The 42542-nt window shown below is 72.4% G+C and carries 49 protein-coding genes, 3 tRNA genes and 2 pseudogenes (1 of these 54 running past the window's edge); 35 read left to right on the top strand and 19 right to left on the bottom strand.

Going from position 1 to position 42542, the window contains the following annotated elements; all coding sequences use genetic code 11:
* On the bottom strand, positions 1-197 hold the 5' portion of the coding sequence (locus tag ACFPZ3_RS66040; RefSeq protein ID WP_379524579.1) for a hemerythrin domain-containing protein. 355 nt of this gene lie to the left of the window's left edge; only the first 197 of its 552 coding nucleotides appear in the window; its start codon is at positions 195-197; its stop codon lies beyond the left edge, outside the window.
* A gap of 112 nt (positions 198-309) precedes the next feature.
* Here ACFPZ3_RS66040 and ACFPZ3_RS66045 point away from each other — a divergent pair, with 112 nt between their 5' ends.
* Positions 310-1521 (top strand): hypothetical protein, encoded by a 1212-nt coding sequence (locus tag ACFPZ3_RS66045; protein ID WP_379524580.1) that lies wholly within the window; start codon positions 310-312, stop codon positions 1519-1521.
* 18 nt (positions 1522-1539) lie between these two features.
* Here ACFPZ3_RS66045 and ACFPZ3_RS66050 read toward each other — a convergent pair whose 3' ends face one another.
* Entirely contained in the window at positions 1540-2094 is a 555-nt protein-coding gene (locus ACFPZ3_RS66050) for a carboxymuconolactone decarboxylase family protein (RefSeq protein ID WP_379524581.1), read from the bottom strand.
* A gap of 85 nt (positions 2095-2179) precedes the next feature.
* Between ACFPZ3_RS66050 and ACFPZ3_RS66055 the strand changes: the two genes are divergently transcribed.
* From ACFPZ3_RS66055 to rodA, 13 genes are all read left to right on the top strand, one after another.
* Positions 2180-2917 (top strand): SDR family oxidoreductase, encoded by a 738-nt coding sequence (locus tag ACFPZ3_RS66055; protein WP_379524582.1) that lies wholly within the window; start codon positions 2180-2182, stop codon positions 2915-2917.
* A gap of 94 nt (positions 2918-3011) precedes the next feature.
* Positions 3012-3083: transfer RNA gene (locus ACFPZ3_RS66060), tRNA-Gly, on the top strand.
* A 15-nt stretch (positions 3084-3098) separates the two neighbouring features.
* Positions 3099-3169: transfer RNA gene (locus ACFPZ3_RS66065), tRNA-Cys, on the top strand.
* A 6-nt stretch (positions 3170-3175) separates the two neighbouring features.
* Positions 3176-3250: transfer RNA gene (locus ACFPZ3_RS66070), tRNA-Val, on the top strand.
* 115 nt (positions 3251-3365) lie between these two features.
* Positions 3366-6140 (top strand): hypothetical protein, encoded by a 2775-nt coding sequence (locus ACFPZ3_RS66075; protein WP_379524583.1) that lies wholly within the window; start codon positions 3366-3368, stop codon positions 6138-6140.
* Positions 6141-6266: 126 nt separating this feature from the next.
* Positions 6267-6773 (top strand): nitroreductase family protein, encoded by a 507-nt coding sequence (locus ACFPZ3_RS66080; protein ID WP_379524584.1) that lies wholly within the window; start codon positions 6267-6269, stop codon positions 6771-6773.
* Positions 6774-6788: 15 nt separating this feature from the next.
* Positions 6789-7220, top strand: coding sequence for a nuclear transport factor 2 family protein (locus ACFPZ3_RS66085; RefSeq protein ID WP_379524585.1), 432 nt, complete (start codon positions 6789-6791; stop codon positions 7218-7220).
* Positions 7221-7408: 188 nt separating this feature from the next.
* The gene (locus tag ACFPZ3_RS66090; RefSeq protein WP_379524586.1) at positions 7409-9277 is read left to right on the top strand and encodes a hypothetical protein; all 1869 of its coding nucleotides are present in this window, start codon (positions 7409-7411) and stop codon (positions 9275-9277) included.
* A gap of 115 nt (positions 9278-9392) precedes the next feature.
* Positions 9393-10619 (top strand): rod shape-determining protein, encoded by a 1227-nt coding sequence (gene mreB / locus ACFPZ3_RS66095; RefSeq protein ID WP_379524587.1) that lies wholly within the window; start codon positions 9393-9395, stop codon positions 10617-10619.
* The gene (gene mreC / locus ACFPZ3_RS66100) at positions 10616-11350 is read left to right on the top strand and encodes a rod shape-determining protein MreC (RefSeq protein WP_379524588.1); all 735 of its coding nucleotides are present in this window, start codon (positions 10616-10618) and stop codon (positions 11348-11350) included. The genes mreB and mreC overlap by 4 nt, the downstream gene beginning before the upstream one ends.
* Before the next feature lie 3 nt (positions 11351-11353).
* Positions 11354-11821, top strand: a complete 468-nt coding sequence (locus ACFPZ3_RS66105) for a rod shape-determining protein MreD (RefSeq protein ID WP_379524589.1) — start codon at positions 11354-11356, stop codon at positions 11819-11821.
* Positions 11808-13661 carry a penicillin-binding protein 2 gene (gene mrdA, locus ACFPZ3_RS66110; RefSeq protein ID WP_379524590.1) on the top strand — a complete coding sequence of 618 codons (1854 nt, stop codon included), beginning with the start codon at positions 11808-11810 and terminating at the stop codon, positions 13659-13661. Before ACFPZ3_RS66105 ends, mrdA begins: the two co-directional genes overlap by 14 nt.
* Positions 13658-14779: a rod shape-determining protein RodA gene (gene rodA, locus ACFPZ3_RS66115; RefSeq protein ID WP_379524591.1), complete on the top strand. Its 1122-nt coding sequence runs from the start codon at positions 13658-13660 to the stop codon at positions 14777-14779. Before mrdA ends, rodA begins: the two co-directional genes overlap by 4 nt.
* Here rodA and ACFPZ3_RS66120 read toward each other — a convergent pair.
* Complete coding sequence (locus tag ACFPZ3_RS66120; RefSeq protein ID WP_379524592.1) at positions 14741-15724, bottom strand: amidohydrolase family protein; 984 nt, start codon at positions 15722-15724, stop codon at positions 14741-14743. The two genes, rodA and ACFPZ3_RS66120, sit on opposite strands and share 39 nt — an antisense overlap.
* On the bottom strand, positions 15721-16086 hold the full coding sequence (locus tag ACFPZ3_RS66125; protein WP_379524593.1) for a metal-sulfur cluster assembly factor: 366 nt from the start codon (positions 16084-16086) through the stop codon (positions 15721-15723). The genes ACFPZ3_RS66120 and ACFPZ3_RS66125 overlap by 4 nt, the downstream gene beginning before the upstream one ends.
* A 71-nt stretch (positions 16087-16157) precedes the next feature.
* Here ACFPZ3_RS66125 and ACFPZ3_RS66130 point away from each other — a divergent pair, with 71 nt between their 5' ends.
* Positions 16158-16889, top strand: a complete 732-nt coding sequence (locus ACFPZ3_RS66130; protein ID WP_379524594.1) for an IclR family transcriptional regulator — start codon at positions 16158-16160, stop codon at positions 16887-16889.
* A 42-nt stretch (positions 16890-16931) separates the two neighbouring features.
* Complete coding sequence (locus ACFPZ3_RS66135; RefSeq protein WP_379524595.1) at positions 16932-17519, top strand: DUF4291 domain-containing protein; 588 nt, start codon at positions 16932-16934, stop codon at positions 17517-17519.
* Here ACFPZ3_RS66135 and ACFPZ3_RS66140 read toward each other — a convergent pair.
* Positions 17506-17826 (bottom strand): helix-turn-helix domain-containing protein, encoded by a 321-nt coding sequence (locus ACFPZ3_RS66140; RefSeq protein ID WP_379524596.1) that lies wholly within the window; start codon positions 17824-17826, stop codon positions 17506-17508. The genes ACFPZ3_RS66135 and ACFPZ3_RS66140 overlap by 14 nt on opposite strands.
* 165 nt (positions 17827-17991) lie before the next feature.
* Between ACFPZ3_RS66140 and ACFPZ3_RS66145 the strand changes: the two genes are divergently transcribed.
* The gene (locus tag ACFPZ3_RS66145; protein ID WP_379524597.1) at positions 17992-18642 is read left to right on the top strand and encodes a Rossmann-fold NAD(P)-binding domain-containing protein; all 651 of its coding nucleotides are present in this window, start codon (positions 17992-17994) and stop codon (positions 18640-18642) included.
* On the opposite strand, the gene ACFPZ3_RS66150 is transcribed toward ACFPZ3_RS66145, so the two are convergent.
* Positions 18629-19957 carry an MFS transporter gene (locus ACFPZ3_RS66150; RefSeq protein ID WP_379524598.1) on the bottom strand — a complete coding sequence of 443 codons (1329 nt, stop codon included), beginning with the start codon at positions 19955-19957 and terminating at the stop codon, positions 18629-18631. The genes ACFPZ3_RS66145 and ACFPZ3_RS66150 overlap by 14 nt on opposite strands.
* Before the next feature lie 91 nt (positions 19958-20048).
* Between ACFPZ3_RS66150 and ACFPZ3_RS66155 the strand changes: the two genes are divergently transcribed.
* From ACFPZ3_RS66155 to ACFPZ3_RS66170, 4 genes are all read left to right on the top strand, one after another.
* On the top strand, positions 20049-20582 hold the full coding sequence (locus tag ACFPZ3_RS66155; RefSeq protein ID WP_379524599.1) for a CGNR zinc finger domain-containing protein: 534 nt from the start codon (positions 20049-20051) through the stop codon (positions 20580-20582).
* Positions 20583-20718: 136 nt separating this feature from the next.
* Positions 20719-21858, top strand: a complete 1140-nt coding sequence (locus ACFPZ3_RS66160; protein WP_379524600.1) for an LLM class flavin-dependent oxidoreductase — start codon at positions 20719-20721, stop codon at positions 21856-21858.
* A 28-nt stretch (positions 21859-21886) separates the two neighbouring features.
* Positions 21887-22489 carry an FMN reductase gene (locus ACFPZ3_RS66165; RefSeq protein ID WP_379524601.1) on the top strand — a complete coding sequence of 201 codons (603 nt, stop codon included), beginning with the start codon at positions 21887-21889 and terminating at the stop codon, positions 22487-22489.
* Positions 22490-22560: 71 nt separating this feature from the next.
* The gene (locus tag ACFPZ3_RS66170; RefSeq protein WP_379524602.1) at positions 22561-23325 is read left to right on the top strand and encodes a chitosanase; all 765 of its coding nucleotides are present in this window, start codon (positions 22561-22563) and stop codon (positions 23323-23325) included.
* Between the two features lie 30 nt (positions 23326-23355).
* On the opposite strand, the gene ACFPZ3_RS66175 is transcribed toward ACFPZ3_RS66170, so the two are convergent.
* Positions 23356-24267, bottom strand: a complete 912-nt coding sequence (locus tag ACFPZ3_RS66175) for an NHL repeat-containing protein (RefSeq protein ID WP_379524603.1) — start codon at positions 24265-24267, stop codon at positions 23356-23358.
* Between the two features lie 160 nt (positions 24268-24427).
* On the opposite strand from ACFPZ3_RS66175, the gene ACFPZ3_RS66180 reads away from it, so the two are divergent.
* The 5 genes from ACFPZ3_RS66180 to ACFPZ3_RS66200 are packed head-to-tail and all read left to right on the top strand — an operon-like array spanning position 24428 to position 27541.
* Positions 24428-24982, top strand: coding sequence for a hypothetical protein (locus ACFPZ3_RS66180; RefSeq protein ID WP_379524604.1), 555 nt, complete (start codon positions 24428-24430; stop codon positions 24980-24982).
* 28 nt (positions 24983-25010) lie between these two features.
* Positions 25011-25616: a cyclodeaminase/cyclohydrolase family protein gene (locus tag ACFPZ3_RS66185; RefSeq protein WP_379524605.1), complete on the top strand. Its 606-nt coding sequence runs from the start codon at positions 25011-25013 to the stop codon at positions 25614-25616.
* Positions 25613-26440, top strand: a complete 828-nt coding sequence (locus ACFPZ3_RS66190) for a bifunctional 5,10-methylenetetrahydrofolate dehydrogenase/5,10-methenyltetrahydrofolate cyclohydrolase (RefSeq protein ID WP_379524606.1) — start codon at positions 25613-25615, stop codon at positions 26438-26440. Before ACFPZ3_RS66185 ends, ACFPZ3_RS66190 begins: the two co-directional genes overlap by 4 nt.
* Positions 26437-26835, top strand: a complete 399-nt coding sequence (locus ACFPZ3_RS66195) for a DUF5655 domain-containing protein (protein ID WP_379524607.1) — start codon at positions 26437-26439, stop codon at positions 26833-26835. The genes ACFPZ3_RS66190 and ACFPZ3_RS66195 overlap by 4 nt, the downstream gene beginning before the upstream one ends.
* Entirely contained in the window at positions 26828-27541 is a 714-nt protein-coding gene (locus ACFPZ3_RS66200) for a type 1 glutamine amidotransferase (RefSeq protein ID WP_379524608.1), read from the top strand. Before ACFPZ3_RS66195 ends, ACFPZ3_RS66200 begins: the two co-directional genes overlap by 8 nt.
* Here the strand turns inward: ACFPZ3_RS66200 and ACFPZ3_RS66205 are convergent.
* The gene (locus ACFPZ3_RS66205; protein WP_379524609.1) at positions 27501-28988 is read right to left on the bottom strand and encodes an alpha/beta hydrolase family protein; all 1488 of its coding nucleotides are present in this window, start codon (positions 28986-28988) and stop codon (positions 27501-27503) included. The genes ACFPZ3_RS66200 and ACFPZ3_RS66205 overlap by 41 nt on opposite strands.
* A gap of 102 nt (positions 28989-29090) precedes the next feature.
* Here ACFPZ3_RS66205 and ACFPZ3_RS66210 point away from each other — a divergent pair, with 102 nt between their 5' ends.
* A complete protein-coding gene (locus ACFPZ3_RS66210; RefSeq protein WP_379524610.1) occupies positions 29091-29750 on the top strand; it encodes an endonuclease V in 660 nt (219 codons plus the stop codon).
* A 22-nt stretch (positions 29751-29772) separates the two neighbouring features.
* Here ACFPZ3_RS66210 and ACFPZ3_RS66215 read toward each other — a convergent pair whose 3' ends face one another.
* Together ACFPZ3_RS66215 and ACFPZ3_RS66220 are read right to left on the bottom strand one after the other, a co-directional pair.
* The gene (locus ACFPZ3_RS66215; RefSeq protein WP_379524611.1) at positions 29773-30144 is read right to left on the bottom strand and encodes a hypothetical protein; all 372 of its coding nucleotides are present in this window, start codon (positions 30142-30144) and stop codon (positions 29773-29775) included.
* Positions 30145-30254: 110 nt separating this feature from the next.
* Positions 30255-30908: an NADPH-dependent F420 reductase gene (locus ACFPZ3_RS66220; RefSeq protein ID WP_379524612.1), complete on the bottom strand. Its 654-nt coding sequence runs from the start codon at positions 30906-30908 to the stop codon at positions 30255-30257.
* An 89-nt stretch (positions 30909-30997) separates the two neighbouring features.
* On the opposite strand from ACFPZ3_RS66220, the gene ACFPZ3_RS66225 reads away from it, so the two are divergent.
* The 5 genes from ACFPZ3_RS66225 to ACFPZ3_RS66245 all read left to right on the top strand — a co-directional run bounded on the left by ACFPZ3_RS66225 (position 30998) and on the right by ACFPZ3_RS66245 (position 32835).
* Positions 30998-31339, top strand: a complete 342-nt coding sequence (locus ACFPZ3_RS66225) for a winged helix-turn-helix transcriptional regulator (RefSeq protein ID WP_379524613.1) — start codon at positions 30998-31000, stop codon at positions 31337-31339.
* Between the two features lie 95 nt (positions 31340-31434).
* Positions 31435-31674, top strand: a complete 240-nt coding sequence (locus ACFPZ3_RS66230; protein ID WP_379524614.1) for a hypothetical protein — start codon at positions 31435-31437, stop codon at positions 31672-31674.
* A 99-nt stretch (positions 31675-31773) separates the two neighbouring features.
* Positions 31774-31920, top strand: a complete 147-nt coding sequence (locus tag ACFPZ3_RS66235) for a hypothetical protein (protein WP_379524615.1) — start codon at positions 31774-31776, stop codon at positions 31918-31920.
* On the top strand, positions 31920-32546 hold the full coding sequence (locus tag ACFPZ3_RS66240) for a TIGR00645 family protein (protein ID WP_379524616.1): 627 nt from the start codon (positions 31920-31922) through the stop codon (positions 32544-32546). Before ACFPZ3_RS66235 ends, ACFPZ3_RS66240 begins: the two co-directional genes overlap by 1 nt.
* 43 nt (positions 32547-32589) lie before the next feature.
* Positions 32590-32835 (top strand): hypothetical protein, encoded by a 246-nt coding sequence (locus tag ACFPZ3_RS66245; RefSeq protein ID WP_379524617.1) that lies wholly within the window; start codon positions 32590-32592, stop codon positions 32833-32835.
* A 119-nt stretch (positions 32836-32954) separates the two neighbouring features.
* Here the strand turns inward: ACFPZ3_RS66245 and ACFPZ3_RS66250 are convergent, their stop codons facing one another.
* Both ACFPZ3_RS66250 and ACFPZ3_RS66255 read right to left on the bottom strand, forming a co-directional pair.
* On the bottom strand, positions 32955-33215 hold the full coding sequence (locus ACFPZ3_RS66250) for an HAD family hydrolase (RefSeq protein ID WP_379524618.1): 261 nt from the start codon (positions 33213-33215) through the stop codon (positions 32955-32957).
* Between the two features lie 58 nt (positions 33216-33273).
* Positions 33274-33759, bottom strand: a pseudogene (locus tag ACFPZ3_RS66255) (HAD family hydrolase); the annotation flags it as partial.
* Positions 33760-33819: 60 nt separating this feature from the next.
* Between ACFPZ3_RS66255 and ACFPZ3_RS66260 the strand changes: the two are divergent.
* Positions 33820-34203: a hypothetical protein gene (locus ACFPZ3_RS66260; protein ID WP_379524619.1), complete on the top strand. Its 384-nt coding sequence runs from the start codon at positions 33820-33822 to the stop codon at positions 34201-34203.
* Positions 34204-34211: 8 nt separating this feature from the next.
* On the opposite strand, the gene ACFPZ3_RS66265 is transcribed toward ACFPZ3_RS66260, so the two are convergent.
* Positions 34212-34688 carry a DUF2283 domain-containing protein gene (locus ACFPZ3_RS66265; protein WP_379524620.1) on the bottom strand — a complete coding sequence of 159 codons (477 nt, stop codon included), beginning with the start codon at positions 34686-34688 and terminating at the stop codon, positions 34212-34214.
* A gap of 149 nt (positions 34689-34837) precedes the next feature.
* On the opposite strand from ACFPZ3_RS66265, the gene pyrF reads away from it, so the two are divergent.
* Positions 34838-35662, top strand: a complete 825-nt coding sequence (gene pyrF, locus ACFPZ3_RS66270; RefSeq protein WP_379524621.1) for an orotidine-5'-phosphate decarboxylase — start codon at positions 34838-34840, stop codon at positions 35660-35662.
* On the opposite strand, the gene ACFPZ3_RS66275 is transcribed toward pyrF, so the two are convergent.
* Both ACFPZ3_RS66275 and ACFPZ3_RS66280 read right to left on the bottom strand, forming a co-directional pair.
* Positions 35653-36153: a nucleotidyltransferase domain-containing protein gene (locus ACFPZ3_RS66275; RefSeq protein ID WP_379524622.1), complete on the bottom strand. Its 501-nt coding sequence runs from the start codon at positions 36151-36153 to the stop codon at positions 35653-35655. The genes pyrF and ACFPZ3_RS66275 overlap by 10 nt on opposite strands.
* A pseudogene (locus tag ACFPZ3_RS66280) lies at positions 36153-37801 on the bottom strand (2-isopropylmalate synthase). Before ACFPZ3_RS66280 ends, ACFPZ3_RS66275 begins: the two are co-directional and overlap by 1 nt.
* A gap of 32 nt (positions 37802-37833) precedes the next feature.
* Between ACFPZ3_RS66280 and ACFPZ3_RS66285 the strand changes: the two are divergent.
* Entirely contained in the window at positions 37834-38526 is a 693-nt protein-coding gene (locus ACFPZ3_RS66285; protein ID WP_379524623.1) for a FadR/GntR family transcriptional regulator, read from the top strand.
* Between the two features lie 63 nt (positions 38527-38589).
* Here ACFPZ3_RS66285 and ACFPZ3_RS66290 read toward each other — a convergent pair whose 3' ends face one another.
* From ACFPZ3_RS66290 to ACFPZ3_RS66305, 4 genes are all read right to left on the bottom strand, one after another.
* Complete coding sequence (locus ACFPZ3_RS66290; protein WP_379524624.1) at positions 38590-38799, bottom strand: hypothetical protein; 210 nt, start codon at positions 38797-38799, stop codon at positions 38590-38592.
* Between the two features lie 74 nt (positions 38800-38873).
* Entirely contained in the window at positions 38874-39758 is an 885-nt protein-coding gene (gene rbsK / locus ACFPZ3_RS66295) for a ribokinase (RefSeq protein ID WP_379524625.1), read from the bottom strand.
* Positions 39755-41245, bottom strand: a complete 1491-nt coding sequence (locus ACFPZ3_RS66300; RefSeq protein WP_379524626.1) for an ADP-ribosylglycohydrolase family protein — start codon at positions 41243-41245, stop codon at positions 39755-39757. Before ACFPZ3_RS66300 ends, rbsK begins: the two co-directional genes overlap by 4 nt.
* Positions 41242-42381, bottom strand: a complete 1140-nt coding sequence (locus ACFPZ3_RS66305; protein WP_379524627.1) for an ADP-ribosylglycohydrolase family protein — start codon at positions 42379-42381, stop codon at positions 41242-41244. The genes ACFPZ3_RS66300 and ACFPZ3_RS66305 overlap by 4 nt, the downstream gene beginning before the upstream one ends.
* Positions 42382-42542: the final 161 nt, after the last annotated feature.

The raw sequence follows: 42542 nt of genomic DNA on the forward strand, positions 1-42542 counted from the left end.
TGGCCGTTGTCGAGCCTCCTGCGCGCGTAGGGGTGGACGATCTCCTCCTCGGCCGTCTCGTGCACCGACAACATGCGCGTCAACCGCTCGAACGCCTCCCCGACCTTGTCGGGAGGCGCCTGCTCCACTTCGTCGAACAGATCCCTGATCTGCCCGTGCTGGGCCGTCAGCAGCTCGATGACATCGTGTTCAGCCACGTCGGCGGCCTACCCCTGCCCTGCGCCCGGCACGCGCCGCCTTACCGAACGCGGGCCGTTCGGGGACCGAACGCGGAGGTTGCCCGGCCGGGCCGCGGGTACGCGCTGCGACATGGCCTTCGACCCACTCCAGGAGCGGGGTATCCCGCTGGACGAGCAGCCGCGTAATTGGCGGGAGCTGAACGTCACGCCGATCGATCCCGACCATGCCGATCCGTACACGCGGTGCCGGATCATCGCGATGAACGGGATCGAGGTCGAGGCGATCCAGTTCAGCCATCAGCTCGCCCGCCACTGCCCCGACCTGGAGATCAGCCAGCAACTGGCGCGGGTGCGCTACATCGAGGCGCAGCAGCAGAAGGTGGTCGGCTGGCTGCTCCCCGGAGTGTCGTCGGTGCTGGAGACCACGATCGCCTACGAGCAGACGGCCGTCGAGCTGACCGCCTGGGTGGCGCGGATGGAGCCGGACGCCTATCTTCAGCAGGCCTACCAGTTCGGCCTGCTGGAGCACTTCGACCACCTCTACCGGTTCGCCAATCTGCAGGAGATGATCGAGCACCGCGAGGCCGAGAAGATCGTCGGCCGGCTCACCGAGGTCATGCCGGGGCGGCCCGCGTACCTGCACCACCGTGACCCGATGGACAACGTGCGCCGGCCGTACGACCGCCGCGTCACCGAGCCGCTGTCCCGCCTGCACGCCCTGACGATCATGTCGGCCGAGCAGCAGGCGATGAACTTCTCCATGAACGCCGGCCCTGCCTGCATGGAGCCGATCGCGCGGCAGCTCTACCAGGAGATCGCGCTGATCGAGGAGGGGCACCTCACCCACTACGAGTCCCTCGTCGATCCCGGCGAGAGCCTGTGGGAGCAACTGCTCAACCACGAGTACAACGAGTGCTACCTCTACTACTCGTTCCTGGAGACCGAGTCCGACCCCAGGGTGAAGGCCGTCTGGGAGTTGCACCTCGGCATGGAGCTGGAGCACCTGCGGCTGGCCGCCGAGCTGTTCAGCCGGTTCGACGGGCGCGACCCCGACCAGGTGCTCGCCCCGGCGCTGCCGCCGCCGGTGACGTTCGAGCCGAACAAGGCCTACCTCCGCGATCTGCTCGCCACCCAGATCGACTGCACGACGCTGGGCACGGGGTACGTGCGGGAGGCGCACGAGCGCTTCACCCGGACGCAGGAGGCGATCATGGGTGGCGAGAAGGCGCCGTCGGAGCGGGTCATCGACGACAACCGGGCGGTCTCGGGGGCAGGAGTACCGGCTGGAGACGGAGGGGCCGCATCCGGCGGGCCTCCAGCTCAGCCGCTAGCGGACGGCTGAGGGCCGCTAGCTCAGCCTTTAGCGGACGGCCCACTCCGGTGTCGCGAATCCGTCCTCGTTCTGGACGCCGAGCGAGTTCAGCGTCCCGGCCAGCATGACGTAGTGGCCGGCCAGGACGCAGATCTCGATGATCTGGTCGGCCGGGTAGCGGGCGGCCAGGCCGTGCCACGTGCGGTCGCTCAGCCGGTGATCGGCGACCAGTTCGTCGGCCGCGCGCAGCAGCAGCTCCCGGAGCGGGTCCCGGCCGTCGACGGTGTCGGTGGCCAGCGCGGCGAGGTCGTCGTCGGTCAGGCCGGCCGATCGGCCGACATCCACGTGATGGGACCACACGTAGACGGCACGGCAGCGCCAGGCGACGCGCAGGATGAGCAGCTCCCGCGCCGACGGGCCCAGGGTGGTCTGTTCGAGCAGGCGCCCGCTCAGAGGCAGGAGCGCGCCGAAGACCTCGGGGTTGCGCACCAGCGTGGTGTAGACGCCGAGCTCCGCGCCGGCCTGCTTCACAAGTGCGGCCTGCCGCTCGTCCCGCTCCTCCGGCGCCAGCGGCGCCACTCGTGCCTGGCCTGTCTCCGGCATCGATCCTCCAGATGGTTCGGTTCGGTCAGTGCGCCCCATCCCCCGCCAAGACAGTAGCTGGCGCAGATCGCTAAAGTCGGGCCCCATGACCCCTACTTCGCAAACCGTCGCGCTCGTCACGGGGGCCTCGCGTGGTCTCGGGGCCGTGATCGCCCGCAGGCTGGCCGCCGACGGTCTGGCCGTGGCCGTCAACTACCACTCCGACCAGGCCGGGGCCGACCAGGTGGTGGCCGCCGTCCGGGCCGGCGGGGGCACCGCCGAGGCGTTCGCCGCCGACGTCACGGACGAGAGCGCCGTTCTGAGCCTGGCCACCGCCGTCACCGCGCGTCTCGGCCCGGTGGGGGTGCTGGTGGCCAACGCGACCGGCCCACAGCCGTCCGTGCCGTTCGAGGACCTCACCTGGCAGTCCCACCTCGACCAGCTCACGTTCTTCGTCAAGAGCCCGACGCTGCTCGTGCAGGCGGTGCTGCCCGGCATGAAGGAACGCGGCGGCGGGCGCGTCATCCAGATCGGCTCCGACATCGTGGACCGCAACCTTCCCGGCATGTCCGCCTACATCGCCGCCAAGGGGGCCCAGCACGCGATCACCGAGGTCTGGGCGAGGGAGCTGGGCCCGTACGGGGTCACGGTGAACGTGGTCGCACCCGGCTGGATCCCGGTGGAGCGGCACGCGGGCGTGGACGAGAGCGCCTACCGGGCGGAGGTGCCGCTGGGCCGGATGGGCACGCCGGAGGACATCGCGGCGGCGGTGTCGTACCTGGCCTCTGAGGGCGGCGCCTTCGTCACGGGCCAGCGCATCACCGTCAACGGCGGCCACACGTGACAGCGCCCGCCGGCGGGCGGGCATATTCCAGTTTGGGGACTGGGCCGGGATTCGCTAGAGTTCTCTCGTCGCCCGGCACTTCGCCGGGGCGGGCGCGGAAGTGGCTCAGTGGTAGAGCATCACCTTGCCAAGGTGAGGGTCGCGGGTTCGAATCCCGTCTTCCGCTCGGAGCTTCCGGCTCGGTGGCGTGGCCGAGAGGCGAGGCAGCGGCCTGCAAAGCCGTCCACACGGGTTCAAATCCCGTCGCCACCTCTGTAAGGACGATTAGCTCAGCGGGAGAGCGCTTCCCTGACACGGAAGAGGTCACTGGTTCAATCCCAGTATCGTCCACCAGATCATGAAAGCCCCGGCCACCGAGCCGGGGTTTCGTGTTTTCCGGCGCTCACCTCGCGGTCACTTCCAGGTGACCTCGGTGCGGACCGGGCCTGTGGCGGGCAGATGACGGGGCGTGCTGAAGACGACCCGGATATTTCTGCTCGCCGCCGCGGCCCTCGCGCTCGGCGTCTGCGCCCTGTGCGCCCTGCCGCCCGTGGGCGGGTTCCTGCTCGGCCGGGCCGTCGCGGCGGTGCTGGTCTTTCCCGGGCTCGGTCAGGGGCGGGCGGCCGTGACGGCGGTGGTGCTGGTGGGGTTCTCCGTCGCGCTGACCTGCGCGGCGTATCTCGTGTTCCGGTGGTCGGGGTTCGGGGCGTCGCGGGTCGGGCTGGTCGTGTGCTGGGGGCTGACGGGCGGGCCGGCGGGGGTGGTGGCCGTGCTGGTGTGGGCGCGGGCGCAAGGGCTGTCGTTCGATCCGTACGCCCGGTACGCGGCCTCGTGGGGTATGGCGACCGCCCTGGTGGCGGCGTCGCTGGCCCTGGCCGTGACCCGCGCCGTGCCCGCCTCCGCGCGAACCGCGAAAACAACCTCCGCGCGGGCTGGAGAGGCCACCACCGCGCAGGCCGGAAAGGCCGCCTCCGCGCAAGCCGGAAAAGCCACCACGCCGCAGGCTGGAAAAGCCGCCACCGCGCAAGCTGGAAAAGCCGGTGCCGCACAAGCCGGAAAAGCCGCCACCGCGCAAGCCGCGAAAGGAACCTCCGCGCGGAGCGGGAAAACAGCCTCCACGCGGGCCGGGAAGGCCGCCCCAGTCACCGCCCAGGCCGGGAAGGCAGCGGTCGCGCGTAAGGCCTGGCCGGCGTTTCATCCCCATACCTGGGTGGTTCCGTGTCTGGTCGCCGGGTGGGCGGTCGTCTGGAGTGTCTTCCTGCGGGACCGGCAGCCACTGACGGGCTGGTTGCCGCTGTCGCTCAGCTACTTCACCCAGGTCGCGGTGGTGCTGGCGGCCGTCGCGGCGGGGTCGCTGGAGGGGATCCTGCGGCGGCGGTTACCGGTGGAGGGACGGCCGGGGAGGGCGTTCGTGCTGGCGTGGATCGCGTTGTCCGTGGCGCCCGTCGTGTACGCGGCCGTCGTCGCCATCGATCACGGCATGCGGGAGCTGCTGCTGGCCCAGCCGATGGACCCGGCGTGGCTGGCCGAGTACGCGGGCGACATGGGCGCGGCGCTGGTGGGTGAGCCGGCGCAGGTGGCGGTGCCGCCGCTGGTGCTGGCCGTGGTGGCCGTCGGGGTGCAGGCCGTGCTGCCGGAGCGGCGGGAGACGGCGGCGGATCCGGTGCGGACGGATCGGGGGTGGGGACTGCTGGTGGCGGGGGCGGCGCTCGCGCTGACGTACTTCTGCCTGGCCGTGACGTCGCGGTTCCCGCTGCTGACGCGGCGGACGTTCGACGCCGAGACGCCCGTGATGGTGCGCGCGCTCGCCCTGCTGGCCCCGCCCGATCCGGCGCTGGGGCGGACGGTGGTGGTGTGGTTATGGGCGGTGGCGGCGGTGTTCGGGGTGCTGGCGGCGGTGCTCGTGTACGCCGCGGTGCGGGGGCAGCTCGTCCGGGTGTTTCCGGCGTCGTCCTATCTGGTGCTGGTGGCGGCGCTCGCGCTGGCGGCGGCGCTGGCATGGAATCTGGGCGGTGTGATCGGCCAGGCGGTGACCGGGGGGCGGCTGCTGGGGATCTCGCCCGCGGAGGAGGCGGCCGAGTTCAGCATGTTCGTGGTGCCGGTGTTCGGGGCGTTGTTGTTCATCGTGCACTCGCAGGTGGGGGTGTCGAGGTTCGCCAGGATCGTGGAGCTGGAGGGCGAGCAGACGTGGGAGAAGCTGGCCGAGCGGTACCGGGCGTGGAAGGAGCAGGTGCGTGAGCAGGTGCCGGGCAGGCGCGAGCGGGGCGTGATCGCGGTCAGGGCGGCGGGGGGCGCGCTGGTCCTGGCCGTGGTGGCGGGGGCCGTGCGGGGGTTCGGGCTCGGCGAGGTGCCGGGGGGGCCGGTGGTGTCGGCCGGGGTTCCCGTCGCCGAGAACCTGACCGCGGTGGTCTACCTCGTGCTGCTGGCGGGGCTGGTCTACGCGGGGCTGATGAAGGTGAACCTCCAGGAGCGGCGGTGGTCGGCGTGGCTGACCGTGTGGGGGTTGTCCGTGGTGGCGGGCGGGGTGGCGGCGCTGGGCACGCCGTCGGGGTGGCAGCTCGGGCTGGTCGCGGGGCCGTTCGCGGTGGCGGGGCTGGTGGTGGCGGCCGGCAGGAAGGTGCTGGCCGCCGCGGGCGCCGTGCTGGCCCTGGTGGCGGTGGCGCCGCTCGTACGGGGGGCACCGGCGCGGGAGCCGGTCACGATCGTGGCGGGCGCGTGGCGGGAGAGGCTGCCCGGGTTCATCATCGACGTCGCCTACCCGCGGGCCGAGGGCGCCAGGGACGCGGCCCGGGTGAGCACGGCGCTGCTGGCGCCGGTGAAGACGTACGTGGAGGAGGCGCTGCGGCGGCACCGGGAGGACCCGAGCCCGGGTTCGGTGGCCGGCACCTACGTCGTGGTGCGCGCCGACACCGAGATCGTCTCCGTACGGTATGCGCTGTCGGGCGAGATCGGCCGCGCGGTCACCTACGACCGGGCCGGGGGCGAGGTGCTGACCGTGCGGGACATCTTCGCGCCGGCCGCGTTCACGCCGGGCGGGCGGCGGCGGATGGCCGACGCGCTGCGGCCGCTCATGCCGAAGGACCGCAACCCCAGGACCGTGAGCGTGGACAGCGACCGCCTGCTGCTCAACCTGGCGCCGGGCGGCGTGGAGTTCACGTTCGGGCGCGACTACTTCTGCGCCCCCTGCGCCCCGTTCACGGTCCGGGCACCGGACGCGCGCCTGGCGGGGCTGCTACGCCGGTAGCGGCCGGACACGCCGTCATGCCGGTCGCGGCCCGCCGCCATGCCAGTCGCGGCCGGACGCGCCGCCATGCCGGTCGCGGGCCGATGCGCGGGCCGGCCGGGTCGCCGCGCCGACTAGCCTTCCCGCATGGAACCGATCACGAGCCTGCGAGCGACGCGGCACTTCACCGCGGCTCCCGTCACGCGCGATCAGGTGACGGCGGTCCTGGAGGCCGCGCGGTGGGCGGGGTCGGCGCGGAACCGGCAGCCGTGGCGGTTCGTCGTCGTACGCGACCGCGGCCTGTTGCGTGAGCTGAGCCTGCTCGGCGCCTACGCCGGGCACCTGGCGGGGGCGCCGGTGGCGATCCTGCTGGCCGTGGACGCCACGCTGAGCACCGAGGACGCCGAGTTCGACGCGGGCCGGGCGGCCCAGAACCTCATGCTCGCCGCCCACGTGCTCGGCATGGGCAGCTGCCCCGCCTCGTTCTACCCGGCCGCGAACGCCGGCCGGGCCACCGCGCGGGCGGGCCTGCGGGAGCCGTGGCGGATCCGTACGGCCATCTCGCTCGGCCACCCGGCCCCGCCGCCGGAGGGGACCTCCGCCATCCCCCGGGGACGGCTGCCGCTGGCCGATCTGGTCATCGAGCTCTCTTAGGGCGACGATCAGCACATGGACACTCAGGAGATCGCCGACCGATTAGAGATCACCGGCCTGCTGGCCCGCTACACCTACGCCATCGACTCGGGTCAGTGGGACCTCCTGGATGAGGTGTTCAGCCATGACGCGATCATCGACTACACCTCCTCCGGCGGCATCAGGGGCAGCCTGGAGGAGGTCAAGGCGTGGCTGGCCGAGGTGCTGGCGCACTGGCCCGCCCGGCTGCACCTCATCGGCGCCGCCCGCATCGACCTCCAGGACGGCCAGGCCAGAGTGAGCGCCCCCTTCACCGACACGCTGGCGCCGACGCGCGAGATGGTCGCCGCGCGTACCGAGGGATTCCTGCACGGCGGCGGCTGGTACCACCACCGGATGAGCCGCACCTCCGGCGGCTGGCGGAGCACGGAACTGGTGGAGGAGCAGAGCTGGCGCACCGCGCGCTGAGCCACTCTGCGTAATCCGGTTTCGATTCTTTACGGTTTGAGGTGGAATTGAGTCGGACGACGGATGGGAGCCGTCGCCCATGGTGGTTCACCCGTACGTTCATCGGCGCGTTCAGCAACTGGGGAGCGGAGGGAGCCCGCTACCCCGGGGGTGCGATGATGTCCGGCTTGCCACGGGGGTAGAGGCCAGTGATCGAAGAGCTGGAATGGGCTCTGCTTGACGGAGAGCGCGCACTGCTCGTCGAGGGGGATCTACGGCGGGCACGCGAACGGTTCGACGTCGCCTACCGCCAGGCCGCGCAGCGGGGTGACGGGCCCGCCATGGCCCGCGCCGCGCTCGGCCTGGGCGGGATGTGGGTGCACGAGCACAGGACGGCCGAGGGCGCGTCCATGGTACGGCTGCGCCAGCGGGAGGCCCTGGCCCTGCTCGACGGGGACTCCTCGCCGGCCCTGCGGCTGCGGGTCAGGCTGGCGGCCGAGGACGACTACCGCGGCGGCGGCCGGGAGGCGATCCTGGCGCTGGTGTCCGAGGCCAGGACGACGGGCGACGCGGTGGCGCTGGCCGAGGCGCTCAACCTGGCCCACCACTGCGTGCTGGGCCCCGGGCACGGGCCGCTGCGGCTGGAGCTGGCCAGGGAGCTGATCGGGGTGGCCTCCCGCACGGGCCGCCGCGCCGATCTGCTGGTGGGCCTGCTCTGGTACGCCGTGGACCTGCTCCTGGAGGCCGACCCGCACGCCGAGCGGGCCCTGGGCGAGCTGCGTACCGCGCTGGAGCGGGACGGGCACCAGGCGATCAGGTTCGTGCTCACCGCGATCGAGGTCATGCTCGCCATCCGCGGCGGCAGGTTCGAGCAGGCCGAGGAGCGGGCCAAGGCCTGCTACGAGCTGGGGGTGGCGACCGGCGACCAGGACGCGGCCGGCTGGTACGTCTGTCACCTCGCCGCCATCCGCTGGTACCAGGGCCGCATCGACGAGCTCGTCCCCATGCTGACCGACCTGCTGAACTCCCCCGAGCTCCCCACGGTCGACGACTCCCCCTACGCCGGCCTGGCGGTGGCCGCCGCCACGGCCGGGGACCGTCGGCTGGCCGAGGGCATGCTGGCCAGGCTGCGTGACGGCGTCCTGGGCGGCGTGCCGCGCACGACGACGTGGCTGATGTCGATGTACGCGATCGTGGAGACGGCCGACCTGCTGGGCGACGCCGAGCTGGCGGCCGGCGCGGCGGCGCAACTGGCCCCGTACGCGCACCTGCCCGTCATGCCCACCCCCGGCATCGCCTGCTTCGGCTCCGCGCGGCACAGCCTGGGCGTGGCCGCGATCACCATGGGCGACCTCGACCAGGCGATCGTGTACCTGCGCGGGGCCGTCCACGACAACCTGGCGCTGGGCCACTGGCCCGCGGTCGCCCTGTCCCGCTCGCGCCTGGGCCAGGCGCTGGCCCTGCGCGACGGCCCCAGGGACCTGGGGGCGCGCGGGCAGCTCGCGCAGGCGGCGCAGGAGGCGAGGGTGCTGGACATGACCCTGCCCCGGTATGTGGGCGGCCTGGTCACCTGCCAACCCTCCGGCACGCAGTGGCAGGTGGAGATGGGCGGGCGGAGCGCGCTGGTCGACCACAGCGTGGGCATGTCGCACCTGGCGGCCCTGCTGGCCAATCCCGGCCAGGAGATCCCGGCCGCCGAGCTGGCCGCGGGCTCGCCGGATCCCAGGACGTCGCCGATGTCCGCGCAGCGGATGCTGGACGGGCCGGCGGGCAGGGCGTACAAGAACCGGCTGGCGCAGCTCGACGCCGAGATCGAGGAGCTGGAGTCCAACCATCAGCGTGCGCAGGCGCAGGCGCGGCGGGAGGAGCGTGACTGGCTGGTGGCCGAGCTGGCCTCGGCGGCGGGGCTGGGCGGGCGGGCGCGCGGGTTCGCGGGGAGCGAGGAGCGGGCCCGCACGGCGGTGGGCAAGGCCATCCGGCGGGCCGTGGAACGCATCGCGATAGCCGATCCCGTCATCGGCGAGGAGTTGCGCGCGACCGTGCGGACCGGGGTGCGGTGCTCCTACGATCCCGGGTGACCTGGGCGAACGGCGGCGGATACAGAGATATCCCGTTTGTGGGCGGATCGCCCCGGGCAGCGCGAAGGCGGGCAGTGTCCCCCTGCCCTCCTCCGGCTGAAAGGCTGTGCGGCGAATGCCATTCGCATGGGCTCTTCTCGGTCATGACATAGCGGTCGATCTCGGTACCGCCAACACACTCGTGTACGTCCGCAGGAAGGGCATCGTCCTGAACGAGCCCTCCGTCATAGCGATCAACCTGCACAAGAACACCGTCGTGGCCGTCGGCAAGGCGGCCAAGCGCATGGTCGGCCGCACTCCCCCGCACATCGCCACGATCAGGCCGCTCAAGGACGGCGTGATCGCCGACCTGGACGCGGCGGAGCGCATGTTACGCATGTTCATCCAGAGGGCGCACCCGAGCCGGTTCCTGGCCAAGCCGCGCATCATCGTGGCCGTGCCGAGCGGCACCACCTCCATCGAGCAGCGGGCCGTCAAGGAGGCCGCGTACGAGGCGGGCGCGCGCCGGGTGCACATCATCGAGGAGCCGATGGCCGCGGCGATCGGCGCCGGGCTGAAGGTCGGCGAGGCCACCGGCAACATGGTCGTCGACATCGGCGGCGGCACCACGGAGGTGGCCATCGTCTCGATGAGCGGCGTCGTGGTGGCCAAGTCGCTGCGGGTGGGCGGTGACGAGCTGGACGAGGCGATCATCACCTACATCAAGAAGGAGCACGCGCTGCTGCTCGGCGAGCGTACCGCCGAGCGGTTGAAGATGGACCTCGGCATGGTGCGGCCCGCGCCGGTGAGCGCCCGCGACACCGGCCCCACGGCCAAGGGCCGGCACCGGGTCGGCGTCGAGCCGGTGGACGGCGAGCCGATCGTGACGGAGGACGAGGAGCCGCTGGAGCCCCCCGCGCCGCGCGGCTGGAACCCGTTCAGGTCCAGGCCGAAGCCCGAGAGCGCGCCGCAGACCGCGCCGTCGCAGCCGCCGGACCTGAAGACCTCCGCACCGGTACGCGGGCGCGACCTGGTCAGCGGCCTGCCGAAGACCGCGACGATCACCAGCGAGCAGATCAGCGAGGCCATCGAGGACCAGGTGCAGGCCATCATCGACGCGGTCCAGACGACGCTCGACCAGTGCCCGGCCGAGCTGGCGGGCGACCTGCTGGACAACGGCATCGTGCTGACCGGCGGCGGCGCCCTGCTGCACGGCCTGGCCGGGCGCATGGGCGAGGCCACCGGCATGCCCATCAGGGTCGTGGACAAGCCGCTGTACTCGGTGGCGCTGGGCGCGGGCCGCTGCGTCGAACGTTTCCAGGCCATGCGCGACGTGCTGCTGCCCGATTGGTCACGCCGGTGAAACGGCTGTTCGTCCTGCTCGTGCTCGCCGCCGCCGTCCTGCTCGTCGTGACCGACCGCCTGCTCGTGCCGCTCACCCCGGTACGGGCGGCGGGCGCGACCGTGTACGGCACCGTCGAGAGCGCGGTCGGCACCATGGCCAGGTCGTTCGGCGACCAGGAGCGGCTGCGGTCACTGGAGCGGGAGAACGCCACACTGCGCGCCGGCCTGCTGTCCCCGAGATCCACCGGCTCCTCCTCCGGCGTGCCCGCGCGGCATCGGGGGCTGGCGGCGCACGTGGTCGGGTTCGGCCGGGGCCAGCGGGTCACCATCGACGCCGGGGCCGCCTCGGGTGTCCAGCGCGACGTGACCGTGCTGAACGCCGACGGCCTGGTCGGCAAGATCACTTGGGCGGGGCCCGCGACGGCCTCGGTCTCCCTGATCACCGACGCGGCCTCCTCCGTGGGGGCGCGCATGGCGGGCTCCGGCGAGCTGGGCGTGGTGGCGGGGCTGCCGGGTGAGGGGCTGCGGCTCAGCCTGTTCGACCCGCACGCGCCTCTGGCGGTCGGGGACGAGGTGGTGACGCTGGGGTCGGCGGGCGCGCGCCCGTACGTGGCCGGGGTGCCCATCGGCACCGTCACCGCGATCGAGAGCGTGCCCGGCGCGGCCGGCCGCACGGCCCTGGTGCGCCCCGCCGCCAGGCTCACCGCGCTGAGCCTGGTCACGGTGATCGTGCCGGAACCGGAGAGGTGAGCCATGGGCCTGGTGCTGCTGTTGTTCGCGGCGCCGCTGCTGCAGGTGCTGCTGGTGAACCGGTCGCCCCTGGGCGGGCCCGACCTGGTGACGCTGGCCGTGGTGTGGCTGGCGCTGGCCAGGGGCCCGGTCTGGGGCTGCGCGGCGGGGCTGGTGGCGGGCCTGGCCGCCGACGTGACGCCGCCCGCCGACGGAACCGTGGGGCGCGCGGCGCTGGCCCTGTCGGTGACCGGGCTGCTGGTCGGGCACTGGCGCGACGGCAGGCCGCTGCCGGCCGCCGCCGCCGGCCCCGTCCTGGGCGTGGTGCTCCAGGGCGCGGCGGCGGTGGCGCTCGGCGACGAGCCGTGGCGCTCCGCGGCGGCCGGGCTGCCGCTGACGCTGGCCTGGACGGTGCTGCTCGGCGCACTGGTGGGCGCGGTGCTGGTCAGGAGGAGGCCCAGGGAGCAGGTGCCGCGCCGTGTCCAGAGCTAGGTTGTTCGTGTTGCGGCTGGCCGTCACCGCGATGGTGGTCACCCTGGTGGGCCGGCTGTGGTTCCTGCAGGTGGTCAGCGGCGAGCAGTACGTGCGGGCGGCGGCCGACGTGCGGATCAGGACCGTGGCGCTGCCGCCGACCCGCGGCCAGATCCTCGACGTGGCCGGGCGGCCCCTGGTGACGAACAGGACCCGGCCGGTGGTCACCGTGGACGCCGTGGCGCTGGCCCACCAGCCCGACGGCGGGCGGGAGGTGCTGACGCGGCTGGGCGAGGCGCTGGGACAGTCGTACCGGCAGCTCTCGGAGAAGGTGCGGCCGTGCGGGCCGGAGGTGCCGCGACCGTGCTGGCAGGGCTCGCCGTACGAGCCGATCCCCGTCGCCGAGGGCGTCACCGTGCCGGTGGCGCTGCAGATCAGCGAGCGGCAGCAGGACTTCCCCGGCGTGCGTACGGACCTGCGCCCGGTCCGCGTCTACCCGTCGGGCGCGTCGGCGGCGCACACCCTCGGGTACGTCCAGGGCGCCAAGGGCCGCGACGGCCTCGAAGGCGCCTACGACCGGGAGCTGGCCGGGCGGGCGGGACGCAGGGACGTGGCCGTGGACAACACCGGCCAGGTCACCAGAACCATCCGCCAGGAGCAGCCCGTCCCAGGGAACACGCTCGTGACCAGCATCGACTCCCGCGTCCAGGCCATCGCCGAGCAGGCGCTCGGGCGGGCCCTGACGAGCAGCGGCGGCTCGTCGGGGGCGGCCGTGGTGCTGGAGTCGGGGACGGGCCGGGTGGTCGCGCTGGCCGGGCGGCCCTCCTACGACCCGGCCGTGTGGACCGACGGTGTGACGGCCCGCGAGTACAAGGCGCTGCCGCTGCTGTCGCAGGCCGTACAGGGTGAGTGGGCGCCGGGCTCCACCTGGAAGGTCGCCTCGGCCGCGGCGGCCGTGACGGCCGGGTACGGGCTCGGCGCCACCTACGACTGTCCCAGCGGCTACACCGTCGGCGACCGGGTGTTCAGGAACTTCGCCAGCGCCGACCTGGGCCTGATGACCATGCACGGGGCGCTGGTGCGGTCGTGCGACACGATCTTCTACCGGCTGGCCGACGAGCTGTGGCAGCGCGGCTCCGACGCCATGCAGAAGACCGCCCGCGGGTTCGGTTTCGGCCGCCCGACGGGCGTGGACCTGCCGGGAGAGGCGGCGGGCGCGGTGCCGGACGCGGCGTCGAAGAAGGCGTTGTGGCGGGCCACGCGCAAGGAGAGCTGCCGGCAGGCCGTCGACGGCTATCCCGAGCTGGCGGACCGGGGGCGGGCGGCGTACCTGACGGCGATCGCCCGGGAGAACTGCCGGGGCGGCGGCGTGTGGCGGGGCGGCGACGCGGCGAACTTCTCCATCGGACAGGGCGGCGTGCTCGTCACACCGCTGCAACTCGCGCGGGCCTACGCGGCCGTCGCCAACGGCGGCACGCTGTACGCCCCGCGCGTCGGCCTGCGGGTGGTCCGCCCGGACGGGACGACGGTGAAGACCATCACGCCACCGGCGGCCGGCCGGCTGCCCGTCTCCGCGGCGACGCTGCGCTTCATCCGGCAGGCGCTCACGCAGGTGCCCAGGTCCGGGACGGCGGAGGGCGCCTTCAAGGGGTTCCCGTTCCGGCAGATCGCGGTGGCGGGCAAGACGGGCACGGCGGAGTCGTTCGGGCATCGGGACACCTCCTGGTTCGCCTCGTTCGCCCCCGATCCCGCCTACACCGTGGTCGTCGTCCTGTCGGAGGGCGGCAGGGGCGCCGAGGGCGCGGCCCCGGCGGCGCGCGCCATCTGGGAGGGCATACTCGGGCTCAGGGAGCGGCGATGAGACGCCATCTCGTCTGGGCGCCGTCGCTCGGGCCGCCCGACCGGCTGCTGACGCTGCTGGCGCTGGCCCTGTCCGCCCTCGGGCTGCTGCTGGTGTGGTCGGCCACCCGGATGGCGGGCGACCACGGGCTGCTGGTGCGGCAGGCGGTGGCCGTCGGCGGCGGGCTGGTGCTGATGTGGCTGGTGTCGCGGGTCGATCTGCGGGTGTTGCGGGCGTACGTGCCGCTGGTCTACGTGCTGGCGCTGGCGTCGCTGGCCGGGGTGCTCAGCCCGCTGGGCGTTCGGGTGAACGGGGCGCACTCGTGGATCGTGCTGGCGCCGGGGGTGCAGTTCCAGCCGTCGGAGTTCGCCAAGGTGGCGCTCGCGCTGGCGTTCGCGGTGCCCCTGGGCGAGTTGCGCGACGGGCAGCACCGGCCGGGGTTCGGCGGGGTGCTGCTGGCCCTGGTACTGGCCGCGGTGCCGATCGGGCTCATCGGGCTGCAACCCGACCTGGGCACGATGCTGGTGTTCGCGGCCATGGTGACGGGCGCGCTGCTGGTGTCGGGGGCGCCCAAGCGGTGGCTCCTCGTGCTCGCGCTGGGGGCCTCGGGGGCGGGCGTGGCGGCGTGGCAGCTCGGGCTCGTGCGGCCGTACCAGCTCGAACGGCTGCTCGTCCTGGCCAACCCCGCGGCAGACCCGGGCGGCGTGGGCTACAACGCCGCCCAGGCGCGCATCGCGATCGGCTCCGGCGGGCTCTACGGCAAGGGCCTGTTCAACGGCGAGCAGACCGCCGGGCACTTCGTACCCGAGCAGCACACCGACTTCATCTTCACCGTCGCGGGCGAGGAACTCGGGTTCGCCGGGGCCGCGCTCATCGTGCTGGCCGTGTTCGTGCTGCTCTGGCGCGGGCTGTCGATCGCGCGGCACAGCGCCTCGCCGTACGGGGCCGTGCTGGCCGGGGCCCTGGTGTCGTGGCTGGCGTTCCAGACGTTCATGAACGTGGGCATGACCGTGGGGCTCATGCCGATCGTGGGGGTGCCGCTGCCGTTCGTCTCCTACGGCGGCTCCGCCACGGTCGCCGGGCTGCTGGCCATCGGGCTGCTACAGGCGGTGCACCGGAGCAAGCCCATGCAGCCGTAGCAGGTTCTCGCCCAGGATCTTGCGCTTGGCCTGGTCGGTGAGTTGCGGGTAGCCGTACCCGTCGCACAGGTCCTGCGGGATCGTGAAGTCCCTGAACGCCCTCAGCGCCCACTGCGGGTGGAAGATCGGCGCCTCCGAACCGTAGATGATCTTGTCTTCGCCGCACCAGAAGAGGAGTTTGCCGATGATCTCGGCGAACATCCTGGGCGCCCGGACGATGAAGTTGATCGTGGCCGCGATGTCCGCGTACAGGTTGGGGTAGCGGATGAGCTGCCAGCACGTCTCGTCCAGGAACGGCAGGCCGACGTGGAAGATGACGAAGTTGACGTCGGGGAAGTTCGCGGCGGCGCCGTCCATGTCCCACGTCTGGGTGTGCTCGATCGGCTGCGGGCCCAGCGGGACACCCTTGTGCACGCCGATCAGGTTGACGCCCAGGTCCTGCGCCTTCTCGAAGATCGGGAAGGCCACCCGCGGGTCGTCCATGCGCCACGGGTAGGGCGAGCCGTAGTCGTAGCGGACGTTGTACAGCTTGAACGCCCGCGCGTTGAACTCCCCCACCTGCCGTTCCATCAGGTCCAGCGCCTTGCGGCCCTCCAGGGGGTTGACCGTGCCCCAGAAGATCGTCCGGTCCGGGTCGCGGGCCGCCAGTTCCGCGCACTCCTGCCACGGCGACAGGCCGTCGTGGTAGAGGTCGGTGAGCGGCAGCGGCATGGCGACCAGCATGTCCGTGTCGGACTCCTCGTACACCATGCGGTGGATGTCGTCGATCGTCCACTGCCGCAGGAACTCCTCCGGCGGCAGCTTGGTCTCACCCTCCGGGGTGAGGGTGGTGTGGAAGGCGTACAGGTGGTTGGAGAACATCTGGCCCGCGGAGCCGTAGGCGTTCTTGGCCTCGAAGTTGAACACGTGGGCCACGCTGTCGAACACGAAGAAGTCGTCGATCACCGTAGTTCCCTTCTGATGTAGGCCTCTTTGTCGGGCACCTGCGCGGGGGCGGGCAGGAAGCGCAGCAGCCGGGCCGCTCTCGGGGAGAGCCGGTCCACGGTCCACGCCTCATCCCACACGACCTCGACCTCGGCCTCGCGGATGCCGGGCTGCTCCTCGATGCGGTCGCGCACCTCGGTGAGCACCCTGGTCGCGAACGGGCACCAGCCCGAGGTCAGCAGCAACTCCACCCGGGCCCGGCCCTCGTCCACCTCGACCGACCTGACCAGGCCCATCTCCACGACGGAGATGCCCTTCTCCCTGCAGCACGGGTCGTACACTTCCGACAGCGCCTGACTGGCCCACTGCGGTATGTCCGGCATGGCCTCATCGTCGGACTGGTGTGCCTTCTGGGATAGGGATCCGATTTTCAGATGACGCAGATGCTGTAGGGATGACCGGCGAACAACCCAGCGATCTGATTCGCAGCGTCTCCCGCGCCCTCCGCGTGCTGGAAGAGGTCGCGCGGGCCGACCGGCCGCTGTCGGTCAAGGTCATCGCCCGCCGATGCGGCCTCAACCTGTCCACCTCCTACCACCTGGTCCGCACCCTGTGCTACGAGGGGTACCTGCACCGGCGGCCCGACGGCGACTATCTGCTCGGCTCGCAGGTGGCCGAGCGCTTCCACGAGATGCTGGACTCCTTCGATCGGCCGCCGCGGGTCTCGGAGGTGTTGCGGCATCTCGCGGCCGTGTCCGGGCACACCGCGTACCTGGCGCAGCTCTCCGACGGGCGGCTGATGGTGGTGGACGTGGTGGAGGGGCCGCACTCGCCGTGGCTGGAGGACCTCCAGGCGGGCCTGGAGACGGCCCCGCACGCCACCGCGCTCGGCAAGGCGCTGCTGCTCTCCCTGCCCTCCCGCGCCCGGCGCGGCGTCCTGACCGAGCACGGCCTGCGCCGCTTCACCTCCTCGACCCCCGCCAGCGTCGAGGACGTCGAGGAGGAGCTGTCGCGGTTACGGCCCGGGCAGGTGGTGGAGGAGCACGGGCAGTTCAGGGAGGAGGTGGCCTGCGCGGGGGCGGTCGTGCCCGGCACGAAGTGGGCCATCGGGATCTCGGCCCGCGGGCTGTCCATCCCGCAGATCGCCCGCATCCGCCTGGCGGAGGCCCTGCGGGACCTGCGTTAACTCGTTGCCCGCCGGGCTCGGCCTTCGCCATCCTTGGATGCCATGAACGTGCCCTACCGCCAGATCCGCGCCGCCTACACCGAGCGCTCGATCACCGTCTACCAGGCCTACGACGCCGCCATCGCCGCGCCCGCCGTCGCGGCGCAGCGCTTCGTGGCACCCTTCAAGCGGGAGCGGATGACGTGGATCAAGCCGTCGTTCCTGTGGATGATGTACCGGTGCGGGTATGCGACCAAGCCCGGGCAGGAGCGGGTGCTGGCCATCGAGCTCAGCCGCGAGGGCTTCGCCTGGGCCCTGGCCCACTCCTGCCTCAGCCACGACGACCGGAGCCCGGGGTGGGCGGAGCGGGTGCGCCGCAGCCCGGTGCGGATTCAGTGGGATCCTGAGCGGGGGGTGCGGCACGAGGCGCTGGCGTACCGGTCGATTCAGATCGGGCTGTCGGGGGAGGCGGTGCGGCGCTACGTGGAGGAGTGGACGGTGGGGATCCGCGACATCACGGATCGGGTGCGGGAGGTGCGGGCGGCGGTCCGCAGCGGCGCCGACGTGGGCGCGCTGCTGCCTGCCGAGCGGCCGTACCCGGTGGCCGGGGAGGTCGCGGAGACGATCGGGGCGAGCGTCAGCTCACTTTGAGCTGCTCGTCGCCGAAGTCCGCGATGAGTTTGAGCGTTCCCCCGAGAGCGGCGACATAACGATCAAGCACCTCCCTGGTCGAGACGTCCCCTCCTTCGATCTGGGACACCCTGGCCACGGAGATCTCCATACGTTCTGCCACCTGCGTCTGTGTCAGCCCTCGGCGCTTGCGCATTTCCGCCAGCCGCCAGCCTTGGGCTTCCGCGCGGGAGCGCTGGATCTCGTCCTCGAAAGCCTCCTGGCCTCCGGCAGTCTCGATGGCGCGCTCCAGATGCCCGCTCTCACGCCAGCGTCGATAGCTGCTCACTGCTCCATCTCCTTCTGACGCTCCGCCAAGTACTGCTCGTACAGCCGTTCGGCACGAGGTATGGAAGCCTGATACCGCCGTCACAGCGCCTCCCGCGCCTAGATCTTAGGAAGCTCCTAAGTCCCACGGTGGGCCGTGTCCCTTCACTCCGGAAAGGATCGTGTCATGAGAGTGATTCTGTTCGGGGCGACCGGGATGGTCGGGCGGGGGGTGCTCAGGGAGTGCCTGCTCGATGGCCGGGTCACGAGCGTGCTGGCGGTCGGGCGGGCCCCGACGGGGGTCACGCACGGCAAGTTGCGTGAGATCCGGCACGATGACCTGCTCGACCTGTCCGCGATCGAGGGCGAGCTGGGCGGGCACGACGCGTGTTTCTTCTGCCTGGGGGTGTCCTCCGCGGGCATGAGGGAGGAGGACTATCGGCGCGTCACGTACGACTTCACGCTGTCGGCCGGCGAGACGCTGGCGCGGATCAGTCCCGGCTCGACGTTCGTGTACGTGTCCGGCGCCGGGACCGACGTGCGGAGCCGGGCCATGTGGGCCAGGGTGAAGGGGCGGACCGAGGAGGCGTTGCTGGCGTTGCCGCTGCGGGCGTACATGTTCCGGCCCGGGTACATCCAGCCGATGCACGGTGTCACGTCGCGTACGCGGCTCTATCGGGTGGCGTACATGGTGACGCGGCCGCTCTATCCGGTGTTGCGGCGGGTGTTCGGGGCGGGGGTGACCACGACCGAGCAGATCGGGCGGGCGATGATCGAGGTGGCCCGGCAGGGGGCGCCCCAGCGGATTCTCGGGCCCGCGGAGATCAACGCGCTCTGATCGCCGCCGGGGCCAGGGGGATGGCGAGGAGGCAGGCCGCGGCGGCGATGGCCCAGACCGCCGTCCAGGAGGCGTGGGCGATGACGACCGGGATGAGCAGCGGGGTGAGGAAGCCCACGGCGAACAATGCGGTGCCCAGGAGCCCCAAGGCGGTTCCCGCCCTGGCCGGGCCGGACATAGCGGCGATCTCGGTGTAGGCGACGCCGTGCCAGGAGTTGGCCAGGAGGCCGCCGAGGGCCAGGGCGGCGACGGTGAGCGGGGTGGGGGCGTCGGTGAGCACCGCCGCGGCGGCCATCACGATCCCGGCCAGGGCGCCGATGCCGCGCAGGTAGGTACGGCGGTCGCCGCCGCGGTCGGTGCGGCGGCCGGTCCAGATGCGGGCCGCGCCGCCGCCGATCTGGGCGATCAGCACGGTGACGCTGGCCAGGGCCGCGCCCTCGCCCTTGACGTCGTGCAGGAAGATCGCGGTGAAGGAGAGCACGGCGAACTGGGGGACGGTGAGCAGGCCTCCGGCCAGCGCGAGCCGCCACACGTCCCACCGCCGCAGGGGCGACTTCTGGCGGATGTCCGGCGATGCCCCGGCCGTGGCGTCAGGTGCGGCTTCCTTGGCTCCGGCGGTGGCTCCGGCAGAGGCGGTGGCAGTGGTGGAAGCAGTGGCGGAGGCGGTAGCGGAGGCGGTGGCGGTGGCCGCTGGGGCGGGTTCGTGGAGCCAGCGCCAGGTGGCCGCCGCGGCGGCCAGGCACAAGGCCGCCGGTACGGCGTAGACGGCGCGGAAGCCGGACGCCTGGGCCAGCCAGGGCAGCAGCGCCACCCCCACCGCCCCGCCCGCCGGGATGGCCGTCTGGCGGATGCTCATCGCGAGCCCCCGCTCCCCCTCGGCGAACCAGGTCATGATCGCGCGCCCCGAAGCCCCGTTGACGCTGCCGCCCAGTGCTCCGGCGATGGCCAGGCAGATCGCCAGGAGCACCACCCCGGCCCCGTCCCCGGGGGTCACGGCGGCGGCCATCAGGGCCAGGAGGGCGCCCGTGGCGGTCAGGCCGGTGAGCAGGACGCGGCGGTCGCCGTACCGGTCGGTCAGCAGTCCCCACACGATGTCGGACGCCGCAACCCCGAGCCCCAGGCAGGACAGCACCAGGCCGAGCGCCCCCGTGGACAGGTGGTAGTCGGCGCGCATCGTGATCCCCGTGACCGGGATGCCGGAGAACATCGCCGCGAAGCTGCCCTGCGCCCCGACGCCCACGGCCAGCACGACCCATCGGTGCCGCGGCCCGTACGGGCGCCGTTCCGCCTCAGCGGGGGAAGTCAACGAGACCACGGCACACACCCTTCACGAAATAACCGGACTTGATGGTTACTCACCCTGGCAGCAGCCAAAGTAACTTGTCAATCCGGTTACTATGGATGGCATGGACTTCACCTTCGTCAGCGGGAACCTCGGGCTCGACCTGGCCGGGACCGTCGGGCGACGGCGCGGCGAGCGGATCAGCCTGCTGGCCTCTCCCGAGGATCTGGCCCGGTGGACGGTCGCCGCCGGGCTCCTCGACACCCCGCCCGCCGTGAGCGACGACGATTACGCCGAGGCGGTGGCGCTGCGGGAGGCGATCTACCGGCTGGCGTCCGCGGCCCGCACCGGAGCGTCGTTCGAGGCGGCCGACCGGGAGAGGCTCAACGCGGCCGCCGCGCCCGCGCCCGCGACCGCGCTGCTCGGCGAGCACGGCCTGGAGCGCGGCGGCGACCTGCGCGCCGCGCTGTCCAGCACCGCCCGCGCCGCCACCGAGCTGCTCGGCGGTCCCCAGGCCGGGCTCATCAGGGAGTGCGAGGCCGACCCCTGCACCCGGCTGTACGTCGACGCCTCGCACCGCCGCACGCGCCGCTGGTGCGACATGCGCCGCTGCGGCAACCGGGCCAAGGCGGCGGCCTTCCGCGCCCGCCGACGCTGAGCGCCCGCCGGCGCTGAGCATCCGGCGGCGCTGAGCATCCGGCGGCGCTGAGCATCCGGCGGATGATGGAATATCTGGAGACGCCTTGGTGCTACCGTAGCCGTCAAAGATTCAACAGTCATGGATGGTGACTAAAGTGCAGTTCGGAATCTTCAGTGTGGGCGACGTCACCACTGACCCCACCAACGGCAGGACCCCGACCGAGCACGAGCGGATCAAGGCGATGGTGGCGATCGCGCTCAAGGCGGAGGAGGTCGGCCTGGACGTGTTCGCAACCGGCGAGCACCACAACCCGCCCTTCGTGCCCTCCTCCCCGACCACCATGCTCGGCTACATCGCGGCCAAGACCGAGCGCCTGCAACTGTCCACCGCCACGACGCTGATCACGACCAGCGACCCGGTGAAGATCGCCGAGGACTTCGCCATGTTGCAGCACCTGTCGAACGGCCGGGTGGACGTCATGATGGGCCGGGGCAACACCGGGCCCGTCTACCCGTGGTTCGGCCAGGACATCCGGCAGGGCATCCCGCTGGCCATCGAGAACTACGCGCTGCTGCACCGCCTCTGGCGCGAGGACGTCGTGGACTGGGAAGGACGTTTCCGCACGCCGCTGCAGGGGTTCACGAGCACGCCGCGCCCGCTCGACGGGGTGCCGCCGTTCGTCTGGCACGGCTCCATCCGCAGCCCCGAGATCGCCGAGCAGGCGGCGTACTACGGGGACGGCTTCTTCGCCAACAACATCTTCTGGCCGAAGGAGCACTTCATGCGCCTGATCAGCCTCTACCGCCAGCGCTACGCCCACTACGGCCACGGCACCCCCGAGCAGGCCGTCGTGGGTCTGGGCGGCCAGGTGTTCATGCGCAAGAACTCCCAGGACGCGGTCCGCGAGTTCCGCCCCTACTTCGACAACGCCCCCGTGTACGGCCACGGCCCCTCCCTGGAGGAGTTCACCGCCGAGACCCCGCTCACCGTGGGCAGCCCGCAGCAGGTCATCGACAAGACCCTGGAGTTCAGGGAGTTCTTCGGCGACTACCAGCGCCAGCTCTTCCTCATGGACCACGCGGGCCTGCCGCTGAAGACCGTGCTGGAGCAGCTCGACCTGCTCGGCGAGGAGGTCGTGCCGGTGCTGCGCGAGGAGTTCGCCAAGGGCCGCCCGGCCGAGGTGCCCGGCGCCCCCACGCATGCGTCCCTGCTCACCGCCAAGAACGAACCCGCCAAGAACGAGCCCACCGCGAACGAGCCCGCCACGGACGGGTCCGCCCCCGTAAGCGCCTGAAAAGCCTGAAAGCCCGAAAGGAGACCCCATGAAGCTCGTCGTCGTCACGGCCGGCCTGACGCAGCCCTCCTCCACCCGTCTGCTCGCCGACCGCCTGACCGAGGCGGTCGCGCGGCGGACGGACGTGGAGGTCCGCGTGGTCGAGCTGCGCGACCTGGCCGTGGACATCGCCAACAACTTCGTGACCGGCTTCCCGGGCGCCAGGCTGCGCGAGGCGATCGGGGCCGTGACGGAGGCCGACGGGCTCATCGCGGTCACGCCGATCTTCAGCGGCTCGTACAGCGGCCTGTTCAAGTCGTTCTTCGACGTGCTGGAGACCAGCGCGCTGGCGGGCAAGCCCGTGCTCATCGCGGCCACCGGCGGCACCGCCAGGCACTCGCTGGCGCTGGAGCACGCGTTGCGCCCGCTGTTCGCCTACCTGCGGGCCGTGGTCGTCCCGACCGCCGTGTACGCGGCGTCGGAGGACTGGGGCGGCGGCCGCGACGCGTTCACGGACGGGCTCGGCGAGCGTATCGCCAGGGCCGCGGACGAGCTGGCCGGGCTGCTGCGAACCCGGGCGCCGTACCTGCCGCAGGAGGAGGAGCTGGTGCCGTTCGAGCAGCAACTCGCGGCCCTGCGCCCGCTGGAGTAGTTTTCACCCCAGGAGCGGGGCCGCGGGAGTAAGGTCCGTTAGGAACCTTTCCTAACGAAACAGGAGCCCCTGTGCTTGCCGCCCTCCTGGCCCTCTCTCTCACGATCACCGGCCCCGCCGCACCGACGGGCCTCGCCGACCCGCACAAGAAGGACATCGCCATGCGGCTGGTGTCCAGCGCGGAGAACTCCTCGCTCGACTGGAAGGCCCAGTACGGCTACATCGAGGACATCGAGGACGAGCGCGGCTACACGGCCGGCATCATCGGCTTCTGCTCGGGCACCGGCGACATGCTGGAGCTGGTCGAGCTCTACACCGAGCGCAAGCCCGGCAACGTCCTGGCCAAATACCTGCCCGCGCTGCGCAAGGTCAACGGCACCGACTCCCACAAGGGCCTGGAGCCGAACTTCATGAAGGACTGGAAGAGCGCCGCCAAGGACGCGGCCTTCCAGCAGGCCCAGAACGACGAACGCGACCGCGTCTACTTCGGCCCCGCCGTCCGCCAGGCCGAGAAGGACGGCCTGCGGACGCTCGGCCAGTTCGTCTACTACGACGCCATCGTCATGCACGGCCCCGGCAGCGACAAGCTCAGCTTCGGCGGCATCAGGAAGACGGCGCTGGCCAAGGCCAAGCCGCCGGCGCAGGGCGGGAACGAGACGACCTACCTCAACGCCTTCCTCGACGCCCGCAAGGCGGCGATGCGGGCCGAGGAGGCGCACGAGGACACCACCCGCGTGGACACGATGCAGCGGGTCTTCCTCAAGAACGGCAACCTCGACCTCAACCCGCCGCTGACCTGGAAGGTGTACGGCGACAGCTACACGATCAAGAAATGACCCCGGGGCCGTAGCCCCGGGGCCGCGGGATCAGGGCTTGACGGCGACCACGTCGTAGGTGGTGTCGGGGGTGGGGGGCGTGGTGAAGCGGGCGTTGGGCAGGTAGAGGCGGTGGCCGTGGGCGGCGACCGTCGTGGGCACGTCGAACCTGGTGTCGGTCAGCCGCTTGACGATCTTGCCCGAGGCGCCGTCCCTGGCCAGGGCGATCACGGCGATCGTGTTGGCGCGGTTGAGCACGGCGTAGAGCGTGCGGCCGTCCAGCAGCAGGCCGTCGCCGTTGGTCAGCAGCTCACCGCCCAGGTCCACCTCGGTGGTGACGCCGGAGGACGGGTCCACCTCGAACAGCTTGCCGACGTTCGACTGGACGATCAGCAGCGACCTGTGGTCGGGGCTGGGGGCGATGCCGTTGGCGTTGTTGCCGGTCGTGTACTGGATCGCGCCGCTGAGCGGGATCGTGACGGCCTGCTCGGGCAGCGCGCCGCCCCGGCCGAGCTCCAGCTTGTACAGCACGGGGTTGGCCGAGTCGGTGAAGTAGGCGTCCCCGCCGGCGAGGATGACGTCGTTGACGAACGACGTCCCGGTGGCGAGCTGATACGACTTGAGCACCTGTCCGGTGCGCAGGTCCACCACCCGCGCGTTCCCAGCGTTGCCCCCGGCCACGAACAGCCGCCCGCGCCCGTCGGTCTTGAGCCCGAGCGACTGCGTGCCCGGCCCCTTGCTGACGACGGCCCCCTTTCCGGTGCGCAGGTCGGCCCGGTAGATGTCACCGGTCGCGCGTGAGCCGAAATAGGCGTAAGGCCCCGGCCCGATCGCTATGCCCTCGGGCTGGAACCCGTTGGGCAGCGGAAACGTGTCGGGTTTCGACGCGGCCTGCGCCGGCGCACTGCCGAGCAGGACCACGATCAAGGCGCTGAGTGCGGTCTTCAGGATCGCGGATCTCATGTGGCCCACGATGCCCGCGCGACCGGTCGCGGCAAAGACCCACGCCACGCTTCACAGGAACTCTTCAGGTACGTGTGCGCGGGCGGGGCTCACGGGCCACTCCACGCCCGGGGATGGCAGCGAGTAGGTTGGTACGGAGCCAATCAAACGGGGTTTTAACATGTCAAACGGTGCCCGTCACGCTCTGGGAGTGGTCGCGGGACTGCTCCTCCCTCCGCTGCTCGCGGCCGGCCTCTGGTACGGCACCGGCGAGCTCTCCCTCCAGGCCCAGCAGGCGTTCCGGGTGTCCTGGGTCGCGCTCGGGGTGCTGGCCGCGTCGGCGATCCTGCTGGGCTTCCTGGCCGGCTCGCGCCTGTCCCCGGTGGCCTCGCTGTTCGGCGGGCTGTCGTTCACCGCCCTGGGCGTCCTTCCGTACGTGGAGATGGCCACCGGAGTGCGGGTGATGCCGGACGCGTTCCTGCCGTCCTTCCTGCACACGGGGTTCATGACGCTGACGTACTCGGGGCTGCAGTTCGTGATCGGGTTGGCGCTGCTGGCCGTCTCGACGTTCCCTTCGCGCTGGCGGGGCCGGGTCGCACCCGCCGTCGGCTACCAGGAGCCCTGGGACCAGGCCTCCATGCAGCCGCAGTCGCCGGCCCAGTCGTCGGCGCAGTCGCCGTACCTGCCGCCGGGCATCCGGCCCGAGGACGCCACACGGCCGATGTACCGCGAGTGACCCGCGGGCGGCCTGGCAGAATGCCGCCATGCGCGACTTGAAGATCGTCGATTTCCTGGCCGAGCTGGCCGACCGGGTGCCCGCGCCCGGCGGCGGCGCCACGGCGGCCCTGCACGCGGCGCAGGCCGCCGCGTTGCTCGGCATGGTGGCCCGCTACAGCACCGGGGAGAAGTACACCGAGCACGCCGAGACCATCGTCGCCGTGATCGCCGAGACCGACACCGTGCGGGCGCGGGCGCTGAAGCTGGCCGAGGAGGACGCGGCGGCGTTCACCGCGGTCACCGACGCCTACCGGCTGCCCAAGGGCGAGGAGCGCGCCGCCACCATCGCCAGGGCCCTCGCCGGCGCGGCCGAGCCGCCCGCCAGGGTCGTCGAGGCCGCCACCCGCCTGGTCGAGCTCTGTGAGCTGCTGCTGCCGATCGGCAACCGCAACGTCGTCACGGACGTGGCCGCCGCCGCGGAGGCCGCGCGCGCCGCCCTCACGACGGCGAGGGTGAACGTGGAGATCAACATGGGCGGCATCAAGGACGAGCGGGTACGCGAGGAGCTGAACATCCGCCTTTCCGGCGTCGACGCGGCCGTGGCCAGGGCAGACTGGGTCACCGCCGAGGTACGCGAGGAGATCAACCCGTGAAGACGCTGACGGGCAAGGACCTGGCCGCCGCGATCAGAGCCCAGGCGCAGGCCGAGGCCGCGGCCGGGCCGCCGCCGAGACTGGCCGTGGTGGTCGCCACGGCCGACGAGGCCAGCCTGTGGTATGTCCGCTCGATCGCCAAGGCGGCGGCCGGGGTGGGCATCGCCTGCGACCTGGTGGACCTGGGGCCCGAGGCCGCGCCTGAGCAGATCGGCGAGACGCTGGCCAGGCTCTGCGCCGACCCCAACGTGCACGGCGTCATGTTGCAGACCCCGCTGCCGCCCGGCGCCTCCGCGCAGGAGCTGGCCGGGGCCATCGACCCGCGCAAGGACGTGGACGGCGCCAACCCGCTGTCGCTCGGCCGCCTGGCCGCGGGGCTGCCCGCGTTCCCGCCCGCCACGGCGGCGGCCGTGATGGCGCTGCTCGACCACTACGAGGTGGAGCTGGAGGGGCGGCGGGCCGTGGTGGTCGGCCGCTCGACGGTGGTCGGCAAACCCCTCGCCCACCTGCTGCTCGACCGGCACGCGACGGTCACCGTCTGCCACTCGCGCACCCGTGACCTGGCCGCCGTCACCTCCCAGGCCGACGTGCTGGTCGCGGCCGTCGGCCGGGCCGGGCTGATCGGGGCCGGCCATGTGGCGCCCGGCGCGGTGGTGATCGACGTCGGCACCAACCCGACCGACGACGGCGGGCTGACCGGCGACGCGGACTTCGAGGCGGTCGCGCGGGTGGCGGGCGCGCTCACCCCGGTGCCCGGCGGCGTCGGCCCGGTGACCACGGCCCTGCTGCTGCGCCACACCGCCAGGGCCGCCAACCTGCCGTGACCCGGTGGAGATGCCCGCAGTGCGACCGGGAGTTCGCCCGGGCGCGGCAGTCGCACGTGTGCGTGCCCGGTTGCACGGTGGAGGAGACGTTCGCGCCGCACCCGCCGCTCTACCGGGAGATCTACGACCGGCTGCTCGAGGGGATGGGGCCGGTCCACGAGGACGCCGTGCGGGTGGGGGTGTTCCTCAAGAGCGAGCACAAGTTCGCCGAAGTGCGCCCGAAGGCCCGCAGCCTGTCCCTGGCCCTGGTGCTGCCCCGGCGGGTCGAGCACCCGCTGATCGCCAGGACGTTCCCGATGCCGGACGGCCGCGTCTGGCACTTCTTCAAGCTCACCCGCGTGGCGGACGTGGACGAGCGCATTCTCGAGTTCATGGGGGAGGCCTACGATGGCTGACATTCTCGTCGTCCAGAACAGCAGGAGCGGCGGGCCCGGCCGGGTGGGCGGCTGGCTGGAGGAGGCCGGGCACGCGCTGGACGTCGTGCTCGCCCACGAGGGCGCTCCCCTGCCCGGCCGCCTCGGCCACGACGCCATGCTCATGCTCGGGGGCGGTTACCTGCCGGGCGACGACTCACGGGCGCCGTGGTTGCGCGACGCGCGGCGGTTGATGGGGCAGGCGCTGGAGGAGGGCGTGCCGGTGTTCGGCATCTGCCTGGGCGGTCAGATGCTGGCCGAGGTGGCGGGGGGTGAGGTGACGGGCGACACCGGCGTGCCGGAGAACGGCAGCCTGCCCGTCACGATCCGCCCCGAGGCCGCCGCCGACCCCCTCTTCCACGGCCTGCCGCCGGTGGTGCCCGCCGTCGAGCACCACAAGGACGCCGTCACCCGGCTGCCGCTCGGGGCCGTCCACCTGGCTGAGACCGCGCGCTGCCCGTACCAGGCTTTTCGGGTGGGTGAGCGGGCGTGGGGGGTGCAGTTCCATCCGGAGGTGGGGCCGGAGCGGATCAGGGAGTGGCGGGCCAACGGCTTCGACCCCGCCGAGGTCTACGCGCGGGCGGTGGCGGACGAGCCGGTGTCCACGCCGATCTGGCGCCGGGTGACGACCCGCTTCGCCGCCCTGGTCACCGAGGCGCGCTCTGCTTCCGGGGCTCTGTCCAGGTGAGCGCGTCGGTGATGGCTTGGGCGGTGGCCTGCCAGATGGGGGTGGCGGGGGTGATGACGTCGAAGTGGTCGCCCGGCATCTCCAGGTACGTCACGTCGTCGCCTGCCTGCTGGGCGGCGTCGGCGTACCGGCGGCTGAAGTCGACCAGGTCCAGGTCGTCCGCGGCGCCCTGGACGATGAGCTGAGGAACGCCGAGGGGAAGCCGGAGAAGGGGCGACGCGGCGAGATAAACACCGTCAACCCCGGCTGCGGGCCCGGCGGCAGCCCCGATCCCGGGTCCGGAACCGGTCGCGGGTCCGTGTCCGGGGCCTGGATCGTGTCCGGGGCCTGGTCCTGGGCCTGGGCCGTGTCCGGAGCCTGGGCCGTGTCCGGAGCCTGGGCCGTGTCCGGAGCCTGGGCCGGGTCCGTGTCCGGGGCCGGGGCCGGGGCCGGGGCCGGTGGACGGGTGGGTGCCGAGGGCGGCGGCGACCGCGCCGGAGCTGAGCCACCTGCGGTCGCCTTCGACGAGGTCGAGTACGCCGGCCAGCGACACGGCCAGGGCCACCCGCGCTCCGTCGGCCACGGCCCGCAACGCGAGCTGGGCGCCCGCCGAATGCCCGACGACGGCGACCCGGTCCAGGTCGAGCGAGGGATGCAAAGCGGCCGATCCCGGAGCGAGGTCCGCTCTGCGGGGCGCCGCCTGACCGGCGGCGAGATCAGCCCCGTGGAGCGCTGCCTGTCCGGCGGCGAGATCGGCCCCGTAGGGCGCTGACAGGCCGGCGGCGAGATCGGCCCCGTAGGGCGCTGACAGGCCGGCGGCGAGATCGGCCCCGTAGGGCGCTGACAGGCCGGCGGCGAGGTCGGCGCTGTGGAGTACTGACAGGCCGGCGGCGAGGTCGGCGGTGGTCGCGGGCCAGCCGTGCAGGTCCGGGCGACGGTATTCGAGGTTCCACACCGCGAACCCCCGCCCCACCAGGTCGGCGCAGATCCCCTCCATGAGGTCGGCCGCCCAATTCGACCGCCAGTACCCGCCGTGGACCAGCGCCACCACAGGCGCCTTCCCCGAGCCCTCGGGAACGTACAGCTCACCCCACTGCTCGGGCGACGGACCGTAGGCGATCCGGCACACCCCCGGATGGCGCGCCCGGTGCACCGCGTGCCGGATCCCCCAAGCCACCCCGGCGACCCCGCGCCCGTGGATGTGCCCGGCCCCCGGCACCCGCTCGATGTCCACCCACACCGCGCCCCCGGGCGACTGCCCGATCAGCGCCCGTGCCTCTTGCGACGGCCCCGGCACCACGACCGCCGGACCGGCCTCCCGCACCAGGCTCCGCAGGTGCGCGGCGTCGCGGGCACGCACGAGCCCACCCCGCACGCCGAGCGCCGCGAACTCGCGCCCGGCGATCTCCGCGAGCAACCCGGAATCAGCCACGACACCGGGTCCAACGACCACCAGGACATCGCTCACGTGGGCAGACCTTACAGAACCCGGATCTGGGCGAAGGACCCGCCACCCCGGTCCCGGATACCGGGACGACACAGGGCGTACCGAACACATACCTTAGACCGGGTGCATGTGAAGCAGCTTCACCCCTGGCCCTCCACCGTCGCGGAGGCGGAGTCCATCCAGGACCGCCTCCGCGGGCACGTCGAACTGACGGGCCCCACCGCCTTCACGCTGGTGGCGGGCCTGGACGTGCACTACCACGGCGACGACGAGCTGACGGCCGCGGTGGTCGTCCTCGACGCCGGCACGCTGGCGCCGGTGGAGCAGGTGGTGGCGTACGGCAAGGCGGCCTTCCCGTACGTGCCCGGCCTGTTCGCCTTCCGCGAGCTGCCCGCCCTGGTGACGGCGCTCGAACTGCTCACGGTGACACCCGGCCTGCTGGTCTGCGACGGTTACGGCCTGGCCCACCCCCGCGGCTTCGGCCTGGCCTGCCACCTGGGCGTGCTGACCGGCCTGCCGTCGCTCGGAGTGGGCAAGACGCCGTTCGTCGGGACCCACGAGCCCCCGGAGCAGGAACGCGGCGCCTGGACCCCGATCCTGCACGAGGGCGCCACGGTGGGCCGGGCACTGCGCACGCAGCCGGGCGTCAAACCGGTGTACGTCTCGCAGGGCCACCGCATCTCCCTGGACACCGCCACGAGCCAGGTCCTTCACCTGGCCGCGCACTACCGCCTGCCCGAGCCCATCCGCCACGCCGACCACCTGGCCCGCCACCCGTCCTGACCCGCCCGCCCGTACGGAGGGGTCAGCGGCGCCAGGACCACACCAGCAGCCACACGCTGAGCCCGAACAGCGCCATCCCGAGCGGCACGTGCACGGCCAGCGTCCCCGAGCCGCCCATCGCCGACTGGACGAACCCGAGCAGCAGCACCGCCAGGCCGGCCAGGGCCGGCCAGCCCGCTCCCCGGCCCGGACGCCACAGCAGGACGGCCGCGATGAGCTGCACCAGTCCCAGCGCGTGCACCACTCCCGCGCCCGTTCCGTGCAGGCTCGCCGCTCCTCCGCTCATGAGCTGCCCGGCCGTCACCGCCTGGGCGAGCACGGCCAGTGTGTTGAGCACGGTGACGACCTTGAACGCCGTCGCGTACCCGGTCCCCTTGGCGACCTCGGTTACCACTGGACCTCTCCTTTGACCTCGACGAAAGGTCTCCAGGATCGTGCCGCGGCTCCCGGATGGCATCCGCCGGCCGTCGCGATCGCCACTACACCGCCGGTCGTACGCCGCGATCAGGCCGGCTGGTGCGTTCCCGAGGAGGCCAGGGGCGGCAGGACGGCCTGGGCGTCGGCGCCGCCGAACCACAGCCCGATCATGAACGCCGCCGTCGCCTCCAGCAACATCGCCCGCTCCAGTCCCCCGCCGTTCACCGGGGTGCAGCCGAGGTCCGCGGTCAGCGTGCGTGCCGCCTCCATGGCCGCCGGGTCGTCGCCGCACAGGGGTACGGCCAGCGGGCGGCCGTCGAACACCGGCGGCGTCATCCGCCAGACGTCCACGTGGCACAGGTTGAACGCCTTCACCACGTGACCGCCCGTGATGTCGCCGATCAGCCGGGCGAGCGGGCGCGTGGGATCGTACCTGTCGGGGCCGGCGGCGTTGGTCACGTCGATGAGCGGCTTGCCGCGCAGCGCCGCACCGGCGTCCTGGAGGGTGGTGCGCAGCCCCTCCTCCCTGACGGCCACCACCACGACGTCCCCGAACCCGGCCACCTCCGCGAAGCTCCCGGCCCGCACCGCCCTCGCCCCGGCCTGCGCGGTCATCTTCGCCGCTCGGGCCGTGCTCCCGGCCAGGTCCCGCCCGCTGACCATCACCTCGTGTCCCGCCCCGGCCCACTGTGTTCCCAGCGCGTCCGCCATGTTGCCCGCGCCCAGAATCCCGACCCTCATGTACGTCCTCCGTCTTGAAGGGGCTTTACTTGACACAAGGACGGTAGACAACCCGTCACACACCATTCGGTGCCTAACGGAGGGCCACGTTGTTCCTCGCCGACTGCCAGGCCAGGCTCGCCTTCGACCTGATGGCCAACACCTGGAACGCGGTCGTCGTCTGGTCGTTGCGGCACGGTCCGCGCAGGCCGGGGCGGTTGCGGGAGGAGATCGGCGGCATCAGCGTGAAGGTGCTGACCGAGACGTTGCGCCGCCTGGAGCACAACGGCCTGGTGGCGCGCCGCACCTACGCCGAGGCCCCGCCCAGGGTCGAGTATGAGCTGACCGACCTGGGCCGATCCCTGCTGGGCCCGATCGAGGCGTTCGGGGAGTGGGCCTTCGACCACGCCGACGAGGTCGTGGCCGCCCAGGACCGCTCAGCGGCCTCCTGAGTCACACGGCACACTTTACTTAAGCCGAGTGTTACCGAACCACTACTCTGGGTAGCAAGTCGAGGGTTGTTCATTACCGTTACCCAGGAGGTTTCATGCTCTTCGCACCCCGCCGGATCGCCGCCGCCGCCGTGGCCGCGGCCGGCCTGGCGCTGCTCGCCGCCCCCGCCGCACAGGCCGTCGTCGACCCCTTCGGCGTGGCCACCTGTCTGGCCGGTGCCCCCTCCGACCTCACGGCGCTGGCCGACCCGGCCGCCGCCGCCGAACTGGCCAACCCGGCCGTGCTCGCCGAACCCGCGGCCGCGGTCCCGGGGACGCACTGCCTCGCTCCCTGACCCATCGGAACAGGACCACCCCTCGACATCGGTACGGGCGGCGCCCCCTCGGGGGCGTCGCCCGATCCCCCCATTGAAGAGCAGCAACAAGGAGTTCCGTTGAAGGTCCGAGTCCTGACAGCCATCGCCGTCCTCGCGCTGGCGTACGGCGCGCCCCCCGCTCTCCTCGACGCCCTCGGCTCCGGCGACCCGCCGCTCGTCGACGTCCATACCTATGTCCAGCACATCAACGTCCTGACGTCCTAGTGCGCCTCGCGCAACTGTCCGTCGCCAAGAACACGCCGACCGGGCGGCGGACACCACTCATGCGCGTCGGCTACATCATGTTCCTCAGCCGGTGGATCCAGGCGCCGCTCTACCTGGGGCTGATCGTCGCCCAGGTCGTCTACGTCTGGCGCTTCATGGTGGAGCTGGCCCACCTGGCCCACCTCGGCTTCGGCGGCACCCCTGCGGAGACCACCGTCATGCTGATCGTCCTCGGCCTCGTGGACGTGGTGATGATCTCCAACCTGCTCATCATGGTCATCATCGGCGGCTACGAGACGTTCGTCTCGCGGCTGCGCATCGACGGCCATCCCGACCAGCCCCAATGGTTGTCCCACGTCAACGCGAACGTGCTGAAGGTCAAGCTCGCCATGGCGATCATCGGCATCTCCTCGATCCACCTCCTCCAGATCTTCATCAACGCCGCACGACCGTCCATCACCGACAGGGAGTTGATATGGAAAACCCTGATCCACCTGACTTTCGTCGTCTCGGCGCTGGCGCTCGCCCTGATCGACCGCATCATGGAGAACGGGCGTCCGCAGCAGGTCACCGGCAATGGGGAGCAGCGGCCTGCGGAGATGCCGCAGGAGCGGATGGCCGCCTGACCGGGAACCGGTGGGCGTGGCGGTGTCGCGGGAGGAGAAACCGATGAGGGGGAAGGGCGCCGTGCTCGCGGGGTTCGCGGTGGCGCTGCTGGGCTGTCCCAGCGCGTACGCCGACGACGCCCCCGCGAAGAGCGGCCCCTCCCTGATCGGCGACGTGATCATCTTCAATGACGAGATCGTCGAGCCGGTGTCGCTGCCGGTGACCACGTGCGGCGGGTTGCTGTCGCTGCTCAGCAAGTCGCCGGCCTCCTGCGACGGCGCTTCGCGCGTGTCGGACGACGACGCGTGAGACCGTACGTGCCCGCCCCCCGGGGGTGGGCGGGCACTCGGCATCCTCGGCCGAGGAGGGTTCGCTCAGTCGAGAAGGCTGGCTCAGTCGAGGAGGTTCTCCCAGCCGAGAAGGTTGTCTCAGCCGAGGAGGTTCTCCAGCACCACGGCCACGCCGTCCTCGTCGTTGGAGAGGGTGCGGTGCTCCGCCGCCGACAACACCCGCTGGTGGGCGTTGGCCATCGCGTAGCCGGCGCCCGCGTACAGCAGCACGGCCAGGTCGTTGGGCATGTCCCCGAACGCCACCACCTCGGCGGCCCCGATGCCCCGCTCCCGGCAGAGCCGGTCGAGCGTAACCGCCTTGGTCACCCCAGGGGCGCTGATCTCGAGCAGTCCTTCCACGCCCCGAGTACGTGACCTCGGCCAGGTTCCCGATCGCCGCCGACACGGCCGCGTACATCTCGTCCGCCGTGTGCGCCGATGACAGGGCGAGCAGCTTGACGATCGGCTGGTCCTGGTCGAAGACCGAGCTCACCTCGCGGTAGGCGGCCACGTCGTACTCGACCCGCCTGGTGTAGGCGGCCTCGGTGAGCACGTTCCTGCCGGTCTCGACGGCCAGGCCGACTTCGGGGAGCGCCAGGGCGAGGGCCTCCGCGACCTTGCGCGCCGCCTCGGGGGCGAGCGGGCTGCTGGCGGTGATCTCGTCGGTGGTCAGGTCGTACACGATGGCGCCGTTGCTGCAGATCGCGGTGCCGGCGACGCCCGCCTGCTCGGCGATCTCGCGGATGCCGCGCGGTGCTCTGGCGGTGACGAAGACGATCTCGGCGCCGGCCGTGCGGGCCGAGCGCAGCGCTCTCCTGGTACGTGGAGTGATCGTGCCGGTGGAGGTGAGGAGGGTGCCGTCGAGGTCGGTGGCCACGATACGCGGGAAGGTCACAGTGCTCACACAGGCGATTATCCCGATTTGCCGGAATTGATCACTGCCCGGGGGCTATAGGGTACGCAGGTGTCCCCGCTCGAAGGCCCCGACGATCCGGCCGGTGATCGTCCAGGCGATCGGGTCGCGTCCGCGTTCCGGTTCGCCACCGAACTGGTCGCCTGGATCGCGACCCCCTGGGCGCTCGCACCCCACTCCGTGCCGCTGGCCGTGCTGTCCGTCGTGGTCCTGATCGGGCTGCCGACGCTCTTCTCCACGCCGGGCGACAGGCGGAACGTGATCGTCGCCGTCCCGGGTTACGTGACGATCCTGCTGGTCGTCCTGCACGTCGTCGCGGCGGTGGCGGCGGCGTGGGTCGCGTGGCACGCGGTCGCCGCCGCGCTGGTCTCCGTGCTGGGCGTGGTGACGGTGGTGCTGGAGCTGCCGCGGTGGCGGTGGCTGATGTCGCGTTAGGAGCTCTCCTACAGCCGCATCTCGGAGGGGAGGAGCGTGGAGGCGTTCATGAGCTCCACACCCAGAAGTTGCCCCGCGTCGCCGTAGTCGAGAACGACATCATCGGCCACAACCTGACGCATGGCCTCACCTGGCACGATTTCATGCTTCATCGCTATATATGCGGTGTTCCGCTCCCCATCGACGCTCACGTACACCGTCCGCGCCCGCTGCTCGCCCTGCATGTCGTCCCAGACCAGCATCCCCTCCTTGGCCTCGTGCGAGCCGGCCAGCGCCGCCCGCACCATGGCCACGGCCAGCTCGATCGCCTCCAGCGAGTCGATCCCGGTGACCTTCCGCTCGTGCTCCCACCCGGCGAGCCCGTCGATCCGGTACGGGCACGACCACTCACCCGTGGGCTCCTCATAAGGCAGGCCGACCGTGACCGTGACGTCGCACGGCGGCTCGGTACGCAGCGCCAGCACCCGATGGGCGATCTCGTACATGTCTGCTCATCTACCCCCCAGGCCACGCGCGGAAGACTCGGCCTGGCACCGGTTAGGCAACGGCGGCTCGGTACCATATCGTCGCCGGAGAACCATTCGTGCCCACGACCGCCGCGGGCCGCCTCCTGCGGTGGTGAGGGAGTTCTGAGATGAACGAGTCGTTCGGGACGCGTCTGAGAGCCAGGCTCGACGAGTGCGGACCGCTCTGTGTGGGCATCGATCCGAGCCCGGCCCTGCTCAACGCCTGGAGTCTCGACGACTCCCCCGCGGGCCTGGAGCGTTTCTGCCGCACGGTCGTCGAAGCGGTGGCCGACGTGGCCGCCGTGGTCAAACCGCAGTCGGCCTTCTTCGAGCGCTGGGGCAGCCGGGGCATCGCCGTCCTGGAACGCACCATCGCCGACCTGCGCGAAGCCGGCACGCTGGTGCTGCTCGACGTCAAGCGGGGCGACATCGACAGCACGATGGCGGCCTACGCGGAGGCGTACCTCGACCGGGGCAGTCCGCTGGCCGCCGACGCCGTGACGCTGAGCCCCTATCTGGGGTTCGAGTCGCTGGAGGGCGCGATCACCTCGGCGGTGGCCAACGACGCGGGCGTGTTCGTGCTGGCCCGCACCTCCAACCCCGAGGCCGCCGTGTTGCAGCGGCTCGTGGCCGGCCAGGTGCTGGCGGGGGCCGCCGCCGTGAACGCGGGGCACTCGCCGTTCGGGCCCGTCGGGGTGGTCATGGGCGCCACGCTGCCCGAGATCGAGGACTCGCTGACCACCCTCAACGGACCCATCCTGGCTCCGGGGCTGGGCGCCCAGGGCGCCACCCCGGCGGACGTGGCCCGGCTGTTCGGGTCCGTACGCCATGCGGTGCTGCCGTCGGTCTCCCGGGCCGTGCTGGCCGACCCGAAGCGCCTGCGCACGCGTACGCTCTACTACCGCGACGAGTGCGCGGCCCACCTGTCAGGCACGATCGCCGCTCAGAAGTGAGTGGCGATCCCGAACGCCTCGCGCAGGCGCGCCATGTCGTGCAGGTCACGCTCCCTGGGCTGATAGCCCTGGTGGAAGGTCACCTGCTGGGCCACTGACAGGCAGGGCACCGGCACGCCCTCGATCACGCCGGCGGCGAACGCGGCCGCCGGGTAGGTGAAGGCGCCGCCGTGGTCGTCGAGCCGCTGGAGCGCGGAGCCGTCGGGCCGGAAGTGCAGCGGGTGCAGGTCCAGCTCGCGCCCGCCCGGCTCCGCCATGACGAAGCGGGCGGGCCTGCCGGGCACGACGCCTTCCGTGCGCTCGGTGTACCCCAGGGTCTCCAGGGCGGCGATCACGGCCGGCTCCTCCTCGGCGCGGTGCAGGAGGTCGAGGTCGTTGTGCGTCCTGGTGACGCGGCCGACCAGAGCGTCGATGCCCCAGCCGCCCGCGATCCAGACCTCGCGGCCCCGCAGGGCCGCCAGGGTCTCCAGGACGGCCGCGGCCTCGAACATCAGGCGATCGCCCTGTTCACGACGGTCAGCACGGCGTGCACCGAGGCGGTCAGGACCGAGGTGTCCCGGGCCGCGCCCCAGCAGGTGGTGCCGCCGACGCGGGCCTCGACGTAGGCGATCGCCCTGCTGCCGCGCGCCGGGTCAAGGGCGTGCTCGGCGTAGTGCAGGATGTCGACGTCGATCCCGTCGGCGGCGAGCGCGGCGGTCAGCGCGGACAGCGGGCCGTTCCCGGTGCCGCGCAGGCGGCGTCCGCTGCTCAGCGTGCCGTCGAACTCGTGCACGCCCGGCCCGGTCTCCACCGTCTTCCAGTCCGTCAGCGCGCTGGTCTCCCCCGGCGCCAGGTAGGTGGCGTGGAAGAGGTCCCAGAGCTGCTCGGCGGTGATCTCCTCGCCGCTGCCGTCGGTGGCCCGCTGGACGACCGAGGAGAAGTCGATCTGCAGGCGGCGGGGCAGGTCGAGGCCGTAGCGGGTGGTCAGGAGGTAGGCGATGCCGCCCTTGCCCGACTGGCTGTTGACGCGGATGACGGCCTGGTAGTCGCGGCCCACGTCGGCCGGGTCGATCGGCAGGTAGGGGACCTCCCACGGCGCCTGCTCCGGCGGCACGCCCAGCTCGGCGGCGCGCTTGGCGTGGTGGGCCATGCCCTTGTTGATGGCGTCCTGGTGGGTGCCGGAGAAGGCGGTGTAGACGAGGTCACCCGCGTAGGGGTGGCGGTCGGGCACCGGCAGGCGGTTGCAGTATTCGGCCACCCTGCGCACCTCGTCGATGTCGGACAGGTCCACCATGGGGTCGACGCCCTGGGAGTGCATGTTGAGAGCCAGCGTCACAAGATCCACGTTACCCGTGCGCTCGCCGTTGCCGAACAGGCAGCCCTCCACCCGCTGCGCCCCCGCCAGCAGGGCCAGCTCCGCGCAGGCCACGCCGGTGCCGCGGTCGTTGTGCGGGTGCACGGAGAGGATCACCGAGTCCCTGCGGCCGAGATTTGCGTGCATGTACTCGATCTGGTCGGCGTACACGTTCGGGGTGGCGATCTCGACCGTCGCGGGCAGGTTGTGGGTCACGGGCCGGTCGGGGAGGCGTCCCACAGGGTGGTCAGATCGTCGCAGAGCTCCAGGATGTAGTCCGGCTCCGTGAGGTTGAACACCTCCGGCGAGAACTGGAAGCGGATGTCGCGGTCGCCGGCCAGGCGGGCGACGTGCTGCGCGGCGTCCCCGATCAGGGCGCGCAGCTCGCGCCTGTCATGGCCGAGCACCACGTCGCGCCAGGTGGGGGCGGTGGCGGTGTAGAGGTGCACGACCACGCGGGACATGCCTTCGACGGCGGCGAACGTGCGCTCGATCAGGTCCCGCCTGGCGGCCGTGAACACCACCACGCTCACGTCGCCGGGCACCACGCCCGGTGTGGCGAGGTGGCGGACGAAGTCGAAGTCGGTCTGGCTGGCGGAGGGGTAGCCGGCCTCGATCTCCTTGAAGCCCATCGTCGTGAGCATGTCGAACATGCGGCGCTTGCGGGCCGGGTCCATCGGCTCGGCCAGGGCCTGGTTGCCGTCGCGCAGATCGACGGGCACCCACAGAGGGGCCTGGGTGAGGCGCCGCTCCGGCCACGCGCGGGTGGTCAGCGGCACTTCGACGCGCTCGTGTAACCACACCACAGGTCCTCAGACAACCTGAGAGGTTAATTCTCATGCCACTCGGCTCCCTCCGCCCCAGCCCGCTGGTCGAGCAGGCCACCGAGCACCTGCGCGAGCAGATCACCCAGGGCGAATGGCCGGTGGGCACCCGGCTACCCGGGGAGAACGCGCTGGCCAAGACCCTGGGCGTGGGCCGTTCGACGGTCCGCGAGGCGCTGCGCGCGCTCGCCGGGGCGGGGCTGGTGCGGGCGCGGCAGGGGTCGGGGGTGTTCGTGATCGCGACCGAGCCGGCCGAGGACTGGCCCGCCCGGCTTCGGCGGGCCGCCATCACCGACGTGTACGAGGTGCGCATGATCGTCGAGACGCGAGCCGCCAGGATCGCGGCGGGTCGGCGTACCGAGGAGGACGTGGCGGCGCTGGAGTCGGCCCTGGAGGCGCGGGCGCGTGCGGCGGCCGGGTCCGACGCGGCGTTCGTGGACGCGGACATCGCCCTGCACGCGGCCGTTGTGGCGGCGGCGGGCAACCCGGTGTTGTCCGACTTGTTCGCCGAATTCGCGCCCGCACTGCGGGGGCGGTTGATCGACGTGGTCGAACTGCTCGGGTTGCGGGGGCGGGATCGCAATCCTGGGCATGACACGCATGCCGCGCTGGTGGCGGCCATCCGGGAGGGGGATGGGGCGGCGGCCGAGGGGATCCTCCAGGCCGAGTTGGAGCAGACGCTCACCCACCTGCACACCGGCCGTTGACCCGCCCGGCGTCGTGGCCGGGCGTCGCGGCCGGGCGTCGTGGCCGGGTGTCGCGGCCGGGTGTCAGCCGGTTGGGCCCGCGTCCGGGCGGATCACGTCCTCCTCCTCGTCCGGTTCCTCTTCCGGCTCAGGTTCGGCCTGCGCGTCGGGCGGGTCGGCGTGCACGGGGCGGCGCGCCTTCGGCGTGACGGAGCCGGACCGTTCGGCGACCACGTCGCTCTCCCCGTCCACTCCCCTGACCGCCTCCGGCAGCTCATCGGGTGTCTCACTCATGGCCACCACCTGCCCCGCCTGACCGGTTTGTCACCGGGGGTGGCCCTGCGCGCACAACGCCCGCAGACCCGTGGTCAGCCCAGCGTGTCCTCGATCTCTCGTCGCGTCGGCATCGAGGTGCTGGCCCCTTCGCGCCGCACCGACAGCGCCGCCGCCACGGAGGCGAAGCGCAAGGCCCCGGGCACGTCCATGCCCTCGGTCCGCGCCACGGCCAGCGCCCCCACGAACGTGTCGCCGGCCGCCGTGGTGTCCACCGCCTCCACCTTCACCGCGGGCACGCGCAGCCGCGACCCCGAGCGCGACCCGTACAGGGCGCCCTCGGAACCGAGCGTGATCACCACCTCCTCGACCCGGTCGAGCAGCGCCTCCATAGCGTCCTCCGGCCTGGTCACGCCGGTGATGGCGGCGGCCTCGTGCTCGTTCGGGACGATCACCGTGACCGCGTCGAGCAGTTCGTCCGGCAGTTGCTGGGCGGGCGCGGGGGTGAGGTAGACCGGCACGCCGGACACCGTGCCCGCCTGCGCCCCCGCCACGACCGCCTCCATCGGCAGTTCGAGCTGGAGCAGCAGCGCCCGCGACCCGGCGATCGCGGCCAGGTCCTCACCGGAGGGGCCGGTGATGGTGCCGTTCGCGCCGGGGACGACGATGATCGAGTTGCCGCCCTCGTCGTCCACCACGATGTGCGCGATGCCGCTGGGCCCGGGCACCTGGCGCAGGCCGTGCACCTCGACCCCGGCCTCGGCCAGCGCCGTGCGCATCTCCGCCCCGAACCCGTCGTCGCCCACCGCCCCCAGGAACGCCACCTCGCCGCCCGCGCGGGCGGCGGCGATCGCCTGGTTGGCGCCCTTGCCGCCGGGCACGGTGCGGAACCGGTGCCCGGTGACCGTCTCACCCCGTTTGGGGGCCACGGGGACGAACGCGACGAGGTCCATGTTGGCGCTGCCGAAAACCGAGATCATGGCTTCATCATCTCCTGTGTACGTGCCGCCAGCTCACCGAGACTCACCCCATCGAAGCCGGTCAGGCTGGTGGCAAGACTGTCACGCATGCGCCAGCGCTCGGGAACGCCGCCGTTCAGCGCGCCCGCGAGGGACCCGGCGGTGGCTCCGGCCGAGTCGGTGTCCCAGCCGCCCGCGACCGCTCCGGCGATCGTCGCGGTGAAGTCGCCCCGGCCGTGGATCAGCGTGGCGGCGATGAGGGCGGCGTTGTTGATCGTGTGCACCCAGTGCAGGGCGCCGTGGCGTTCGTGGAGGAGGTCGATGACGCGTTCGAAGTCGTCCTCGCGTACGGCGTCGGCGGCGGCCAGGCGTACCGCCTCGTGCAGCCTCGATCCCTCCGGCACCACGCTCAGGCCCGCCCGCACGACCTCCTCCGCCGACGTGGCCACGATCGAGGCGGCGCACATGGCCGCCACGAACATCGCCCCGTAGATCCCGTTCGCGGTGTGCGTGAGCCGGGCGTCGCGAAAGGCGTGCTCCGCCGCCGTGGCCGGGTCGCCCGGGTTGACCCAGCCGTAGACGTCGGTCCTGATCAGCGCGCCGATCCACTCCCTGAACGGGTTGCGGTAGGTCGCGGTGGCCGGGGGCTCGACGCCGTCCAGGAGATTGCGGTACGCGACGCGCTCGGCGGTGAACGTACGGCCCGCGGGGAGTTCGTCCAGCCACAGCTTGGCCACGTCGTCGGTGGTGAAGGCGCGGCGGTGGCGCTCCAGGACGGACAGGGCCAGCAGGGGGTAGTTGAGGTCGTCGTCCTCGGGGATGCCGTCGATGTTCTCGGCCAGGGAGTTGACGGCGCTGCGGCGGTTCCACGGCCAGCGGCGGGCCAGATCGGCCGGCAGTCCCTCGGCCGTGAACCAGCCCCGGATGGGCCAGTTGCCGGTGGCCTCGGCGATCTGCCTGATGCCTTCACGGGGGATCTTCTCGACGGGCTTGCCGAGCACGCACCCGGCCGCCCGCCCCAGCCACGCACCCAGCACCCGGGCCGGGTCCACCCCGGCCCGGCCGCCCGGCACGCCGCCTCGACCGTCACCCGCCTCGGGCCCGCCGCCGGCCTCCGCGCCGAGCAGGTCGCCCCTCCCGGACAGCACATCACCGTCATGGGCGAAGCCGCCGTGGACAGAGCCGCCGTGGACAGAGGCGCCGTTCCCGGCAAGGGGTGTACGGGCGGGCGGGGCGGGCCAGTTCGGGCAGGCGGCGATGATGCCCGCCAGGTCCGACGGCTCGGGCAGCGGGGACGGGATGGCCGCCAGGTCGTCCAGCAGTTCCTCCGCGAGGCCGCGCAGCCGGGCGGCCCCCGGTTCCGACGCGCCGGCGCGCGGTGGGGCGTCGTGCCCGCCCGCCGCGTGCCAGCGGGTGGCGATCTCGCGGGCGTCGCGGCCGTCCTCGGCGGCCTGGCGGAGTTCATGCCCGACCAGGTCCTCGGGCTGGACCCAGGTGAGCCGGATCATGCGCGGTCGAGGCCGGCGAAGGCGGACTCGTGGGCGCGGCGTCGTACCAGGTCGCCGGCGTGCACGCGGCGCGCGACCCCGGCGATCGCGTGGCCGGGAGCCACCAGGTCCGTACGGCTGGCGGCCCCCACCCCCTCCACCCACTGCGCCGGCACGGAGGCCAGCCCGCCGAGCGCGCCCGCGATGGCCCCGCCCATGGAGGCGATCGAGTCGGCGTCGCGCCCGTAGTTGACCCCGCCCAGCACGGTGTCGCGGTAGTCGCCCTTGGCGATCACCAGGAACCCGAGCGCCAGCGGCAACTCCTCGATGCTGTGCACCCGGCTCGGCCGCCGAGCCCCGAGGCCCTGGTCGCGGTAGGTGTCGGCGACCGTGTCGTACGGCCTGACCGCGGCCCGCAGCGCCTCGAACGAGCCGTCCCAGTGCCCCAGCCCGGCCGCGGCCTCGCAGACCGCCTCGATGGCGGCCCTGGTGCCGTCCTTGGCCAGGCGCAGGCAGGCGGCCACCACGGAGTCGGCCGTCGCGCCCGGGCGCATGGCCTCGGCGACCGCGGCGGCCATCACGCCCGCCGCCTCGCGGCCGTAACTGGACTGGTGGGCCCCGGCCAGGTCGACGGCCTCGGCGTAGGCGGCGTCGGGGTCGGCGGCGTTGACGATGCCGACGGGGGCGACGTACATGGCGGCGCCGCAGTTCACGATGTTGCCCACACCGGCCTCACGCGGGTCGACGTGCCCGTAGTGCAGCCGGGCCACGATCCACTTCTCGGCCAGGAAGATCCGCTGCAGCGGCAGCGCCTCTGCCTCCAGCTCCGGGATCCAGCGCCGCTCGCCCATCAGCTCGGGCACGAGGTGCTCGGCCATCGAGTACGCGTTCAGGTGGCCGCCGGTCTTCTCGTACACGCGGATCAGGGCGTGCGTCATCAAGGTGTCGTCGGTGATGTGGCCGTCGCCCTTGTGGTAGGGGGCGATGGGGCGGGCGTTGCGCCAGTCCTCGTTGAACGGGGGCACGATGCCCTCGACGCGGCCCCCGTACCGCTGCACGATCTGCTCCGAAGTCCAGCCCTCGGTGGCGCCGCCCAGCGCGTCACCGACCGCCGCCCCCGCCACGCAGCCGGTGGCCCTGTCCTCAAGCGGCGTCATGCGATTCCCTCCAGTAGTTCGATCAGATCTCGGCCCGCCAGGTCGGGCAGGCAACAACCGGCCAGCGTACGGGCCGAGGCGGTCCACCCCTCCGGGATCGCCTCGTACCCGCCGCAGGCCCCGGCCAGCGCCCCGGCGAGCGCGGGCGCCGAGTCGGCCAG

The sequence above is a fragment of the Nonomuraea insulae genome (assembly GCF_042656245.1).

Excerpts from the sequence above, each read along its gene's own strand:
- ACFPZ3_RS66045 (WP_379524580.1), top strand. The coding sequence starts at position 310 with ATGGCCTTCGACCCACTCCAGGAGCGGGGTATCCCGCTGGACGAGCAG.
- ACFPZ3_RS66050 (WP_379524581.1), bottom strand. The coding sequence starts at position 2,094 with ATGCCGGAGACAGGCCAGGCACGAGTGGCGCCGCTGGCGCCGGAGGAG.
- ACFPZ3_RS66055 (WP_379524582.1), top strand. The coding sequence starts at position 2,180 with ATGACCCCTACTTCGCAAACCGTCGCGCTCGTCACGGGGGCCTCGCGT.
- ACFPZ3_RS66080 (WP_379524584.1), top strand. The coding sequence starts at position 6,267 with ATGGAACCGATCACGAGCCTGCGAGCGACGCGGCACTTCACCGCGGCT.
- ACFPZ3_RS66085 (WP_379524585.1), top strand. The coding sequence starts at position 6,789 with ATGGACACTCAGGAGATCGCCGACCGATTAGAGATCACCGGCCTGCTG.
- mreB (WP_379524587.1), top strand. The coding sequence starts at position 9,393 with ATGCCATTCGCATGGGCTCTTCTCGGTCATGACATAGCGGTCGATCTC.
- ACFPZ3_RS66105 (WP_379524589.1), top strand. The coding sequence starts at position 11,354 with ATGGGCCTGGTGCTGCTGTTGTTCGCGGCGCCGCTGCTGCAGGTGCTG.
- rodA (WP_379524591.1), top strand. The coding sequence starts at position 13,658 with ATGAGACGCCATCTCGTCTGGGCGCCGTCGCTCGGGCCGCCCGACCGG.
- ACFPZ3_RS66125 (WP_379524593.1), bottom strand. The coding sequence starts at position 16,086 with ATGCCGGACATACCGCAGTGGGCCAGTCAGGCGCTGTCGGAAGTGTAC.
- ACFPZ3_RS66130 (WP_379524594.1), top strand. The coding sequence starts at position 16,158 with ATGACCGGCGAACAACCCAGCGATCTGATTCGCAGCGTCTCCCGCGCC.
- ACFPZ3_RS66135 (WP_379524595.1), top strand. The coding sequence starts at position 16,932 with ATGAACGTGCCCTACCGCCAGATCCGCGCCGCCTACACCGAGCGCTCG.
- ACFPZ3_RS66145 (WP_379524597.1), top strand. The coding sequence starts at position 17,992 with ATGAGAGTGATTCTGTTCGGGGCGACCGGGATGGTCGGGCGGGGGGTG.
- ACFPZ3_RS66155 (WP_379524599.1), top strand. The coding sequence starts at position 20,049 with ATGGACTTCACCTTCGTCAGCGGGAACCTCGGGCTCGACCTGGCCGGG.
- ACFPZ3_RS66165 (WP_379524601.1), top strand. The coding sequence starts at position 21,887 with ATGAAGCTCGTCGTCGTCACGGCCGGCCTGACGCAGCCCTCCTCCACC.
- ACFPZ3_RS66175 (WP_379524603.1), bottom strand. The coding sequence starts at position 24,267 with ATGAGATCCGCGATCCTGAAGACCGCACTCAGCGCCTTGATCGTGGTC.
- ACFPZ3_RS66180 (WP_379524604.1), top strand. The coding sequence starts at position 24,428 with ATGTCAAACGGTGCCCGTCACGCTCTGGGAGTGGTCGCGGGACTGCTC.
- ACFPZ3_RS66185 (WP_379524605.1), top strand. The coding sequence starts at position 25,011 with ATGCGCGACTTGAAGATCGTCGATTTCCTGGCCGAGCTGGCCGACCGG.
- ACFPZ3_RS66200 (WP_379524608.1), top strand. The coding sequence starts at position 26,828 with ATGGCTGACATTCTCGTCGTCCAGAACAGCAGGAGCGGCGGGCCCGGC.
- ACFPZ3_RS66220 (WP_379524612.1), bottom strand. The coding sequence starts at position 30,908 with ATGAGGGTCGGGATTCTGGGCGCGGGCAACATGGCGGACGCGCTGGGA.
- ACFPZ3_RS66230 (WP_379524614.1), top strand. The coding sequence starts at position 31,435 with ATGCTCTTCGCACCCCGCCGGATCGCCGCCGCCGCCGTGGCCGCGGCC.
- ACFPZ3_RS66245 (WP_379524617.1), top strand. The coding sequence starts at position 32,590 with ATGAGGGGGAAGGGCGCCGTGCTCGCGGGGTTCGCGGTGGCGCTGCTG.
- ACFPZ3_RS66265 (WP_379524620.1), bottom strand. The coding sequence starts at position 34,688 with ATGTACGAGATCGCCCATCGGGTGCTGGCGCTGCGTACCGAGCCGCCG.
- pyrF (WP_379524621.1), top strand. The coding sequence starts at position 34,838 with ATGAACGAGTCGTTCGGGACGCGTCTGAGAGCCAGGCTCGACGAGTGC.
- ACFPZ3_RS66275 (WP_379524622.1), bottom strand. The coding sequence starts at position 36,153 with ATGTTCGAGGCCGCGGCCGTCCTGGAGACCCTGGCGGCCCTGCGGGGC.
- ACFPZ3_RS66285 (WP_379524623.1), top strand. The coding sequence starts at position 37,834 with ATGCCACTCGGCTCCCTCCGCCCCAGCCCGCTGGTCGAGCAGGCCACC.
- ACFPZ3_RS66290 (WP_379524624.1), bottom strand. The coding sequence starts at position 38,799 with ATGAGTGAGACACCCGATGAGCTGCCGGAGGCGGTCAGGGGAGTGGAC.
- rbsK (WP_379524625.1), bottom strand. The coding sequence starts at position 39,758 with ATGATCTCGGTTTTCGGCAGCGCCAACATGGACCTCGTCGCGTTCGTC.
- ACFPZ3_RS66300 (WP_379524626.1), bottom strand. The coding sequence starts at position 41,245 with ATGATCCGGCTCACCTGGGTCCAGCCCGAGGACCTGGTCGGGCATGAA.
- ACFPZ3_RS66305 (WP_379524627.1), bottom strand. The coding sequence starts at position 42,381 with ATGACGCCGCTTGAGGACAGGGCCACCGGCTGCGTGGCGGGGGCGGCG.